Raw genomic sequence first — 56,620 nt, 5'->3', positions numbered from 1 at the left:
CAGCGTGAAGTCGCCGAACTTCAGCACGTCGCTTTCCACCATGAACTCAATGAACTCGCGCTTGTAAGCTTCCATGGCCGCCCTTTCGTCCCATGAGGTCCGCCCTCATATTTTCCATGGGGAACATGATACCCGATTCCCCCACCCGTTTCCGCAGAGCCGGCGAAATGGACCCGGAAGATACCGCGCCTACCGCACGCCATCGTAGTGGCCCCCTGCGCGCTAGCTCCACGGCGCCGCCGTAGCAGGCGCCGTCTGCGGTAACGGGACCGGAGACGACCTCGCAGACAAAGCAGTACTTCAGGCAAACGCGTCAGCGCCTACGCAAGATCGCCCTCTTCGACGCGGGTTGCAAGATAGTCGCGGAAGCCGGGCATGTCGAATCGCAAGTAACCGCGTTGCGGCTCCCCGATGATTCCCTGCTCGAGCAAACGGCGGCGGTATTGGGAGGCGTAGTTGCTCTTCACGCCCATGCGCCGGGCCACATCGGCCATGGCGCTCATCTTCTGATCGGGAAGCATCGCCACGAGAAAACGCAGGTCGCCTTTGGAAAGATCGCGGAAGGTGTACTCGAGGATGCCCTCGATCATCTCCTTTTGCGCGCGCGACACGCCCCGGGCGACGTCTTGCGCGCTTATCTCGCGCTCGCCGGGATGCTGGGCCCACATATAATATCCCACGAGCTGCATCATATAGGGGAACCCGTCAATCGCCTCGACGGCAACATCGAGCCCGGCCCCGTCAATGGTTCGGCCCGACTGCTCCACCGTAAGCGCCACCGCCCCGCGAATCTCGCGATCGGGAATGCGCGCCAGCGAATGCTTGCGGGCGCGGCGCAGGAAGGACACGTCCTCGTCGTTCAGCAGCCCGGAAACGCTATGGGGAAGGCCCGCCATGAGCAAAGCGACGTTTCGCCCTTCGCGGACGAAATGCTGGTACACGCGAGCAAGCTGCTTCATCTCCGGAACCGTCGCCTTCACCTCATCGACTGTGATGAGAAGACCGATGCCCTTCTCGCCGAGCTGATCGAGGAGGCGATTCATACGAGTGCGCCAATTCCCCGGATCGCCCGAAGCGTTCTCCCATTCCAACCCTACGAACTGACCAAGCGTGATGCCGCTCAAGTGCTTGCGCTCCAGCGACTCGATAAACTCCCAGGCACCGCTCTCGGCCTGCTGTAATATATCTTCCAACATGCCCTCTGCCGCAGTCGTATTCGCGCAAATCCATCCCTGAGAAGACGCCTCCTCCCCCATAAAAGAGAGGAGCGCCGTCTTTCCCGTCCCGCGAGCGCCCGACACGATGGTGCACAAGTTTGGGTCCCCCAGGCCATGGGCGAAAGCTGCGGAGAGCTCCTCCACAAGTTCTTCTCGACCCGCCATAAACGGCGGAATAATGCCGAACGTCGGCGTAAACGGATTGTTTGCCTGCACAGTTATCCCTTCGAGCAGCAACTATCTACCTGAAGTTTTGCAAACTTTTTCTACTTTTGCAAACTTTTTCTACTTTTGCAAACTTTTTCTACTTTTGCAAATTGATCTGAACTGGTCTTTTAATTCGATGCACGATCTGCACGACCCCATTGACACGCGAACATATATTCGGGTAGTATAGCGTACATTCATTCGGGCGAACAAGTGTGCTCATGCGAATCTGAAACGGAGGGGCAGCGGTGAACGTCATCGAGAAGCTGGAAGTGCTCGCCGATGCAGCGAAGTACGACGTGGCCTGCACCTCCTCGGGCGTTCAACGCGACGGGAAGAAGGGGCAGCTGGGGGCAGCGCAGCAGGCCGGCTGCTGCCACTCGTTCACCCCCGACGGGCGCTGCGTCACGCTGCTGAAGGTGCTCATGACCAACATCTGCGTCCACGACTGCTGCTACTGCGTGAACCGGGCCAGCAACGCTGCCATGCGCCGGGCGGCCTTCACCCCGCGCGAGCTGGCCGACCTCACCATCGGCTTCTACCGGCGCAACTACATCGAGGGGCTTTTCCTGTCGTCGGGCGTGGCGGGCAGCGCCGATGCCACCACCGAGCTCATGGTGGAGGCCCTGCGCATCCTGCGCGAAGAATACGGCTTTCGCGGCTACATCCACGCCAAGGCCATTCCCGGCACCTCCGTCGAGCTCATCGACGCGCTGGGGCGGCTGGCCGATCGCCTCTCGGTGAACATGGAACTGCCGAGCGGGCAGAGCCTGGGGCTGCTGGCCCCCGGCAAGTCGCGCCGCTCCATCCTGGCCCCCATGCGACACATCCACGATTCCATCGCCGAGGATGCGGAATCCCGGTCGCTGGCGAAGAAGCGCACCACGGTGTACCAAACGAAGAAGATCGCCCGCAAGACCCAGGCCTTCGCACCGGCCGGCCAGTCCACCCAGATGATCATCGGCGCCACGCCCGAGAGCGATCACCAAATTCTGAACCTCTCGGCGGCGCTCTACCAGCAGCTGTCGCTCAAGCGCGTCTTCTTCAGCGCGTATTTGCCCGCGGTGGCCCATCCCCTCCTGCCCGCCACCGATGCCGTGCAGCTGAACCGCGAGCACCGCCTGTACCAGGCCGACTGGCTCATGCGCTTCTACGGTTTCAGCGTCGAGGAGATCATCGACGAGGAACACCCTTTCCTGGAACCAGACGTAGACCCGAAGGCGAACTGGGCCTTGAACCACCTGGACTTCTTCCCCGTAGAGGTAAACACCGCGCCTCTGGAGGCACTGTTGCGGGTGCCCGGCATCGGCGTGCGCGGGGCGAAGCTCATCTGCCGCGCGCGCCGCCAGTCCACGCTCGGCGAGGCGGAGTTGCGCCGCCTCGGCATCGCATACAAGCGAGCGCGCTATTTCATCACCATGAACGGTGCCTGGGGAGGCTCCGGCATCGACTTCTCGCGCGATGCCCTGCACGCGCGCCTGGCGGCCCCCATCCAGGGTGGACGCCACGGACGCCGCGCCGACAAGGCAATGGCCGGGCAGATGAGCCTCTTCGAATCGGTTGAGGAGCCGCCCGTATTGCCCGAGGCAACGCCGGCGAACCGTGCGGCGCTCGATGCGGCCTTCGCCGCCCAGCGCAAGGCCCTGGAAGGAACGCAGGCAACCCCGAGCGGCGCGGCACTCCGCTCGGTGGCATAGGGAAGCCCATGGCCTCCTCGAAGACAACCGCCGCCCAGCCGCGCTCCGCAGCTCCCGAAATCTACAGCGAGGTAGCCTACGCCTACGACGGCTCCTTGGAAGGGTTGCTCACCGCCGTCTTCGTCTCGTACGAGCGGCACGAGAAGCCCACCGACGTGGCTCCCGAGGCGCGCCTGCAGCCGCGTCTCGGGCAGCGCGTGGCCGCCATCGAGACCGACCCAGCCAAAGCCGAGCGCGTGCTGCGCGGCGTGAAGCGAACCTGCGGCTGGGCGGCCGCGCTGGCCGTAAAGCGCGCCGCCTGCGCGGACGACCCGGATGCGGGCACCGCGGTCTTTCGTTTCGTGCGCTACGCCATGGACGAGCAGAAGCGCCGCCGCTGCGATCAGTGCCGCAAGCGCCTCTCCTGCAAGGGCCGCGGCGGCGTGGGCCCCTGCCCCAAGCAACGCGGGCGCGCCTTCTCGGACATCACGCATCCGGCCGTGGAGCACCTCTTCCGCATCGCGCGCGCCGTGAGCCAGGAATGCGAGCATATGCGCCAGTTCGCGCGCTTCCAGCACCTGCGCGGCGATGGGGCCGACCTGTGGTTTGCGCGCGTGAACCCGAAGGCCTCGGTGGTGCCGCTTATCATGGCGCACTTTGTAGAGCGCATGGGCGACGCGCCCTTCATCATCTACGACGAGGTGCACGAGCTGGCCGGCGTCTACGACGGGGGCGAGTGGTATCTGGTGAGCACTCACGGCAACGGCGACTTGCAGCGCGCCCTTCCCCGCGACAGCACCGACGAGGCCCTGTACGCCGAAGCCTGGCGCACCTTCTACCGCAGCGTGTCCATCGACGCTCGCTACAACCCCGAGCTACGCCGCCAGTTCATGCCGAAGCGTTTCTGGAAGAACCTCACCGAACTGCAGGAATCCCCCGCCGCCCTGCGTGCGACAGCGCGTTGAGCGCAGGCGGCCGCCCGCAGGCTCCCCAGCCCACGCCGAGTTACAAACTGAACACCAGCTCGCTTGCCGAGGCCGTCAGTTTGCCGGGCACGGGGCGCTCGCACTCATAGGCCAGTCCCAGAGCCGGTCCCACATGCACGCCGATGACCGGGCTCACGGGCAACACCTCCACCGCGCGTCCCGCCACCGGTTCCACCGCATCGCGGGCCCAGGCCAGGGCGGGTGCCGCCGAGCCGATGTAGTGCACCACCACGCGTTTCAGCCCGCAAGCGTCGATATCGTCCTTGAAGGTGTCCACCATGCGCGCCAGCGTCTTCTTCCACGTGCGCACTTTGGCGAGCGTCGCCGTTTCCCAATCGGCCACGGTCAGCACGGGCGATATCTGCAACAGGCCGCCGAGCAGCGCCGAGGCGCCCCCGATGCGGCCCCCGGCCTTCAAAAACGCCAGGCTCTCCGGCGCGAAGATGAAGCGCGACGACGCCACGGCATCGGTGACCGCCCGGGCGCATTCCCCCAGCGTGGCCCCCGCATCGCGCGCATCGGCAGCATCCAGCACGGCGAACATCTCGTCGCCGCAATTCGAAGTGGAATCCACCAGCGTGCAATGGAAGTGCCCGAAGCGTTCCTTCACAGCCCGGGCAGCGCGCACGGCCCCCTCGAACGTACCCGACATCTTCGACGACATGAACACGCCCAGCACCTCGTCGCGGGCCTCGGCGGCGCGCTCGAATATCGTTTCCAACGCATGCTGAGAGGGCTGACTCGAAGTGGGTGGATTATCGATCATGTCTGCAATATCCTCGTAAAAGGCCTCCACGTCCATATCGGCCTCACGATACTCGCGCCCCTCGCGGCTCACGTACAGCGACACCACTTCGATGTCGCGCGCCCGCACCACCTCGGCGGGAATGGAAGCGACGGAATCGGTGACGATCTTGACCACAACGTCTCCTCTCGAACATCAGGCCCGCCCGCACCGGCGCGCGGGCGAAAGTTTCCGCCCATGCTACACCATGGAACCCCCGGAAACCCCCGCGGCCTCGTTTGTTCACCCAGCGGTCAACGGAAACCGACGGCCGTCCCCCCCTCACAGTCATCTCCCTTCGCCCGGCCCATGCGGCGCACCGCGACCCTCTTGCCGGCCGAGCATCCTCCGCACATATTTCCACCCCTGCACAGCGAGGCGCCCCGCCGGGGAGGACGACGGGGCGCCTGCAAGAGGGAGGGCGAAGAAGCCCGGCTATTTGGCCGCGAGAGCCTTGCCGATCATGCGCGCGAAGGTGATCGAGCGGCCGCAGCAATTGCCCGTGGACATATTCGGGTAGGTGCCGGCATAGTAGGAACCCGAATCCACACCCGCCACGTAGAGCCCTTCAATAGGCTCGCACGCCTCGTTCAGGGCCTGGAACTGCTCGTTGATAGTGATGCCGTCCAGCGTGCAGAGCATATAGCCCGACGTGCGCACGCCATAGAAAGGAGCCTTGCGAATCGGCGAGAGGCGGAAGGCCTCCTTGCCAAAGTCGGGGTCCACCTGGTTATCGTAGTTCTCGTTTTGGCGCTCCACCGTCTTCTTCAAGTTCTCGGCCGGAATGCCCAGGCCTTCCGCCAACTCCTCGATGGTATCGGCCTTCACGATGAACCCGTCCTCCAGCAACGCCTCGTTCATGCCGATCACCGTCTCCAGGGTGATATTGGTCGGCGCGCCATTCTCGAACGGCAGGAAGCGGGCGCAGCCATGCACGTCAAACTGCTCGATATAGCGCTCGTAGTCGGAATCCCAAATATTGACGAAGGTGTTGTGCGGCTGGCTCAGGGCGGCGTTGAGAACGTAGTCGTACGGGGACGATTCGTTAATGAAGCGCTCCCCGTTCAGGTTCACCTTCAGCCAGGGATTCGACCCCATCCAGAACAACTCGCCCTGCGCATCGTAGCTCTGCACCTGGTCGGGCTTGATCGCAACACGGTCGAACACCATGGCCGTGTGCACATCATCCATGCGCGCACCGGCCCACAGGCACGCCTTGATGCCGTCGCCCGTCGTACCAGGCACCGCGATGTTGGCGGCATACTTGCGCATTGTTTGCGGCTGCAGCGCCTCCAGCATCTCCTCGTTATGGGCATAGCCGCCGGTGCACACCACCGTTCCCTTGGATGCCAGCACCTTCACATAACCCTCGGGACCCTTGGCAAACGCACCCTTGACGGCGCCGTCTTCCACAACCAGCTTCACCATAGGCGTGCTGAAGAGAAATTCCACGCCCTGGGACGTCGCGTAATCGCCCAGAACAATCTTCCCGTTCACCACATCGGTCAGGCCAGAGCTCTCCGCATCAGCCGGCCAACTGGGAATATGTCCCGTTGCCCAATGCTTGAAGTACGTCGGAGTGGCGTTATTGGCTGCCTCGAAGAACAGCTGGAAGCCAGCTTCCTCCACACGGTCCTGATACCAGTCGACCGCCTCGCCAGAGTTCTGCGCCCAGATATGGTAAAGCTTCGGGTTCACATAGCCGGTGGCGTAGCGCATGAGGTCATTGCATATCTCGTTCTCATCGATCTCGCAGCCAGCCTCCCGTTGCAGGCGACTGTTGAGCGAACCCAGGTTGTCGCGCACGCCGCCGCCGATACTGCCCTTCTCCAGGCAAACCACGCGAGCACCGTTCTCGGCCGCCGCGCACGCGGCAAACAGACCCGAGGTTCCCGCGCCGCACACAAGCACGTCGGTCTCGATCACCTCGACAACATCCTCATCGGCAATCGGGGGCTCCTCGCCCAGCCATGCATCCTGAGCGCCCGTATCCGACAGTTCCTCTGCAACCGGCGAGGCGCTCGGCGCGCATCCTGCGCAAGCCGCCCCCGCAACCGCTGCAGCGGCGCCCAAGCCGAAAAAGGCGCGTCGGCTCATAGCCAAAGACTCGTTCATCATGATATCCCCTTCCTCGTGGATTTTCGTTGCCCCCACCGCCCCACCGGCGATGGCCGACAAGGGCAATCTTAGACACGAGAGCTGAAAAACACGTCATATCACCCAGGCGAAACACCTCATACAACTCGGGTGATTTCCTCATCTTCTCCCCGCTCAAGGCCTCATATTGGTAAAATGGTTCGGCGCCGCACCGACCGCTGCGCGAAAAAGGGAGCACAGGGAGGGGGAACTGTGAACGAGCGCGAAAACGACCGCATCGATCTGTTCGTGTTGCGCATTCTCATCTTCGCGTCCATCTTCGCCAGCAACTGGCTGCTCAACTCCAGCGCCTTTCCCCTCTTCGATCCGGTTTTCGCCTGGACCCGCGAGCTCAGCGCGATCCTCGGCGGAGCCACGCTCACGGCGGTGGCTATCGTCTCTTACTGGAAGCCAAAGCCGTTTACGGGACGCGCCCTTGTTGTTGCCGGCATCGCATCCCTCGGAGTGGGCGCCCTTCTCATGGCCATCGGTCTCGCCCTCGCGGCTCCCCCGGTACTCATCGCGGGCGCATCGGCCATAACCATCGGACTGAGCATCGCCGAGATAGTCGGTTGCCTCGGCTGCCTCGACATGGGCATGAAGAAACTGTGCCTCGGCGTGAGCGTCGCCTACGTACTCTCGTTTGCGTTTCGCAGCGTCTTCGCCACCCTGCCAACCGTTTCGAACATGATCCTGCTCTGTCTTCTGCCCCTCGCAACCATCCTGCTTGCCAACCGCAGGGCACGTCCCGTGCTCGACGCGGCATCAAGCCAGGAAAGCGCCGCCAATCTCGCGCTCACCTCGCCCTCGTCGTTCCTGCCCTTCTCCCACCAGCTGTTCGCGACACTGCTCGCTTTCCGCATGCTCTGCGGGTTCACCTTCCGCTTCGGCGAGGTGGAGGCAACACCGCTCCTGGCCCTGGGCGCCCTCATTCCGCTCGTGTTGCTCGTAGGCGTCGCCTGCTTCAAGACGACTGCGCTGTCGCCCGACACCCTGTTCCAGGCATCCATCTTATGCTCCTCGGCAGGGCTGCTCCTCCTGTTCATAGCCCCTTCCGCACTGCCGGTCTTCGCCGATCGCGGCGATCTCTCGAACACGCTGCTCGCCTGCGGCACCGGCCTGTTCGAGATCCTGATGTACTACGTGCTTATCGCCCTGGCATCGCGCAACCATCCCAGTGCCCTGCCCATTCTTGCCTGGGGCGCGGCCATGAGCTCGTGGGGAACGCTCATCGGAGCGAATCTGGGGCGCATCGCCAATCTTTCCAGCGTTAACCCTGCCGCTTCTTCAGGAGCCATCGTCCTGGCGTTGTTCGCCATCATCGCTTACGTCGTCATCGTCCAGCGAGGGTTCAGCTTTTCCGGCACTATCCGCAACTTGGAGCCCCTCCGACCGTCCATCGTTTTGGAATCGCCCTCGGGAGAGACGTTCTCGCTCGAGGAGCGCTGCCGGGAAATGAGCGAAGCCTGCGGCCTCACGGCGCGGGAGGCCGAAGTGTTCGGATACCTGGCACGTGGGCGCAATGTACGGTTCATCGAGGAAGAGCTCGTAGTGTCCTACAACACGGTAAAGACCCACGTAAGTCACATTTACGCCAAACTGGGCGTACATTCCCACCAAGAGCTCATTAACCTCGTGGAGCAGGGCGACGCGCCCCGAGCCCGATAATCGGCCGGACACGAAGCCCAGCGAGACGACCGAGCCGGCACGGGGCCGGCGGTGCCTACACTCCCGTAAAGTCGAAGGAGGGAATGAAGCTCTCGACAGCGGCGCCACCCTCTTGCCAGAAGTAGTCCTCCACGCCCAGCGCATCGGCGAAATCAAGCAGCTCCTCGTACGCAGCGTCGGGCACCGTGCACGCCAGCTCGGGGCATGCCGCAAGCGCCGCGGCCGCCCGGGAATTCCCCGCCTCAGCCGCCGAGGCCAGCACAGGCGTGTACTGGTTCATAAGCGAGAGGCGCACCGCATTGCCGAAACGCTCGTGCACCAGGCGCACCACGGCCTTCGAGTCCTCCAACGCGCCGGGCAGCATCAGGTGGCGCACCACGACACCGGACACCAGGCGCTCCTGGCCGCGATAAGTGTCGTAGCGCGGCTCGCCAACCGCCTGAACCATGGCCTCCAGGGCCGCCAGAGCCTCTGCGGGGTAGTCGGGCGCATGGGAGTAGCGCCGCGCAAGGGCTGCGTCGGCATACTTGAAGTCGGTCAGATAGGCATCCACCGTGCCGGCATTCCCCCGCACGGCCTCCACGGTCTCGTAGCCGCCCGTGTTCCACAGCACCGGCAACGCCATGCCCGCCGCCCGAGCTGCCGCTACGGCCGCGCGAATCTGCGGCGCGTAGTGGGTGGGCGTCACGCAGTTGATGTTCAGGGCACCGGCCGCCTGAAGCTCGCCCATGATAGCAGCGAGGCGCTCCACGGTGATCTCGCGGGCATGCTCGCCGAGGGCGATATCGGCGTTCTGGCAGTACACGCAACGCAGGGGGCAGCCGGCGAAGAAGATGGTGCCGCTGCCGTCCTCGCCGGAAATCGGCGGCTCCTCCCAGAAATGCAGGGCCGCCCGGGCCACCATCAGACGATCGTCGGCTCCGCACACCCCGCGCTCCCCCGCCGCCCGATCCGCCCCGCACCGCCGGGGACACAGGCTGCATTCTTCTTTACTATTCACCGGAATCACAGGCCGTTCGCAACATCGCGCACAAAGGAAACGGCAATACATAGAGGGGGTGCGGGATGCCTTGACCGAGCGAGTTCCGCAGCGAACGGGAATGTCCAGCGGACATTCCCGCAGAGCGAGGACTGTTTGAGCGAATCAAGGTATCCCGCACCCCCGGCCCCGAGGACTCGCAGCTAGTTGGCAGAGAAGTCGAAGCCATCGTAGTCCGACGGGTCGTTCCAGTCGGCATCGTCGTAGCCACCCCAGTCGTCATCGTCGTCGTGGTCGTGATCGTGATGATGGCCACCGCCGTAGGCCTGCTCGGCACGGGTCCAGTCGAGCCCGGCCGCCGCGCCCGCCTCCTCGTCGCGGTACACCAGCGCCAACGCTGCCGGGGCCATGTCGGCGCCGCCGATAACCGCCAAAAGCTCCAGCAGGTGCATCGTGGCCTCCACGCCCGGCAGAATCACCTCGGCGTCGTCGGCGGCCATCAGCGCCGCCGAAAGCTCGGCCAGAAGCATCTCGGCCGTATAGGCGCCCGTAAAGCGTTCCTGACGCACGGCCTGCACCACCGGATCGGCGCTCACCGGGCTGAAAAGCGGCATCTGGTCGGCATCCAAAGCACCCACCGAGCGGGCCGCCGCATCGTCCAGGGCCACGGCCTCGATGGCGCTCACCAGCGCCGCCGCCAAGGGCAGCGTGCGCGTGTTGCGCATCAGCTGGGCGCGCCCGGGAGCGCCCACTTCCACCACCTCGCCGAAGATGGCACCCAACAGGGCACGCACCTCAGCAGTCAGTTCCGACTCGGAGGCCACCGGCCCCAGAAGGTTCTCGCGACAGAAGGCCTCGGGTGCCACCAGCGAGCGCACCGTGAGCGGGGCCTCCACCATCACCAGGTCGTTCACCGTGGCCACGGCGTTTATCTCGCGGGCGAAGTTCGGCGTGGTGGCCGACAGGTCTACCAACGTGCAGCCCGGTGCCACGCTGGTCACCAGGCCGTCGTCGCCGAAATACAGGTCCTCCAACGCCGAGGCCGACGTGCAGAAGGTGATCACGATATCGGCCGAGGTAGCATCGGACGCGCGCACGAAGCCGGCATCGGCCAGGCGCCCCTCCACCGCGGCGATGAACGTGGGCGCACCCACGTAGGCGTATGAGGTCGCCATTACTTCTCTCCCTTCACCTTGCGGGCGATGCGGTCGGCCACCGATAGGTTGTCGCGCTTGTCGTGGCCCCAGAACACCACGGCCAGCATTTCGGGCCCCACATGGCTGCCGATAACCGGGCCGATGCTGCATTCCAGCACGAGCAGGTTCGGGTCCTCCTTCAGCAGGGCCTCCTTCAAGCGCGCCGCGTCCTTGGGGCAGTCGGCGTGGCCGATGACGGCCGCATGGGTGGGACCGGCCGGATCCACGTTCTTCTTGTAGTACTCCACCAGCTGCTTGATGCCCTTCTTGCGGCCGCGAGCCACGCCGGTCAGCGCCAGCTTGCCGTCCTCGCCGATGACGAGCAGCGGCTTCACATCCAGCGCCGCGCCCGCCACGGCCACCGAAGCCGGAATGCGGCCGCCCCGGCGCAGGGCGCCCAGGTCGTCCACCATGAACTCCTCGTTCACGAAGCAGCGGGCCTCCTCGGCCCAGGCGGCCAGCTCGGCGGCGCTCATGCCCTTCTCCAGCTGCTCCAGCGCCCCGTACACCAAAAGGCCCTCGGCCACGCTGGCAAGGTGCGTGTCAACCAGGTAGAACTCGAAATCGGGATACGCGGCCAGCACCTGGTCGCGCACCACGCAGGCCGCGTCGAAGGTGGCGGAAAGCCCGCTCGAGAACGCCAGATACACGCAGGGCGTGCCTTGCTGGGCCGCCGCGGTGAACGTCTCGGTCAGCGTCTGCAGCGCCACTTGCGCGGTGCTCGGCTCGGAGCCCTTGCGCATGGCGTTGTAGAAGTCCTCCGCCGAGGCGCTCTCGAACAGATCGTCCTCGAAGGTGCCCCCGTCCATCATGTAGGGGAACTTCATCAGCGTGACCCCCTCGCGCTGCACGAGCCGCGCGGGCAGATCGCAGCACGAGTCGATAATCAGATGACAGTTGGCCATGAAAGCCCCTTTCCGACGGCTCGGCGCCGTCCTCGCACGGAAACGCCGGCACCGGCCGCACGGCCACGTGCCCGGCACCCGCAGGTTCTACACGATGCCGCGCAGCTCGGCCACCAGGGCCCGGCGACGGTCGTTCAGCCCCAACTCCAAACCAACGGGGTAGGTGTGGGGGTTCAGCATGCGCAGCTGGGTTTCGTCCAGCGTATCCAATCCGGCAAACGCGCGCTCGCGGGCGGCCATGGCGTTGCGGAACTGAGGCTCCAGCACCACGCGCCCGCCACGAGATAGCGGCGCCAGCAGCGTCTCGAAGCGCAGGCCCGCCAGCTTCTTCTGGCGCAGATCGTCCATGGGGTCCACAATCACCTCGCGTCCGTCGGGCTGGAAGTTCACGTCGAACACCATGTCGCCGGCTACCCGACCGTCCGCGTGGTAGTAGCGGCGCACATCCAGCACGCCGGGGGTGGTCAGCTTCGCGGCCGACTCGGATATCTTCAGGCGCATCTCCCAGGGCGCGTTGGCGGCCGAGCGCACGGCGGCCAGCTTGTACACACCGCCCAGGGTGGGCTGGTCGTAGGCGCTCGCCAGCTTGGTGCCCACGCCGAACGAGGCCACCTCGGCCCCCTCGTCCAGCATCGATTGGATGGTGTACTCGTCCAGATCGTTCGACAGCACGATGCCGCAGTCGGAAAGCCCCGCCGCATCCAGCATCCGCCGGGCCATCTTGGAAAGCCACGACAGGTCGCCCGAGTCGATGCGAATGCCCGCGAGCCGCTCGCCGCGCTCGCGCATCTCCAGCCCCACGGTGATAGCGTTCTCGATGCCCCGCTCTACATCGTAGGTGTCCACCAGAAGCACGCAGTTGTTCGGGAAGACGCGCGCGTACTCGCGGAAGGCCGTCAGCTCGTCGTCGAAGGACATCACCCAGGAGTGGGCGTGGGTGCCCGACACGGGAATGTCGAACAGGCGCCCGGCCAGCACGTCGGAAGTGGAGGCGCAGCCGCCCACCACCGCCGCGCGGCTCGCCCACACCCCTCCTAGGCCCTGGGCACGGCGCAGGCCGAACTCGGCCACGGGACGCCCCTTAGCCGCCCGCACCACGCGCGCCGCCTTGGTGGCGATGAGCGTCTGAAAGTTCACCATGTTCAAAAGCGCCGTCTCGATGAGCTGGCATTGCATGATGGGACCCGTCACGCGCACGATGGGCTCGTGGGGAAACACGATGGTGCCCTCGGGCACCGCGTCGATATCGACGGTCAGGCGCAGATCGCGCAGGTAGTCCAGAAAGCGCGCGTCGAACAGCGGGCCGCCGCCCGGTGCCTGAAGGCCGGCCAGATAGGCGATGTCCTCGTCGCTGAAGCGGAACTGGTCCACCAGATCGGCCAGCTGGGCCATACCGCAGGCCACCGCGTAGCCCCCTTTGAAGGGGTAGTCGCGGAAGTACATGGTGAAGCAGGCCTCCTCGTCGGTCTTGCCCGCATCCCAGTAGCCCTGGGCCATGGTGATCTGGTACAGATCGGTTAAAAGCGCGTAGTCCACGTTCATCTACTCGGCTCCTCCCTGGGCGGTCGGCTGACCGCCGCCCGTGCCTCCGCCGTCGCCCTTGGGCTTGCGGCTGCGCCGACGCCGCCGGGGCTTGCGCGGGGCCTCGCCGTCCTTGTTCGCGGGGGCGCCGCCCTCGGCGCGGTCGGGACGGCCGGCGGCCAGGCCCGACGACTTCTGCCCCGGACGCGCACCGCCGCGCGGCTTGCCGGCACCGGTCCCCGATGCGCCCTTCGCGCCCGCGCCCTTGCCGTCCTTGGAGCGGCTCTGCCCCTGCGATCCGCACGCACCCTGCTCGCCGCCGCGGGAGGCGCCGTCCTTCGACCGGCGGCTGCGCCGCGGCTTGGGGGCCGTCGTGTCGCCGGCGCTCTCGTCGCGCGAGGTGGACACGCGTTCCAAACCGTGCCCGTCATCGCCGGCGGAAAGCTTCGTGGAGCGGCGGCGCTTGCGCGGGGGCGCGGCCGGAGCGGCGGCCTGATCGCCGCGGCCGCCCGAGCGCTTGGAGCGCCCGCGGTCGGACGACGATCCCTTCGACCGACGGCCCTCGCCGGCCTTGCGGCCGCCACCGGTATGGCGCACCTTCGCGCCCTCGGCCAGCTTGTCCGAGCCGGTGAACTGGCTCGTGGAGAAGATGAGCGACTCGCCCGGCAGCGCGCCGTGCTCGGTGGTGGCCCGCTCCCAGGCCTCCTCGCCCACCGTGTTGGGGCGCGCCGCGCCCTCGGGGGCCGGGTCGAAATCGGCCAGGGGCACCTTCACGGGCTTCTCGCCCTCCACCTTCAGCGACACGATCTCGCGGGGCACGTCGTGATCGACCACCTTGGCCGGACCGGCCGGCGTGGTCACCGTGCCGTTCAGCTTGGGCGCGCGGCCCTTGAAGTCCTTGTAGGCATCGAACTCGTAGCGCAAACAGCACATGAGGCGCCCGCACAGACCCGAGATCTTCTGCGGGTTCAGCGACAGCCCCTGCTCCTTGGCCATGCGGATGGACACCGGGCAGAACTCGCCGCCCAAACGCTTGCAGCACAGCTCCTGGCCGCAGTGGCCCACGCCTCCCACCATGCGCGCCTCGTCGCGCACGCCGATCTGGCGCATGTCGATGCGCACGTGGAAGCGGCTCGCCAGCTTGCGCACCAGCTCGCGGAAGTCGATGCGCTCCTCGGCCTCGAAGTAGAACACGGCCTTGTCGCCGTCCAGCAGAAACTCCACCGACACGGGGTGCATGTCCTCGTGGGCCTCGCGCGCCATCTCCTTGAAGACGGGCAGCGCCTCGCGGGACTTCTCCTCCATCTCGCGGGCGCGCTCCACATCCTCCTCGGTGGCGATGCGCTCCACGGGGCGCAGGGCGCTCTTCAAGGCGCGCACCTGCTCTTCCGACACCTCGATCACCTCGCTGGCGGCAATGCCGAACTCGGTGCCGCGGGCGGTGCGCACCACCACGGGATCGTCTTTCGCAATCTCCAAGTCGCCGGGATCGAACCACAGCGTGCGGGGATTGAAGGTCAAGTTAATCGGTGCTACCCGAACCATGTAAAACCTCTCTTACGTCGAACAGCAACGCATCGATGCACGTTTCTGGGGATACATTATAGGCAAGGGCCTGCTCGCAGTCGTCCACCTTCGCCACGGCGCGGGACAGGCGGGCCGCATCGGCTCCGGAAAACCGCGCCGTCAGCGTTTCCGCGATATCGCGGTTGATAACCAGATCGGGGGCGCCGGCGGCCACCATCAGGCCGTCGCGCAGCCACGACCGCACGAGCGAGGTGGTCTGGCGCAGGTACTCGGTGGTCTTGGCCGACAGCTGGCGCTTGTTGCGGGCCTCAATCTGGCGAATGGCCGACTTCGCCAGAAAGTCGGCGTTCTCGGCCAGCTCGGCCTCCTGGGAGGCGCGCACGGCATCCAGCGGGGCCTTCGAGGCCTCCACGATGCCGCGGGCCATCTCGATCACATCCCAATCGTCGGCGCAGTCCAGGCGCGCCAGCGACTCGAACAGCCGCGTGCGGAACGCCAGTCGCTCATTGTCGGGCGCCTGAAGGAAGGCCACGGCCCCGGTGATGGAGCCGCCGCAGGCCTCGATGGCGGCGCGGGCGGCCTCGGCGCGCACACCGGTGTTCTGGGATACGATACCGGCAGCCTCGGACGCCGGAATATGCCGAAAGGGCACCACCTGGCACCGCGACACGATGGTGGGCAGCACGGCCTCGCGCGTGCGGGCGAGCAAGATGAGCACCACGTCGTCGGCCGGTTCCTCCAAGGTCTTCAGGAAGGCGTTGGCAGCGCTCGCGCCCAGCTGGTCCACCCGATCGAGGATGTATATCTTGCGGTCGGCCTGAATAGGCGCCATGGCGGTGTCGGCCACAATCTCGCGCACCTGCTCCACCAGATATCCGCTGGCGCCGGCCGGGGCGAAGTAGCGAACGTCGGGGTGCTTGCGACGCATCACGCGGTCGCAGCGGTTGCAATCGCCGCACATGCCGCCGCGCGGCCCCTTGGGGCCTTTGGGGCACATGAGCGCCTGGGCCAGGGCGTAGGCCGCCAGGGTCTTGTTGGAGCCGGCCGGCCCCACGAACAGGTAGGCCTGGGTCACACGCTCGGACACCACCGAGGCGCGCAAGAACTCGCGTACCTTCGGCTGCCCCAATATGTTTTCGAAGGAATCAGCCACGATGCTCCCCCTTCTTGACGCTCTTGGAGGACTTCCCGGCACCGCGCTTGCCGTCTGCAGCACCGCGCGCGCCTTTGCCGCCGCGGGGCCCCTTCGAGGACCCGCCGCCGCGCGCGCCCTTGCCGCCGCGGCCGCGCTTGCGGGCGTTCTTGCGTTTGCGCTCACGTTCCCGCTCGCGGCGCTTCTCGTCCATCACCTGCGACACCAGCGCGTCCAGATACTCGCCGTCGGTCAGGGCCTCGGCCGCCTCGGGCAGCACCGGGACCAACTCGGCCAGCACCGCGCGGAAGGTATCCACCCGCTGCAGCTGGGAACTCACCGTGCGCACGCGCTCCGGCTCGGCAGCCGCCAGGGCCGCGAAGCCCTCGGCCACTCGACGATGGAACGCATCGCCTGCCTGCTCCAGGCGGTCGGCCCCGGCGCGACGCCCCATGCGCGAGCGCACCGCGGCCTCGGGGGCCACCAGCAGCACGGTGACATCGGGCACCAGGCCATCGCAGGCAAAGCGGTTCGCCGCATCGATGAAAGCGCCGTCCAAGCCGCGCCCGGCCCCCTGGTAGGCCACCGTGGAATCGTAGAAACGGTCGCACAGCACCACCGCGCCGCGCGCGAGTGCCGGGCGTATCACCTCGTCCACGATCTGCGCCCGGGCCGCCTCGTAGATGAGCAGCTCGGCCCGGTCGCTCATGGCCCCGTGGGCCGGATCGAGCACCACACGACGCAGGGCCTCGCCAACAGCCGTGCCGCCAGGCTCGCGCAGGCGCAGCACCTCGCGGCCGCGATCTTCCAGGAACCGCGCGAGAAAGCGGATCTGGGTCGATTTCCCCGCGCCGTCGCCACCTTCGAAGGTGACGAACAGCCCGCGCTGATTGTCCGAGAGAGCCTGCGGCACGGCTAGTCCTCCGCGCGCTCGGCCTCGGCGCAGGCGCGCACGGCGGCGGCCACGGCGTCGGCCACCCGCGCGTCGAAGGGGTCGGGCATGATGAAGTCCTCGGCCAGCTCCTCATCGGACACCAGGTCGGCCAGCGCCTGGGCGGCGGCCAGCTTCATGGGCTCGGTAATGCGCTCGGCACGGGCCTCAAGGGCTCCCTTGAAAATGCCCGGGAAGGCGATGACGTTGTTCACCTGGTTCGGGAAATCCGAACGGCCCGTGCCCACCACACGCGCGCCGGCGGCCTTCGCCTCGTCGGGAAAAATCTCGGGAGTGGGGTTGGCCATGGCGAACACGATGGCATCGTCGGCCATGGAGGCCACCATCTCGCCGGTGATGACCCCGGGGGCCGACACGCCCACCACGATGTCGGCACCGGTCATGGCGTCGGCCAACGTACCCTGCCTATCGTCCAGGTTCGTCACCGCCAGCATGGCGCGCTGGGCGTCGTTCAGGCCCTCATAGGCCGAGCTCACGATGCCGAAGCGGTCGCACATGGTCACGTTCGCGAAGCCGTAGGCCAGCATGAGCTTGGCAATGGCGATGCCCGCCGAGCCCGCGCCGTTCACCACCACGCGCACGTCGGCGGCGCTCTTGCCCGTCAGGCGCAGGGCGTTGATGAGCCCCGACAGCACCACGATGGCGGTGCCGTGCTGGTCGTCATGGAAGACGGGGATGTCCAGCGCGTCGTTCAAGCGCGCCTCTATTTCGAAGCAGCGGGGGGCGGCGATGTCCTCCAGGTTGATGCCGCCGAAAGCCGGGGCGATGCGGATGACCGTCTCGACGATCTCGTCGACATCCTGGGTGTCCAGGCAGATGGGGAAGGCGTCCACACCGCCGAACTGCTTGAACAGCACGGCCTTGCCCTCCATGACCGGCATGGCGGCCTCGGGACCGATGTTGCCCAAACCCAGCACCGCGCTGCCATCGGACACCACGGCCACGGTGTTGCCCTTCAGGGTGTAGTCGTAGGCCGCCTCCGGGTTCTGGGCGATCACCTTGCAGGGCTCGGCCACGCCGGGCGTGTAGGCCACGGCCAAGTCGTGGCGCGTGGCAATGTCCATCTTCGGGTCGAAGGCGATCTTGCCCTTCCATTCCGCATGCTTCGCAAGCGCTTCGGCGGCGATATCCATAGGTTCCAAATCCTTAGAACGAATCTCCTCGGTAACCTGCCTATTGTACCCCAACGGGCCCCGCTCGGAGCCATTGCGCACAAGCTACACGCACAAGCGGGCCACGAAGTCGATGCACGCCGTCACGTCTCCCATCCAACCCACACCCTCGCTCAAAGCCTGATGCCGTTGCCCAATTTCTTTGAGATTCTGCCATTCAAATTGCGTTTGTTAGCATTGGGCGAATTCCCAACGCCCCTGAATCGATTCATTTGGCCGTCAAAGAGCCCATTTCGGCGAATTTCCCCTCCGTTTTTCCTTTTTCGCGCACTTTTGAGCCTAACAAACGCAATTTCGCCGACAATAATCAGCAGCAGTTGGGAAATCAGCCAGCGGCACACCTCCAATGAAGGCCGCGCCGACGCTGATAGCAAAATAGGAGGAACCCCGTGACCCAAGAGCTCAACGCGCAAGTCGTCACCGAGGCAGTCTATAGCGCCATCCGCCACAGCGCCGTCACGCTGCGGCCCGATTTCCGCCGCGCCGTGGAAGGCGCCCGCGCCCAAACCGAGCCCGCAAGCCGGGCCGCCGGGGTGCTCGACCGCATTCTGGAGAACGCGCGCATCGCCGAAGCTGATGGCGTACCGCTCTGCCAGGACACCGGCAGCGTATGGGTGTGCTTGGAAGTCGGCGAGCAGCTGGCCGTGCCCGGCAACATCTTCAGCAGTGTGGACGACGCCGTGGCCCGCGCCTACACCGACGGGCGGCTGCGCATGTCGCTTGTGCGCGACGCCCTGTTCGACCGCGCGAACACCGGCGACAACACGCCGGCCTTCTGCGAACTGAAGCTCGTGCCCGGCGCGGGGGCAACCCTGCACGTGCTGCTGAAAGGCGGAGGCTCGGACAACGCCTCCCGCGTGGTCATGCTGCCGCCGGGGGCGGGTGCGGCCGGCGTGCGCCAGGTCGTGCTCGATTGCGTGCGCGAGAAGGCGGCCAACGCCTGCCCGCCGCTCGTCATCGGCCTGGGCGTGGGCGCCACCTTCGACAAGGTGGCCGGCCTCGCCAAGCACGCGCTGTTGCGCGAAGTGGGAAGCGCCGCGGCCAGCGCCGAGGCGGCCGCCTTCGAGGAGGAGCTGCTCGCCGAGGTGAACGCCCTCGGCATCGGGCCGGCGGCCCTGGGCGGCGCGCCCACCGCGCTCGCGGTGCACCTGGAGACGGCCCCCTGCCACATCGCCGCTTTGCCCGTAGCCGTGAACATGGGCTGCTGCGCCATGCGCAGCGCCTCCGTGAGGCTTATATAGCGGGCTGCCCCCTCGCGGCAGCCCGAGCAACGCGGCCCGCAGCCCCGAGCGAGCTCACCCGTATCATCCCAAGCGAGCCATCCCCCCCCGTCACCCCGAGCGAGCGGAGCGAGTCGAAGGACCTCCCCGCCACCCGAAGCATCATTCGAAAGGAAACCCCATGGCGAAAACCGTGTCCCTCACCCTGCCGCTTTCGCGGGAAGACGTCGCGAATCTGGAAGCCGGCGACGAGGTGCTGCTCTCGGGCCCCGTGTACACCATGCGCGACGCCGGCCACGAGCGCGCGCTGCAATGTCTGGAAGACACCGGGCGCCTCCCCTTCAATTTGGAAGGCGCCACCCTCTTCTACGCCGGTCCCACGCCGGCCGCCGCCGGACGCCCCTTGGGCTCGGTCGGCCCCACCACCGCCAGTCGCATGGACTTCGCCACGCCCCAGCTGTTCGCGGCCGGCATCGTGGCCGCTATCGGCAAGGGCAAGCGCAGCCCCGAGGTCGTGCAGGCCTGCAAGGAAACCGGCAGCGTCTACCTCTGCACCGTCGGCGGCATCGCCGCACTTCTGGCCAAGGCCGTCACCGCAAGCGAGATGATCGGCTGGGAAGACCTCGGCACCGAGGCCCTGCGCAAGCTCGAGCTGAAAGACTTCCCCGCTTACGTCGCCGTGGACACGAAGGGCCGCGACCTCTATCGCCAGATAGAGCAAGCCGCTCACTAGGGCCCAACAAAGGCAACCACGCAAGAAGCGCTCGGAGGTGCCTGCTCGCAGCCCTCTGAGCGCCCCGCGAAGAACGCGATTGCTAAGAAATAGCCCCACGCCAGCAGCAAGCGTGCTGGGATGGGGCTATCTTATGTGCGTCATCTCCGCTATTTCTTTGATCGCGTTCGCAGCGGGGAACAGCGCTCAGCGGGCTGCGAGCAGGCACCTCCGAGCGCTTCGCAGCCGAGCTACTTCTTCTTGGCCGCCGTCTTCTTGCCGCCTTTGCCGCCCTTCTTCTCCGCCTTGGCCTTCTCCTCTTCCTCCTTGCCGGGACAGTCGAAGTTCGGGCAGAGCTTCCAGGGGCCGCGGGCCGTCTTGATGACCACCATGGGCGCGCCGCAGTGCTCGCACACCTCCTCGGTGGGAACCACGTCACCGTACTGGGGCAACGGGTAGCGCGTCTGGCACTCGTCGAAGTTCTCGCAGGTGACCGACCGCTTCAGCGTGCGCGGGTTGCGGCGGGCGATCAGCTGCTTGTCCAGGCCCTTGGCCGCGCAGGCGGGGCACTTCCCCACCACCACCTCGGGCTCCTGGTTGGAAGCGCAGTTCGGATCGATGCACTGCACGCGCGGTTTGCTGCGGAAGGCGGTCACCTTCACCTGGGGCATGCCGCAGGTGGGACACTTCTCGGGCACCGCCTCTATCTTGCCCTTGGGCAGCGGATAGGTGACGTCGCAGTCGGGCCAGCCGGCGCAGCCGATGAACATCGACTTGGTCTTGTGGCTCGCGCGCAACTGCAGGTCCTTGCCGCACTTGGGGCAGGGCCCCACGTAGGCGTCGGCGGCCACAGCGTCGGACAGGGCCTCGGCCACCTCCTCGGAGTGCGGCATGAGGCTCTCCAGCTGCTCGGACAGAAGCTGGCGTGACTTGTCCACCACCTCGGCTTTGGTCACCTCGCCCTCGGCGATGCGGTCCATGGAATGCTCCAACTCGGCGGTCATCTCCGCGTGGGTGATATGCGGCGCGAACTTGTCGAGCGCCTCGATGACGGCGATGCCCAGCTGCGAGGGCTCGATCGGGTCGTTCTGCACGTACTTCACCTGGTAGAGGCGCTCGATGATGGAGGCGCGGGTGGACTTGGTGCCCAGGCCCAGCTTCTCCATCTCCTGCACCAACTTGCCCTGGGAGTAGCGCGCGGGCGGCTCGGTCTGCTTCTTGGTGCAGGTAGCGCCGTTGAAGGCGATGGTCGCGCCCTCGGCGAGCGAGGGAAGCTGCTCGTCCTTCTTCAGGCCGTAGGGGTAGATGGCGCGGAAGCCCGGGGTGGCCAGCACGTCGCCCTTGGCCACGAACGGCTCGCCGGCCACATCCAGCGTCACCTTCGTGCCCTCCACCGTGGCCGGGCCCGAGAGCGTAGCCAGAAAGCGGCGGGCGATGAGGTTGTACAGCTTGTAGTCGGCCGGCGACAGGTCGTCCGGCGTCGCCTTGGCCGTAGGATAGATGGGCGGGTGGTCGGTGGTCTCCGTCTTGCCGCGGGTGGCCTTCAAGGGCCCTGCGGCCAGAAGCTCCTTGCAGTAGGGGCCGTAGGCAGGATTGCCTGCGATGGCGTTCACCACTTCGGCCAGGTCCAGCGAGTCGGGATACACTGTGTTGTCCACGCGGGGGTAGGAGATGTAGCCGTCCATGTACAGGCTCTCGGCGATGCGCATGCAGCGCGCCGGCGAGATGCCCTCGGCGGACGCGGCGGCCATAAGCGAGGTGGTGTTGAAGGGCACGGGCGCGGCCACGGTGCGCTTCCTCTTCTCCACCGACACCACGCGGGCGCTCGTGGCGCCCTGAATGTGGGCCATGGCCGCGTCGGCCTCGGCCTGCACCTTGAAGCGGGTGGTGGCGTGGGGCGCCTCGAAGGCCTCGGGGCCGTCACCTGCGGTGGGCCCGCTCGTCGCGGCGGCATCGAAGGCGCCGCGGATGACCCAGTAGTCCTCGGGCACGAACGCCATGCGCTCGCGCTCGCGCTGAACGATGATGGCCAGGGTGGGCGTCTGCACGCGGCCCGACGAGCGTACGTTGCCGTAGCCGGCGAACTTCACCAGCGTGAGGTAGCGCGTGAGCACGGCGCCCCAGATGAGGTCGATGTCGCGGCGCGAGCCGCCGGCCGCGGCCAAATCGTCGTCCATGGGCACCAGGTTCGCGAAGGCATGGGTGATCTCGGGCTTGGTGAAGGCCGAGTAACGGGCGCGCGACACTGGCGCCGTCCCGTTCACCTCGCGGCAGCACGACAGCGCGTCCGATCCGATCAGCTCGCCCTCGCGGTCGAAGTCGGTGGCGATGACGATGGAGTCGGCCTTCTTCGCCAGGTTCTTCAGCGAGCGGATGATGTCCTTCTCCTTGGGCAGCTTCTCGATGGGCGCGTAGATGAGATAGGGCAGCGCCTCCATCTTCCAGCCTTTAAGCTCCACACCGTCGGCGGTGAAGGGCTTTTTTTTCTTGAAGGGCGGCGTGGGCAGGCTCGTGGGCAATGCGGCCGGCACGGCCTCGCCCTCGGCGGTCACGCCAGACCAGCCGCCGCGCTTCTTATATACCAGGGAAGGCGTGAAGTCGGGCTCCAGAATGTGGCCGCGCAGGCCGATGGTCACCCACTCCTCCCCGTCCACATCGAACCGGTACACGGGCGTATTGAACACTTTGTCGGCCTTGGGCTTGGTGGCTCCCAACAGGTCGGCGATCTTCACCGCCGCGTCGTTCTTCTCGGTGACGATCAGCTTCACGGGCTCTCTCCTCCTCTGGACCGCTCTCGAACGGCGGCCGCGACATTCGCACGATTTCCCCAACTTGAGTTTTTTACGTGCGCGGGGTTTGCAGGACCGAAGGCGCGCAACCGGCGGCCGCGCGTTTTCGCGTGGGGCCTAGGATACACGATTTCCCCCTCAGGACAACGAAAATTCGCAAGCAAGCATTGCGGAAGCCCCGTCCTTCAGGTTTCGTTCAGGAGCGTGGGCATTCCCTGGACATCTCATCGGCAACCTTTGAAGATGCTGCGGGGGAATTATGGAGGCCGCCATTGCGGGTTACCATGGGCCGGCGGCACCGTCGAATCGCATTACAGATTCGCCGAAACCGAGCATTGCACGCACCACCGACGGCGCCCTTCTGCGAGAGATATCCGGAGCTTCGCCCCGCCACCGGCGTAAGACCGCTCCGAACGAGGAGGCCCACCATGGACAAGATCATCAAGGCCCTGCTCGGCCTCATCTTCGCGTTCATCGTCGTTATCGGCGTATTCGGCATTTTGCCCCAAATGGGCATCGGCTCGCCCTTCGCCGGCCTGGGCGAATTCCAAAACCCCCTGGCGGGACTGTTCGAGAACGGCAAGAACGCCGCTGCCAACGCCGCCCTGGACGCCAGCGGTCTGAAGGCCAAGGCCAACGAGGCGCTGCGGAACAACCGCGACCGCATCGCCGAGATCACCGGCATGTCGGGCTCCCAGGTGGATGCCGCCATCAACGCCCTGGATATCGAGAACTGGGAAGTGACCACCCTACCCGCCGGCATCAGCAAAACCGGCAGCGCCGACATCAGCTACGGCGGCACCGATGCCACCATCACCACCTACGACGACCCCAGCGTGGTCACCGTGAACGCCATGGGTCAGGATGTCACCCTGGCCGTCCCCGACTCCGCCCAAGACTACCTGCCGTTTTTGGGATATTTGGGCTAACGACCCGCTTCCTGCCCCATTTTTCTTCTGCGATCGTCCGAAGCTCTCTTTTCTTTCAGAACAGAACGGTGAACACCATCGTTTGCCGACTTTCGCGGTAGCATTCCTCTTGCAGAGAGGTGCCGATCGACACCTTCAGCCCCCTCAATGCTGAATCTATCTCACTGGCACGAGTCTGCGCCAGCGTGGCAGACGATCGGCAGTCAATGTTCACCACGTAATCCCGTATCGCGTTTGTCGGACTATCCGAGCAACGCATTTCAATGAGGGCATTGACCTCCTTGTCGTTTTTATACCAATTGAGCGGCGGTCGACTAACCTCATCGCTTCCAGAAAATCGTCGCTCGAAGAGCATACGCCTATCTTCGGAAATCTGTTCGCTACGATCGGCGGAAACACCGCCTGACCCCGAACCCTCGCCCACTTTCTTCGCTGATGCCTTGATTTGGCCGCCCCGTTTCAAGTCGGATACTTGCGTTTCGCGCATTTCAAGCGTGCAGCATTTCGCCCCCAGGCAATAAGCGACATGTTGAAGCTCGGACATCTTCTCCTTCTGAATTACCTGGTACAGACTTTCGAGATCGAGGAAACGGTCAAGCCCGGATGGATCGCGTATGTAGACTGCACCCATCTGGACAAGCGGGTGAAACGATAGTCCACTTTCATCGGCAAAGGCGTGGTACAGATGAAGTATCTCCACCCCATTTGATGCTTTCGTCAACCATCCTATGGCGCCTTCGCATACGTCGATGTCCTTGCGCTTGTCCTCATCTTCGATGATCACCATATTCGGTAGGTCGTAATCCGGGCTCCAGAACTCGTCCGGAAATACAGGAGCGTACTTGCGCCTCCGAGCCTCTAGCTGCGCATCGGCTGCCAAACGGGCCCCCTCCTTGGCTCGCTCTGCAACCGTCCCGCCAGCAGCGGCTACCTTGCCGGCAACGGCGCCACCGGTCTCTGCAGCCATCTCCACCACCGACCCGCCCAGCTCTTTAGCCTTATCCACCACATTCCCGAATTTGCTACGAATATCGCCCATGGCCTTTGATTCCTCCCTCTGCCCTGCATCCAGAGTAGCAGCTTCTCCCCGCTGTCTGCATTAGCTGACAGCTAACATAGTCTGCTATTCCGTCATCTGATCCTGCGTCGTCGAACTGACCTCAATCGTGTAGCCTTCCGGAAGAGCGGCGCCGAGCAGGGCTTCAATAGACGAGGCGGCGTTCTCCTGGGCCTCGTTCAAGACTTCGCCGCTGATGGCGGCCGCTTCAGCTTTTTGGCGCGATTCGTCGATGTACTGCGTGACATCCTCCACGCCGATGGGATTGAGGAAGTTGTTCTGTTCGTGCAGCACCTTGAAGCTGGTCGTGTCAATGGCGTCTGACAGGATGGTCGCCTGCGGCAGCGACACCTTCACGGTCGTCCCCTCCAAAGCGACTTGGGCCTCGTCCAGGTTAACGCCCGCCTTCACCTCGCCCATATACGTGAGGATGAAGAAATTCTCCGAGAAGGGAATGTCGATGGTGTCGAACAGTTTGCTGTTGCTCTCGACCTTCTCGACGACGGTATAGGTCTGCGATGCGGTGGCCAGCTCGTTGATCTGCGAGATCTCGCTCATGAGAATGGCGACGTCGACATTGGGCTCCTGCTGCTTGTCCGGCGGATTGTACGTGAGCAGCATAAAGACCGAGAAAGCGCCGACCACCAAGCCGATCGCCGCTCCGATCCCAATGAGCTTTGCCTTCTTCGAAAGATTTGCGCGCGAACTTGCCATGCGGTCTCCTTATTTCCTCATAGGTCCTGTATAAGCGAATGGCTTCATATTTGAAGTCGATTCGTTAATGGTAGCACATATGCTTTCCCCATGAATATCGAGCAGAAAAGACAGGCCCTGGGGAAGCGCATTCGCGAGGTGCGCGATGAGCAGGGCCTGTCTCAAAGCCAGCTTGCGCTCATGATCGGTAGCAGCAAATCCCATATCTGGCGCATCGAGACCGGCCGGGTCGGTGTGGGCATCGACGACTTGGGCCGCATCGCCGACGCGCTCGGCTCCCCCGTGCGCGATCTACTGACCTTCTAGCCGCGCTCAGAAAAGAGCTCAACCTCTCGGGCAGCCTGAGCCGCTCTTTCGAAAAACGCCCCATCGACAGAGCTCTCGCTATCGGGATCGATGAGCGCTATTGTCTCCTCGTCACTGAGGGCATTCCCCAGATACCCTGCCACCGTTTCGAAAAATTCCACCATGGTAGCCCACTCGTCGCCATCGAGCTCCGCGGCCTCCGGTACGGGGTAACCGCACGAGCGGCAAACGAAATCGACGAGGGCCACCACCTGATTTTCAGAAAGGGAAAACTTCGCATCAGCCTCGGCCCCCACTTCGACTATCGACGAGAGCTTCAAGATCATCGACTTCAGCCACACGAGGAACACCGCCGACTGCAGAAAGCCGGGCGTCGCCTCCCCTCCCACCTCACCGGCAAACTCGGCCTCTTCGCTGCCGTCCTCGAAGAGCGTCCAGATACCCAGCAGGTCAAGATCGTCGATTTCGAAGAAGTACGTGCAGAACCACACCCTCAATCGTCGCACCGTAGATTCTATATGGGCGAAGATATCCTCTTCGTCGCCTCCCAGAAAATCGACGATGATCGCTCCCAGTTCGTCCCACAGCTGCTCCAACCCCGCATCATCCATAGATTCCCATCGGATGGTTTTATCGGCATAGGCGGGCGAACTCCGCACGAGCTCGGCGAACGCATCCACATCCGAGGTGCCGAAGGCCAGCGTTTCGAAGAGATCATCCCCCACGATAGCGGCGTAGCGGGCGAACAGGATCAGATTCTGCAGGTAACGCTCTTGGGCACGCAACTCCTCGATACGCTCGGCCAAAGCCTCCACCAGGCTCCGCTCGCCATCGAGAATCGGGGGCATGTCCTTAAGCTCGAATCCGTAAGAGCTCAGCACGACAATCTGTTTGAGCCGGTCGACGTCCTCGGGGCTATAGAGCTTGCGGTTGTTGGCCACGCCCTCTCCCGAGCGCGCCGGACACAGCAGCCCCTTGTCGTCATAGTGCTGGAGGGCCCTCGTTGTCACACCCGTCAGCTTCGCCACCTGCCCCGCTGTCATGGGCCACTCACAGTTCTCGCGAATCAAATCGTTGCTCGTCTGCGTTCTCGGTTTGCCCGGCATAGCTCCAGTCCTTCGCTCGCACCTTCCATCTTCGGTGCAAAGCATAAACCTCAACCCGACGTTGAGGTCAAGTCCCTGGGGCAATCTGCGCGCAGATTCGCGCCGCGAGGCTGGGTCCGGCGCCGGTTCCGGAGCGCCGAGCGGCCCCACCGCCAGGCCGCCCAGCGCCGATCGGTCACCGTGCGCCCTTAAGCCGCTTTTGGTAGGCTCGCACGAACTGCGAGAGCGTGAAGCACACCGCGAAGTAGATGAGTGCCATGAGGGCGAAGATGGCGAAGATCTGCACCGTGGAGTTGTAGCTGTTCATGAGGATCATGCCGCGACCCATCAGTTCCTGCAGGGCTATGGCGCCCCACAGATACGACGTGTCCTTGATGGTGGTCACGAACTGCGACAGCAGGGCCGGCACCATGTTGCGCAGGGCCTGGGGCAAAATGATGAGCACGTACATCTGCGGCGCCGAGAAGCCCTGGGAGCGGGCCGCCTCGTACTGGCCCGCGGGCACGCTGGCCAAACCGCCGCGCACGATCTCGGCCACCGAGGCCGCCGTGAACAAGGTGAAGGCCACCACGGCCGCCGGCAGGGGCGGCAGCTGGGCCACGAAGAACGTGAACATGATCCACAGTAGAAGCGGCGTGTTCTTGAACAGCTCCACGTAGGCGATGGAAATGCCGCGCACCACCCGCAACCGCGAGCCGCGCATGATGGAGATGACCGCGCCGAGCACCACCGAGCAGGCAATGGACAATGCCGAGATGATGAGCGTGAGACCCAGGCCCTCCAGCAGGAAGCGCAGGTTCGTCCACGTGAGAAGCGCCAGGATGTCGCTCATTTCCGGCCTCCCTTCCGCCGCGTGCGCATCGCCTTGCCGTACCGGCGATCCCGCGACCGGACCCGCTTGGCGTGTCCGCGCCGGCCGCGGGCGGTCTTCGCCCGGCGCGCCTGGGCCGACGCCTCCAGGTGCGGGTCGGGCCACGGACCGCGATCGATGCCGTACAGCTCGGCGTAGGTAAGATAGCGACCCTTGTCGCTCACCGGCGGCGCGAGCGAGCTTGTGCCCTCCACCATGGTGGTCACGCCGGCCGCCATGGCCTGGGCCGCCGCGCGCCCGGTGATGTCGTGGGTGCCGGGAGTCGATTCCACCGCATCGGCCGCCAGCTCCTCGGTGGCGTCGCCGGTCACCACGTGGCGGTGGCTGCGCATGCGGTGCTCCAGGTACACCGCGGCCCGCGAGAGCGGGAAGCAGATGGCGAAGTACAGCACGGCCGCCGCCACATAGGCCGGCCCGTAGTAGCTCGTGTCGCCGGCGAACGAGTTCGAGAAGTACATGAGCTCGCCGCCCGCGATGAGCGCCAGCACGCTCGTGTTCTTCACCAGGTTCGCCGCCTGCACGGCCAGAGGCGGCAGGATGATGCGCATGGCCTGGGGCAGGATGACGAGCGTCATGGTCTGCACGTAGGTGAAGCCCTGGCTTTTGGCGGCCTCGAACTGCCCGCGGTGGATGGAGCCGATGCCGCTGCGCACCACCTCGGACATGTAGGCGCCGTGGTACACGCCGATGGCGAGCACGCCGATCCAGAACGACGCCAGCGACAGGCCCAGCAGCGGAAACACCGCGTACAGCACGAACACCTGCAGAAGCAGCGGCACGTTCTGCACCACCTCCACGTACACCCGCGCGATGGCCCGCAGGGGCGCGTGGCGCGAGACCGACAGCATGCTGAAGAGGAACCCGAGCAGAAGTGCGAGCACGAGCGCGCCGGCCGAGATGCCGACGGTGGTTCCGAAGGCGGCCAGGATGTCGGGCCAGCGCGCGAAGAGCGCCTCCCACTTGTAGGGCGCGAAGATCTCGGTCATCGGACACCTCCCCCGCCCGGAGCGGCAGCCGTGGGGTCGCCGGCAGCAGTCGCGTCGGCGCCCGACGAAGCCATGCCGGCACCGTCGCCAGCAGCGGTCGCGTCGCCCGCCGCGTCCACCGCATCGGCGTCGTCTGCCGGGTCGCCTGCGCCCAGGCCCGAGCCGCCGTCGCCCCGCTCGGCCTCCACGTCGGCCTCGGTTGTCAGCGACAGGCCCCAGCGCTCCTTCAGGGCCGCCAGCGTGCCGTCGGCCTCCATGGCGGCGATGGCCTCGTCGATGGGCGCGGTGAGCGCACTGCCCTTGGCCGTGGCAACGCCGTACTCCTGGGGCGCGAACTGCGTGTCCAGAAGCTGCGTCGTGTCGTCCTGGTAGCCCAGCAGGATGGAGCGGTCCACCGAGAAGGCGTCCACGCGCCCCACCACGAGCGCGATCTTGATCTCGGGATAGGTGGCGTACTCGGCGAATTTCAGCGTGATGCCGATCGCGTCGGCCGCCTCGCGCAGCTTGTCCTTCGTGGTGGCTGACAGGGCCACACCTACGGTCTTGCCGTCGAGATCGGCCAGATCGGCAAAGCCCGCGTCCTTCTTCACCAGCACGCCGATGTAGTCGATGTAGTAGGGCCGCGAGAAGTCGTAGCTGCGCCGCCGATCCTCGGTGATGGTGAAGGTGGCTAGCGCTGCGTCCAGCGCCCCGTTGTCCAGCATGGCGCCGCGCGTGGTGGCGTTCACGCCGACAAGCTCCAGAGCGTTCTCGTCGCCCTTGATGCGAGCCGCCAGCTCGCGGGCCACGTCCACCTCAAGGCCCTCCACGTTGCCCGTCTCGGGGTTCTGGAACCCGAAGCCGGGCACGTCCACCTTGGTGCCCACCCGCAGCACATCGCCCGCCGGTGCGCAGCCCGAAAGCGGCAGCGCGGCGCCCAGGGCGACCGCGCCGGCCGCAACGCCCAGCGCCCGCACGAAGGCGCGGCGCGTCAGTAACTGCGCCGACTGGGCATCGGGGAAGACGGAAGAAGAGGCACGTTCCATAACCGCCCCCTCACAGTATCTTCGACAGGAAGGCCTGCACGCGCTCGTTGGAATCGGGCCCGAACAGGTACTCCGGCGTGCCGGAATCCACCACCAGGCCGTTTTCCATGAAAACCACCTTGTCGGCGGCATCGCGCGCCAGGCCCATCTCGTGGGTGACCATCACGATGGTCATGTTCGTCTCGGCCAGCGATTTTATGACGTCCAGCACCTCGTTCACCATCTCGGGGTCCAACGCGCTCGTCGGCTCGTCCAGAAGCATGATCTTCGGATGCATGTTCAGCGCCCGGGCGATGGCCACGCGCTGCTGCTGGCCGCCGGAAAGCTGGTCGGGGAACTTGTCCAGCTTGCTCGTGAGCCCCACGCGCTCCAGATACTCGCGCGCATGCTCCTCGGCCTCGGCCTTCGGCACCTTCAGCACCTTCTCGGGCGCGAAGGTGACGTTTTCCAGCACCGTCTTGTGCGGGTACAGGTTGTAGCCCTGGAACACCATGGCCACGCGGCTCGCCAAAGCGCGGCTGTCCACCTTGCGGGCCATGAGGTCCATGCCGTCCACGGAAAGCTCGCCGGAATCGGGGCGCTCCAGCGCGTTCATGCAGCGGATGAGCACGCTCTTTCCCGAGCCGGACGGCCCGATGACGACGACTTTCTCGCCCTCGGCTACGTCGATCGACACGCCCTTTAAGGCCTCGACGGCCCCGAAGTTCTTCTTGATGTCCTTTGCGGAGATAAGAGGCTCCATCGTTTCCCACGCTCCTATCTGGCACAATGTCCCGAATAGTCTCGTAGGAATTTTAACGTTCAGTCAATGAGTCGTGGTTTCGCCGACGAAACGGCTTTCCCACGGCTCATTGACGGCACGCGGGCCGAGCAGATACCCGGCGGAGCGCCGAGGGCCGTCCCCCGCTTTCATGCCTGCTCAGGCGGCCGGCGATGCGGCGGGTGCCGCGGCGGCCTTCGCCTTCTCGGCCTCCTCGCGGTTAAGCACCGCCTGCATGGCCACGATGGCGCATTCCATCTGGGCATCGTCGGGCTCGTTGGTGGTGAGGTACTGCATCTGCATGCCCGGCCACAGGATCACCTTTACAAGCGGGTTGTCCGGGTGGCTCCCGGCCCACTTCACCGTGATCTCGTAGGAGATGCCCGCGATCACCGGCATGAGCACGATGCGCGCCACAATGACGAGCACGAGCTTCGGCAGGCCGTCGGGCACCCCGAAGCCGGAGATGATGGCGTTCAAGGGGAAGATGGTGTACACCAAAATGGCGATGACCATGACCATGATGAGAAAGGCCGTGCCGCAGCGCACGTGCAGCCGCGGGAACTGGCGGGCGTTCTCCGGCGTCATGGGCAGGCCGTGTTCAAAGCAGTGGATGGCCTTGTGCTCGGCGCCGTGGTACATGAACATGCGCTTGATGTCCTCCATGCGTCCGATGAGCCAGATGTAGAACACGAACACGGCCACGCGCAGAAGCCCGTCCACGATGTTCCAGGCCAGGGTGTGGTCGTCGTATTCGCCCACGATGAGGTTGGTCACAGCCGCCGGCGCCACGATGAACAGCACCACGCCCAGCACGAGCCCCACTACCATGGAGATCACCATCTCGCGATGGCCGAACTCATCCTCGGCGGAAGAGTTGTCGCCGGACGCGTCCCGCTTCCCTGCATCGTCACCCTTCGCGGCCGAGGGGCGACCAAGGTCGCCCCCTACGGGATCGTTCCCGGGATTGTCCTCAGGGGTGGTGCTTGCGCCGCCCTGGGCCCCAACCCGCGGACGGGCCGGTGCGTCGGCCTCACTCACCACCTCCAGGGTGCGCTGGGCACCCAGGCCGTCCACCATCTCGTCGGGGTGTCCGAAGTCGCGCTTCCAGCTAAAGCCCGCACGCTCCTCCCCTTCCCGCACCTCCGCAGGGGCGGCCTTTACCCCTCCCTGCACCTCCGTAGGGGCGGGCTTCAGCCCGCCCTCTGAAACCCGAGCCTCTTCCCGCTCCGCACGCTTCGCCTCTTCCGCCGCCACGGCCGCAGCCCCCTCCAGCTCGGCCTCGGCTTCCACGAAGTCGGCCTCGGCGGCGGCCTTCTGCTCGCCCTCCTCGTCGCCGAAGGCGTGCAGGGCGGCGATCTCCAGCGCTTTGAAGCCCAGCATGAGCGATTCCACCAGCGCCCGGCAGCCGCGCACGAGCGGCCAGTACATCCAGCCGTTCTTGTCCTTGCCGCTCTTCAGGTCATGCTCCTCCACGTAGATGGCGCCGCTCGGCTCGCGCACGGCCACGGCCCAGTTGTACTTGCCGCGCATCATCACGCCCTCGATGAGGGCCTGCCCGCCCACATGGGTCTTCACAGCCCCGTCTTCGGAAAAGGCGCGGGACAGATCGCTCTTCTGCTTGGCCATGGGTATCGCCCGCCGCCCCTACAGATCCAGCGTCGCGCGGTCCACGCGCGCAAACGGCGTACCGCAGGTCATCTTGCCCTCGGGGCAGGTGCCGTGCACGCAGGGCGCGCCGGCGTCGGCGAAAATGTAGGGCGCCGTGGGGCGCGCCAGCTCCAGCATCTTCCACGCCATCTCGCGAATCTCCCACTGGGCGCGGTTGCAGCAGCGCAGCTCGAAGAAGTGCAAAAGCTCACGCACGTTCATGGTGATGACGATCTTCGTCTCGGCGGCGTTGGGCAGAAGGTAGCGGGCATCCTCGGCGGGAACGCCGGCCTCCACGAGCGCGCGGTAGGCGTCGCACACCTTCTCGATGGCCTCGTCGAACAGAGCGCTCGTCTCGGCGTCGGCGGCCACGCTCTCCGGCTTCACCACGGGAATCTCGCCCTTGAACTTCACGTAGCGCTGGGACTGCTGGTTGAAGCTGGCGATGCGGTGTCGCACCAGCTGATGGGTGAGTGCGCGCGAAACGCCGTCCACCGCGAAGGTGTAGCTCGCGTGCTCCAGCGTGGAGAAATGCCCCGAGCCCATGATGGTGGACAGCACGCTCTTCACCCGCTCGGGCGGCATGGTCTCCATCAGCTCGCTCGCTCCCACCGGCGCGTAGCACAGCCGCGCGGCCGTGGCGATGGCGCGCTCGGGGTCGGGCGTATGGTACAGAAGCTCTACCTGCATGGGGCTCTCCTCTGGTCTCGTTTGCTGAGGGCCTTCGCCTGTCGGGGGCGGCCGGTATCCTGATTCGCTCAGACAGTCCTCGCTTTGTCGAACAGGACGTTTAGTCCTGTTCGAGTCGCTGCGGAACTCGCTCGGTCAGGACACCGGCCGCCCCCTCTGCGCTCCTCCTTGCTCGGGAGCCGCTATCGGCGATCTTTTCGTTCCTGGAGAAGTATAATAGCTCGGCAACCAACGACACAGCTTGGAGGCCCCATGCACGACGAATTTACACCCCTGCTCGGCTCAACGGACTGGAACGAGGAATGGAAGGAGCTCCAGAAGCTGCGCCGCCGCGCCGACGACGCTGCCTTCTGGGACAAGCGCTCGGCCACCTTCACCACCAAGGACGCCCCGAGCCCCTACGTGCAGCAGTTCCTGGAATATGCCGCCATCCGCCCCGGCGAGACCGTCTTCGACATGGGCTGCGGCACGGGCGCTCTGGCCCTCCCCCTCGGCGCGGCGGGGCACAAGGTGGTGGCCGCCGACTTCTCTCAGGGCATGCTCGACCAGATGCAGGCGCGGCTAGATGAGGCGGGCATTCGCACCGTGTTCCCCAAGCTCATGAGCTGGGAGGACGACTGGACCTCCTTCGGCGTGCGGGCGGGCATGACCGATGTGGCCCTCGCTTCGCGCTCCATCGCCACGGTCGATCTGCGTGATGCGCTCCTGCGGCTCACCGAGGTAGCGCGTCGGCGGGTGTGCATCACGCTGGCCACCGGATCCTCCCCCCGCGTGGACGAGCACATCCTGGCCGCCGTCGGGCTGCCCTCGGTGCTTGGGCGCGACTACCTGTACGCCTTCAACATCCTGGCCGGCGAGGGCCTCAAAGCCGAGGTGCGCTACATCTCGAGTACCCGCGAGGACACCTTCGCCACACCCGAGGGCGCCTACGAGAAGCTGGCCGCCATGATCGACGACTCCTCGGCCGTGCAAGCCACAGACGCCGAACGCGAGCGCGCCCGCGCGAACCTGCGGGAATGGCTTACCGCCAACCTGGTGCCCAACGAGCACGCGGGCGAGCCCGACTGCAAGGGCGTCGCCCAGGGCGCGTGGCGTCTCGCCGAGCCCCGCACCGTCACCTGGGCCTTCCTCGCCTGGAACACCGACGGCACCGTATAGAAACATCTCAACGCCCCAAAGGCGAAGCAAGCGAGCGCCTTCGCACCAGTGCGGCGGGACGCGGGCGCGTCCGTTTCAGCCAAGTGCGAAACATAAAAAGAAGGGCCCGGGATTGCTCCCGAGCCCTTCGGCGTTAATGGAGTTTCTAAAGCTTAGAGACGTTCCACGTTGCTCGCCTGCAGCTTGCCGTTCTGGCCCTCGGTAACCTCGAAGGTAACGGCGTCGCCCTCGTTGAGGGTCTTGAAGCCCGACATCTTGATCTCAGAGAAGTGAACGAACAGATCCTCGCCGTCGTTCTGAGAAATGAAGCCGTAGCCCTTCTCGGGGTTGAACCACTTGACAGTGCCTTCCGCCATGATGCTTTCCTCTTTCCTCCCTCCCGTCTTACGAGAGGGGATAGTAACACGGGCCCGAGGACCCAGCTCCCCATTTAGGAGCGCTCCATCACTATACGCTATGTTGCGCGGTTTTTCGCGGGGAATTTCTTATTCGCCCGCTTCCTCAAGAAAAGCCTCAAGTTCCCCATCACTCGCGCAGCTGGCATCCACATCATGCCCGAACGCCGCAGCCACCGCCGCCGCCTGCTCGGCACGCAGCGTCGCCATTTCGTCGTTGCCTCCTTCGCCGTAATAGCGGGACGACAGGAACAAGCTGCGGGCGATATGACCCCCCAGCTTCGGATCGGTGCCCGATACCTGCAGAATGCCCGCCAGCGACCCAGGCGCCAGCGACAACAGCGCCTCGCCATCCAAATCGGTGGCATCGCCTATGGCCAAATCCAGCATGCGCGCCGCGCTCTCGGCGTCATCCTCGCCTGCCGCCCGCTCCATAGACCGGCGAATCGCACCCAGAAGCTGGGCAATAATGCGCATCAGGTAATCTTGCTCGAACACAGTCACTCCTCCAATAATTCCGTAGGGGCGGCCTTCAGGCCGTCCCCCTCCCGACAACGCCAACGTCGCAGGGAGGGGCGACTGAAGTCGCCCCCTACAAAATCATCTGCGAGAACGACAGCAGCCGAATTTACCCCCCCCCCCGATTCCGCTAGCGCCCCTCAGGAGGCACAAGACCCAAATGTTCCCAAGCGCCGGCCGTGGCCTGGCGCCCCTTGGGGGTGCGCATCATAAGGCCCTGCTGCATGAGGAAGGGCTCGTACACATCCTCCACCGTATCCGGGTCTTCGGCCAGGGCCGAGGCCAGGGTGGTCAGCCCCACCGGGCGGCCGGCGAACTGCACGCAGAGCACTTCCAACAGGCGGTTGTCCACCGCATCCAGCCCCAAATGGTCTACCTCGAAGAAGGTGAGCGCCTCGGCGGCCACGTCCTCGGTGATGGAGCCGTCGCCGCGCACCTGGGCCCAGTCGCGCACGCGCTTCAGCAGGCGGTTGGCCAGACGCGGCGTGCCGCGCGATCGGCGGGCAATCTCCAGGGCACCCTCGCCATCGATGGCCACGTTCAGGATGGAGGCCGACCGGCTCACGATGAGCGAAAGCTCTTCAGGGGTGTAGTACTGCAGGCGGAAGGCCACGCCGAAGCGGTCGCGAAGCGGGCCGGTGAGCAGGCCCGTGCGCGTGGTGGCGCCGATGAGCGTGAAGCGCGGCAAATCCAATCGGATAGAACGGGCCGCCGGGCCCTTCCCCACCACGATGTCCAGCTCGAAGTCCTCCAGCGCCGGGTACAGCACCTCCTCCACCATGCGGTTCAGCCGATGAATCTCGTCGATGAACAGCACGTCGCCCTCTTCGAGGTTGGTAAGGATGGCAGCCAAGTCGCCCGTGCGGGCGATGGCCGGCCCCGACGTGGTGCGGATGGAGGCACCCAGCTCGTTGGCCACCACGGTGGCGAGCGTGGTCTTGCCCAAGCCCGGAGGGCCCGAGAACAGAATATGGTCGGCCACATCGCCCCGGGCGCGGGCCGCATCGATCATGATGCCGAGCGACTCCTTCACCTTGCTCTGACCCAGGTAGTCGTCCAGCCGCTTCGGGCGCAGCGAGAAATCGAGCTCCAGGTCGTCCTCGGTGAACGTGGGCGACACGGCCCGCGGGCCGCCCTCGCCCTCGGCGCGACCGCGCGGAGCACCCCCGTCGCGCTCGGCCAGAAACCCGATGCCCTCTATGTCCAGATCAAATGCCATAACAGCCTATCGCTATCGACTTCCCAAACGTTTCAGAGCGTATTGTAGCAGCGCACCCTCGCCCGCGCCCTCGGGAGCGCCCTTCAGGGCCACCTCGGCCTCGGCAGAGGTAAAGCCCATGGAAAGCAGCGCCTCGGTAGCACCCGTGAGCGCCACGTTGGCCGCCGCGACGCCCCCGTCGGCATCTTGGCTGAACAGCGATGCAGCACCCGCCTCCAGCGTGCCCTTCAGCTCCAGGATAATGCGCTCGGCCGTCTTCTTGCCCACGCCGGGAATGTGCGACACCCGGGCGATGTCCTGGGCGGCAATGGCATCGGCCAGCTCGCCGGGCGTGAAGGCCGAAAGCGCCGACAGGGCCATCTTCGGCCCCACCTTCGACACGCCGATGAGCTTCTCGAACAGCGTCTTCTCCTCTTCGGAGAGAAAGCCGTACAGCCCGATGCCGTTGTCGGTCACCGACATGTAGGTGAGCACGCGCACGTGCTGGCCCTGCGCCAGCTTGCCCAAGTCGCCCCCGGGCATGGCCACGGCGTAGCCCACGCCGTTCACGTCCACGTACACCATGCTCGGCGGCAGCACCGCCGCCACCTCTCCATCTAGAAACGCTATCACGCGAACACCTTCCCCTCGTGGGTCGTATGGCATATGGCCGCAGCCAGAGCGTCGGCCGCGTGGTCGGGCTCCGGGTCGCGGCTTAAGCCCAGCAGGTGGCGCACCATGTACTGCACCTGCTCCTTCTCGGCGGTGCCCTCGCCCACCACGGCCAGCTTTATCTGGCTCGGCGAGTACTCGCCCACGGAAAGCCCCATCTCGGCGCAGGCCACCAGCGCCGCCCCGCGGGCCTGGCCCGTGGCGAAGGCCGCGGTCACGTTGTTGCCGAACCACACCGTCTCGATGCCGACGCAGGTGGGACGGAACCGCTCGATCACCGCGCCCACCTGATGGTGGATCTTCAGCAGGCGCTCGGCTAAAGACTGCGAGGGCGGCGTAGCCACGCACCCGTAGGCCACACACCCCAGCCGCGAGCCGCACTGCTCGATAACCCCCCAGCCCGTATGGGCCAGACCCGGGTCGATGCCCAGTATGATGCGCGCTGCGTCCAAAAGATAAGCCCCGCTTTCCAAATTCAAGTGGGGCTTATCATAGAACATATGTTTGTGAAATGCAAGGACTCTATTCGCCAGAGGAAGGATGAACCGATTCCACCGAGCCAACGGGCAGGCGCCCGGCATCCCTCAATATCTCCTTCGCCAAATATTCGTCGCTTCGGCAGTGAAGATCGGCAACGCCCTCCTGGATCAATGGCATCAGCGGCGCATTGTAGAAAAGATCCATCGCCTCTTCGGGCGTTATTCCGCCCAGGCTCGCCATAACATCGATAACTCGTGCATACTTCATTTGCAAAACGGCCTGCTTGCCCGCGTCGCTCACGATACCTCCTCCGCTCCGCAGAAGCGCAGCGCCCGATCGATCGCCCGCTGAGTTCGGAAGCACAACTGGTCGTTGGGATTCACATAGGCCAACCGCCCCAATGCCTCCTCTTTGGCGATTTCGCCCGCGAAGTACAAATCGACCGTAGTGAACACGCGGTCGTTGGCGATGCCGCCCATAACAACATCCCAAGAAGAGCCGTCGGCACCGCTGCGGCAAGCCATGACAAAATCGAGCCATTGCCCGTCGTAGGAAGAGAACTCGAGAACATCCAAAGACGCCAGCGCGCCTTCGTCTAGATCGTACTCCCCTACGTAGGCTTTACGTCCTCGGCGCATAAACCGCTGGGCATAGCTAGTCGCTTGGCCTTTCATCGTTGTGACATAGAAGCCGCGGCCAAAATCGAGGTTGTCGCGGGAATGCTCGGTATCCGGACTGTCTACCACGCAGTCGGACGCATGATAAACCCTCATGCGACCAACTTCTTCTCGCGCATATAGCCAATGATATCTTCCATAAGGTAGTCTTTGCCGAAGGTGTGGAGCACATCATAGGAGGCAACGATATAGTTCTGGAGAATGCCGCTCTGCGCCAACAAGTTGTAAATCTCGGTTTGGCTAAGTCCCAACCGCTCGGACAAATTGCCAATGCAGTATGTCACGAATTCAACCTCTCGCTTCGACACAAAGACACCTCCTTTGCCCTATCAGCAACTACGCTCATTGTACCAAGGCGCCCGCCGCACCCTCAAGCCCCACCCCGCATAGGCCAGACCCGGGTCGATGCCCAGTATGATGCGCGCCGCGTCCAAAAGATAAGCCCCGCTTTCCAAATTCAAGTGGGGCTTATCATAGAACATATGTTTGCTGATTGCAAGACAAGTTTTAGCCTATTTATTGCGCTTTCCTGTTATGTGAAGAGCGGCACCTCCCCGCGAAGAAATGATTCGAGGGGGCACTCCGAGGAACCGATAACCAGCGTCCGCGCCCAGGGAAACCGGTTAACGAATGCCGTCAACCCCTTGAGCGACTTCACCCGACCGCTCTTCACCTCGATACCGACAGCCTCCTCGCCCTGGACGACAACGAAATCGACCTCGTCGTTCCCCTCGCGCCACCAGTGAACGTCGAAGTGCTCTTTCTTGGAGCGAGCGAGCAGACAAGCTCCCACGGCGCTTTCCACCAATCGACCACGCCTTTCGCTGTCGGTAAGCAGAAAACTGCGATAGGGTCCGTAAGTGGCCACCATGAGCGCCGTGTCGTAAACGGCAAACCGCGGCGAACTGGATTTCTCACGCACGAGTTTCGGGTCATACTTGGTCAATCCCGCCAACAGACCGGCGTCGTTGAGAAGTCGCAGGTAATGGGCAAGGGTGACCGTATTACCCGCATCATCGAGCTGCCCCATGATCTTACGATAGGACAGCTCCTGGGAAGAGTAGGCGGAGCCCAATCGGAACAAGCGCTCCATCAGGGCAGGTTTGCGGACGTCCTCCATTGCCACGACGTCCTTGGCAATGCTCGGCTCTATGACCGCGTCGTTGAGATAGTCGAGCCAGCGATTCTCGTCACGCCGGAGAGGCGCACCCCCGGGGTAGCCGCCGAAGTAGAGGAACTCATCGAGCGTATAGCCGAACGCCTCCTCGCACTCGGGCAGGCTCCAGTGGGTGCTCCGCACGATCTCGAATCGCCCGGTCAGACCCTCCCGCAGTCCCTTCTGCAAAAGGAGTGACGAAGAGCCACTCAGCACGATGCGCAAATCGAGACCCGCCCACGAATCTTCGTCCCAAAGCTCCTTCACGACCGCCGACCACTGGTCCACAAGCTGGATTTCATCTACAACGAGCAGCGCCGTTCCACCCGATGCGGAAGCAAGAGTGCGCGCCTGCGCCCACTGCGCCCGCAGCCAATCGCGGCTTGACGAATCGATGCTCGCGAGCGCGACATGCGCCGGCACGTCTACATGGGACAGCGCCTGCCTCAGTGCGGTGCTCTTCCCCGTTTGCCGGGGGCCGATAAGCATCTGAATGAGCCGGCGCGGCTCCCCCATGCGGTCGGCAAGCGTGCTCACGAGAGGCCGCTCGAAAACAAGGTGAGACATGATTTGCCTTTCTACTGAGCAAATTTGCTCAATAGTAAGGCAAATTCGCTCAGCAGTAAAGCCTGAATCCCCGAGGGCTACGCTACGGGCGCAGGCCCATGCCGCCTTCCAGGGTGAGGGCCTCGCCGCACATGAACTTGAAGTCGGGGTTGGCCAGCTGCACCACCACGCGCCCGATCTCGGTCTCCACGTTGCTGTGGTGGCCCATGGGAGGCATGCGCACATTGGCCTCGAGTGCAGAGAGCTCCGTCATTTCCTCCTTCTTTTCGTAGACACAAGATAAGGGAAGAAATAGGGAAATTCCCCAAAAGACAATGAGCTCTCGAAGCATTTCGCAAAACCCGGGGAGCCCATGGCCAAGAGCCCGCCAACGCAGCAGGCAAACCGAAACAGCCCGGGAAGCTGTCACGCCTCCCGGGCCGATACGGGACAACGGGCCCAGCCCCGTTGTCCCACGAGTTGGTCTAGTAAAGACTTATAGCCAATAGCAGTCGGGATTCGGTCTGCTGCAGCCCTACACGCTGTACATTTCCGAGTTGGGGTAGGTAGCCAGATTCTGAGGCGCGTCAATGGCGCCGAGGAACTTCCCGTCCTGGATGCACACCAGCGCGTAGGGCTCCGAGGTGGCATCGTCGCAGATGCCCCACCAACCGTCGTGAAGGTAGCGGGCGCGGAAGTCCTCGGGGATAGCCAGCGCGGCATCGGCCATGGAGGCGTCGAAGACCACCTCCCCCGAAGCGCTCACGATAGCCGACCGAAGCGCCGCGTCGGTGCTGGATGCACCCGCGGCACCCCCTTCGGCCGTAGCCGCAGCTGCCGCAGCATCCGCCCCGTCCGTGGCCGCCGAGGATCCGATCGAGCCTGCCGTGCGCACCCACAGCACGTCGTCGTTGGCGTCGCCGAAATTCGCGAGATCCTCGCCCAGCGGCACGATCCACGTGCCGGAGCCCACCGAGTACAGGCCGGCCAGAGACTTGTTGGCGCCGCCGTAAGGGTTCTCGCGCTCGGCGGTCACCAGCACGATGCCGCTGGCGCCGGGCTGGTCGTAGCCCAGCTTCCCGCCAACGACGTCGCCCCCGTTCACGCTGGCAGCGTCGAACAGCGGCTGGCCGTCGTAGCCGTACACCCTCTCGTCGTCCGGGGCGTCCTTGCGATAGTACCCATAGCCGAGGGAGACGACCGGGGCGCCGGCCTCCTGAGCCGAAGCGAGCACATTGCCGCTCGTATCCAGAAGGTACTCGTCGCCGAGTCCCGCTCGGGCCAACAGCACGCCGTCGTGGAAGGCGTCGGCCGCCGGCCACGCCGAGAGGGGGCCCTCAGCTGCCTTCCCCAGCTCGAACGCGAGGCTCCCCTGCTCGTCCAGCACCAGGAACACGTTGCTCTGGCCCGCCTCCTGGGCGATCACCGTCAGAACGAGGCGGCCGTCGGCATAGGATGTCACGTCGCCCGACACGCTGGACCGGCCCGTTACGCCAGTGGCCGCCAGAACGGGGTCGAGATCCACCGCCGCAGCGCCAGCGCTGTCGAAGAGCGCATAGTGGGTCTGCTCGTCGTGCACCTGGTCCCATTCGGCATCGTACTCGCTCGTCTCCCAGGTGCCCAGCGAGAAGCCGTCCGCAAAGGGCGTCTCCAGCACGGCATCGGAAACCGCCGGCACCGTGACGTTGCCGTACTCGTCCACCAGCGAGAAGCCGTTGCCAGAATAGGCGCCGAACCACACCGCAGGAAGCGTCGGCTCCGATGCGCCCGCAGACGCGGCATCGGCAGACGCGGGCTCGGCGTCGGCAGCCGCCTCGGGCTCGGGATCGACCGCCCCAGGCTCGGCGACCGGCTCCTCGATCGGCGCAGGCGCGGGCTCCGGCGCCGCGAACGGGTTCGCCACGGCGATGCCCACCGCCGCCAGCGCCACCACGGCCGCCGCGGCTATGCCCACAATAAGACCAGTGCGCTTCTTCCTTGCGGGAGCTTCCGCGCCCTTGGGCGCGCCGGCAGCGGGAGCACCCTGCCCGGACGCGCCGCCAGCGGCCGCGGCGCCCGTCGAAATCTCCGGAGCTGCAGCGCCCCCGAAGGCAGCACCGCACTTCGTGCAGAACTTGGATCCATCCGGCATCTGATTGCCGCATTTAGTACAGAACATGGGAGTCTCCTTACGCCTTCGCCTGTCGGGAGACAAGCACGCACACGATGACCGCAATGGAAGCCGCGCCGCACACGATGGCGTTCGTCGCCCCACCCGAGACGGCCAGGCCCGCCGATTCCAAGACGCCATAGGAGCCGAAGGCCCAGGCGAGGGATACGGCTGCCAGAAGCCCGGCGCCGATGCCCAGCACCAGGCCGTTGCGGCCGCGGGTCACCAGGGCGCACACGGCACCGGCGACGACCACAAGGCACGACGCAGCCCAGCACACCATTGCCATGAACAGCGCTTCAGCCGGCTTGCGCGACCCCTGGGGCTCGCTCAGGCTAATGGCCCGCGCACGGCCCGACGCCGCGACCTCGGCGGCCTCCATCGCATCGGCTATCTGCGCCTCGGCATCCAGATAGGTCGTCGCCGTGGCGGCCAGCTCGCCGAACTGGAACACCGAGTAGCTCTCCTTGAACTCGGGCAACGACACGTCGGCGCCGGTGAGCCCGGCGACCAGATCGGCACCGCCCGAGGCGTAACCACTCGCGGTCACCGCCGCGGAACTGGTGGAGAACCACGGCATGAGGGCGAACAGCAAGGCGACGGCGGCCATCGCGATGGCGGCTATGCGCAGGGGCGGGAACGGGCCCGCGGCCGACGGGGCCCTGAAGGCCGCGGGGGCCGCCGCGGCCGACCCCCTCGCGCTCGCGGCGGGGGCAGGGGCCGCCGCGCCCAACTTGGCGCCGCACTTACCGCAGAAGGCGCTGCCGTCGGGCAGCTGGTTGCCGCACTGGGGGCAGAACATGGCTATTCCCCTCCCTTCGGGGCGCCCTCGCCGCCGGGCGCCACGACCTTATTGCCGTCGCCGTCGACCTCGACTAGCTCGGACGCGCCGACACCCGCATTCTCGATCAGCTCGGCGTCGCCGATTCCGGCGCCAGCGCAAACCGCGGGCGGCGCAACCTTGGCTCCGCAGCTCATGCAGAACATATCGCCCTCACCGAGCGGCGCCCCGCAGCTCGCGCACGCGGGGCCGGTGGGTACGGCCCGCGCAGGGGCTACCTGGGCCCGGGCCTTGTCGGCCGGCGTGCCGCAGCCCGAGCAGAACAGGTCGGCGCCGCTCATGCGGGCCCCGCACACCGCGCAGGTGAAGCCCGCGGCCGCCGTCGCCGCGGCGGCCGCCTGCTCGTCGATGGCCGCGATCTGGCGCTGGCACTCCTCGCGCTCGGCGTCCACGCGGGCGATCCCCTCGTAGAGCGCCTCGCGCCCGGCCACGAGCGCCGCATCGCCCCGCGTCGCCTCGTACAGGCTCGCCCCCAGCTGGGCAGCCAGGCCCTGCCGCTGCTTGTTCAGCTCGCCGATGCGCGCGTTCAGCTTCATCTTGTCGGCGCCGCGCCCCGCGGCCGCCGTCCCCCGGTTCACCGCCGAGGTCACGTTGTCCAGAAATCCCATGTGAGTCCTTTCATGCAAGTTAGATGCGAAACCATTCGCGAATCGACAAGATAGGGGGCGATCCCCTTATTCCCCATCATGCGAAATGCGTCCCTCAGCCACGGAACAGTTCCTTAAATGCAGAAGCCAGGAACCACACCATCGACATAGTCAGCACCTGCACCGTAATCGCGAGGACGGCCGTGGTCTGTCACAAGCTGAAAGGAGCCCGACTCTCTCGGATCCGGAGAACGCTCCGGCCAGTATTGCGGTTGCCCACTCATATTTTTGATAAGAATTGTATTTTCTGGGTCGGATTCCCTTACGTCCTCGAACAACATGTATGGAGAACCCTCAGCATTAAAGACAGCAGCGTACTTCTCATAACTACTGCCGACACCAAGCTGTTCGGAACGAATTGGACCCGCGAGCTCCGCATACGAGAACAACCACAGCTTGTCTGATGTAGTGGACACCGAAGATACGCTGTCGGTTTCACCCACATTGTTAGTGAGTTTATCAACGGGAACAACAGCTGCCGCCAGGTCACTTGGCAGAAGGCTCAACCCTTCACCATTCAATGATGCCCGCATTTGAGAAGCCTCCCAGCCACCTGCATTTGTGCTGGAACTATTCATAGGCGCCTCAGCGATGCAGTCACCAAAAATAAACGTAATGCCCGCCTTGCCGCCCGCGGTCTTGTCATCATGGGCGAAGCCGACGATCTGCACCGTGGTCTGGGTGCCGTCCGCCAGCGTCACCGATTTCACCTGCGTGCCGTCCAGTTTCCCCTCCGGCGTGCACAGGTTGTATTTCTTCGCCACCTCGATGGCCGCCGCCTCGTCGCCGGCCGCGCCGATCTCGGCCGATATCTGCGACAGCTCGTCCCACGTGTAGGCCTCCACCGCCGACTTCACCGCGGCACCGGCCGCATCCTGGACGTCTCCCTGGGCATCGCCCGCGTTCTCGCCGACATCGGCACCCTGGCCATCGACAGCGTTCGCCCCCTCCTGACCGTCCGCGCCCTGGCTCGCGGCGGGAACCTCCACCGCCTCCTTGGGCTGCACGCCGGCGAGCCCGAACCCGTTCGTCGCGAACCCAGCGACGAGCACCACCGCGACCACGGCAACGGCCGCGATAACGCCGATCTTGGCGCCGCTCCTCTTGGGCGCCGGCGCCCCGGCCCCGGCGCCGCCGGTCGCCGCGCCCTGCGCGCTCCCGGCCGGCGTGACACCGCCTGCCTGAGCGCCCACCGGCGCCCCGCACTTCCCGCAGAAGGCCGACCCCTCCGCGATCTCATTCCCGCACTTTGAACAGAACATAACTACCTTCCTTTCTTCTCCTTTTTCAGTTTGACGTTTTCGGAAATGGCCTTGAACATCTTTTCGAGCGTCGAAGTGATAGCCCCTCCACTGGGGAAGATACCGGTGAGGTTGAGCGCGGTCTCAGCGACACCGACAAGGGAGAACATGACATCTCCCACCGCCATGAACCGGTCGCTCCCCCAGCCTTTGGTCGAATCGTCCTCTTCGAAAATCAATTCGAGCCTCTTTTCGGCATCCTCTCCCGCAAAGCCACCGACCTCTCGCGCTTGACCACGCAACACGTCCTTGACTTGCGAGAGTTTTTTCTCGTCGTCCCCGTTTTGGCAAACATACAAGTTCACCGCAAGGGCAACGAGCGTCGAGCAAGGGACAATCAGATTCTTCGCATTGAAGGAGAAGTCGTAGTAGTACCCGCCGCTGTTCAGCGCTTCCGTCAAAACGTGCTTCGTATACCTATCTGGCAGCGTGAAGTACGCTTTTTCGCCCTCTACGAAGTAGTTGCATTTGCACAAAGCGGTTTCCAGCGACTCCCACCAGCATCCCTCGGAAGGGGGCTCGCTCTTCAGCGCGTGACGTTCCAGATAACCCTCCACCCGCGCGGGAGTTATTCCAAGCTGCATGGCAAGAGTCAGGGTGCTAGGAGCGTTCCTCCTCGGCCCTAAGCCATTCTCCGCATCGCTCTTGTCGTCCTCTCCTGGAGCCAGAAAACCGTTTGGAACGTAGGCGTCAAGCAGGAATTCGAACATCATCAGATCGATCTCTGCCTTTGGAAGCGTGCAGAAGTTACGGTTGAAGTAGCACTCTGCCAGCTTCTTAAAGTTGGATGCCGCCTCATCTTTCGTGAAGCGAAAGGAACCGAACTCGCACTCAAAGGAGCCGGCGGCGTCCCCCCGCCGATGAGCATTCCGCTCGTCAGCAAGAGACCCTTCGGAACCCCCGAGTAGCTCATTATCTAGCGTCTCAGTCATCGGAGCCGCCCTTCGCGAAACAGCCCCAAGCGCAAGCGAGCGCCCAAAAGAAGTCCGCTATTCGATTGTATCTACGTGATTGCTGCGAGAACTCGTCCCGCGGAAATGCTGCGCTAGCGCGCGAGGGCTCACACCGTCTTAGCGGTGAGACCCCCCCCCAGGCAAGTGTATGTGCGCTTCGTTAACAGCATGTCGGTAAGTTTAGCACAGGTTGACAACGCCAGCAGGTTTTTTCGCCGATGGGGTGCGCGGCGAGCTGCCTCTCTCGCCACCAATGAACGTCGAAGTGCTCCTTCTTGGAGCGAGCAAGCAGGCACGCGCCCACGGCGCTTTCTACCAGCCGGTCGGCATCGTTGAGGTAGTCGAGCCAACGATTCTCGTCGCGCTGGAGCGGCGCGGCTTACCCCATGCGATCGGCAAGCGTGCTCACGAGAGGCCTCGCAAAAACAATGCTGAGCAAGCTCCTAGAAAGCGTGTCAGTGACGCTTAAATCTTGATCTCAATCGCGTCGAAACCGTTTTCGCGAAGAAAGGCAGCTATGCGATTAGCGCACTCGACAGCACGTCGCGCCTCGCCTTCTTGAAAATCAGGCGCCTCGGCATAGCGCGTCACAGAAATGAGGCCCGTCAGGTAAAGTGCTGCCTCAACGACCTCATCCGACGGCTCGCCCAGCAGCTCTTTCTCCTGCGCACGCATGAGCAGCAGTCGAATGTTGTGAGTAAACGGATAATCAGAATCCCGCACTTCGAAAGCGGCTTTGACCATCTTCTCTGCCGCCTGCTGAGCATGGTACCCGATGCTCTCGGTATGAGTCGCAACGCCGGCGGCGGCAAGGGCGCCAATGGCCTCCACGTCGGCGTTCGCCGCGTAGAGAAGCCCCCGGTACTCGCTAGCCATATATCTTCACGCCCTCACGACTCACGATGCCGTCGATGCAAGTGCGCTTACGGCGGCGCGACTCGTACTGCTGCCGGGGTCGCGTTAGCAAATCGTAGTCGTAGCCGCTGCGAATGATGTCGTCGGCCACCTTCATAGAGGCCATGGTGGCGTACTGGAGCGGCCGCTCTTTGTCGTCGCTCGTAACGACAAAGAGGTCGATGTCGCTGGACGGCCCCGCCTCTCCGCGGGCATAGCTGCCGAACACATAAATGCTCTCCGTCGGAATCGCCGAGGTAATGCCGCGCACAATAAGATCAAGCAGGTCACCGGGCAAAGCCAAACGGTGCTTGCCCTGGGCCTCAAGGTCTCTGACGGCCAAAACCTTGTTTACTTCCATGTCATCACCTCATTCGCTCGTAATTTTACCACGAGCGCAGTCGATGTCGACCCGAGTCGGATAACGCTTCGGCCTCCAAACAGGTGCCGGCCCGGAAACCACGGGGTCTCCAGGCCGGCACCACGACGATTCGCTATCCGAAAAGCACTTACGGACGCAGGCCCATGCCGCCTTCCAGAGTGAGGGTCTCGCCGCTCATCCCGCCCAATAATATCGCCTCGTTCTTACATTCCCATCGGCTTCAGCAAGGCCTTCCGCCACAAGCTCCTTAAGATATTTCGCCGCAGTTTTCGATGAGATGCGAAGTTCGGCAGCCACTTCGCCGGCCGTCAGCGACTTCCTCTCTTCCAAAAGAGCGATAATGGCGAGTCTCACACCTTCCTTCAGAGAGTTGCCCGTCTTCGATTTCGCATGCGAATCCTCCCCGCGAGGAATGCGCGCTTTGAACACATCACCCTCTTCGAGTACGGGGTCGGCCCCAAACAGCGCCTTTGCGTACTTCTCCAAATTACGAAAACCGCTCCCTAGCTCTTCCGCATAGCCAATTTGCGTGAAAAAATTCGCAATGATCGGGTTCTTTGGTATGGGATTGAAATCGGAAAGCGTTAAACGCCCCTCGAAAACAGCGCGACTCGCGTTTTCGGTTCGCAGACCCGTCTCGTCGATGATGAGCTTCGCGGGAAAAGGACTCGTAAATTCACGGTGGATAAGCGTATTGGATACCATCTCCCTCACCACGATATCGCGCACGCTCACTCGACGGTCGCCCTCGAGGTAAAACGGGTCGGGAAGATGCTTCACGCAGAAGTCGCGCAGCGCGCCATAGGCTGTCACGAGGTTGTCCCTCACTGTTTCCCTGTCGTCGTAGCGATCGGCCTGCTGCTCGCGAAACACCGCATCAGTCTTATAGGCGGGACACGCGGAGAGCACAACTTCACGACGACCGAGAAGTAGCGCAGCAGCCCGGCTGAGACCCTCAGCTCCCGTCTCTATATCTCTTGTGTAAAGCTGCGCGCTTCGCAATAGCTCGAAATCGTCCATTTCAGCCCAGGGATGATTCGGTCTTCTGGCTGAGGCCATCTTCCGGCACTTATCGATAAGACCGGGCTCTAAATCATCGATGCGCAAATAAGGAAAGATGTGCTGCTCGGTGAACACCGAGTACTTCCTCAGATAGAGGGAGGCAATCTGAGCATCGGTTCTCAAAACAACGTCGGCATCGGCGAACCTATCGTACACTTTGCCCTTGAAACGAAACACGCCTTGGGTGGGTGGCACCCAAACACGCAAAACCCATCGCCCGTCATACTCGATTTGCTCGAACTCCAAACTAGGCGGCATATTGAACAAATTGGGATTGCACGTACAGTTGATGAGATTACGCTCCACATCAAGTATGCTCTGCGAGGGAATGCCTTGCACGATTCCATCGTCCGTCACTCCCAGAAATAGACTGCCGCCGTTCCTGTTGGCGAAGGAGCATAGCGTCTCGAGCGAATCTCGCTCTGGCTTAGAACCGCATCTTTTAAACTCGACTGTCGTAGATTCACCTTGCTGCAGTATATCCTCGAAGACAGAGCGCTCCATCATCCCTCTCCTTTCCATTGAAAGCAGAATAAGGGAAGAAATAGGGAAATAAGGGAAGAAATAGGGAAATAAGGGAAGAAATAGGGAAATAAGGGAAACGTTGAGGCGCGGCCGAGTGGCTAGCTCCCTCCGCCACATCCTAAAACATCCAAACACGCAACCAGAAAGAATCGGCCCGGAAAGCCGCGATGCTTTCCGGGCCGCTTTACGACTACTCTGTTGCCAGAGGACGCTCTACGGGCGCAGGCCCATGCCGCCTTCCAGAGTGAGGGTCTCGCCGCTCATGAACTTGAAATCGGGGTTGGCCAGCTGCACCACCACGCGCCCGATCTCGGTCTCCACGTTGCCGTAGTGGCCCATGGGAGGCATGTGCACATTGGCCTCGAAGGCATCAGGGTAGGCTTCCTGGAAGTTCTCCAGCGCAGCCGTCCAGGCCAGCGGGCACACCACGTTCACGTTGATGCCGTCGGGACCCCACTCGGTGGCGGCCACGCGCGTGAGGCCGCGGATGCCCTCCTTGGCCGCCGCATAAGCGCACTGGCCATAGTTGCCGAACAGGCCCGCGCCCGAGGCGAAGTTGATGACCGAGCCCTTGGTCTCCTTCAAGTGCGGGTAGCACGCCTGCATATAGTAGAAGGTGGCGTACAGGCCCGAGTAGATGGCCAGATCGAACTGGTCGGTGGTGTGGTCGGCCAAGGTCACGCCGGAGGCGGAGGCCTGGGCGTTGTTCACCAGCACGTCGATGCGGCCGAAGGTCTCGATAGCCTGGTCAACCACGTTCTGCACCACGGCGGCGTTGTCGGCGCCGGCGTTCACGTCGGCGGCCACCACGAGCACCTTGATGCCGAACTCGGCCTCCAGCTTCTCCTTGGCCGTTTCCAACTTCTGCACGTTGCGCCCGGTGATAACGAGGTTCGCGCCCTCTTTGGCATAAGCGGTGGCGATGCCGTAGCCGATGGAGCCGGCCGAGCCGTCCTTCAGCGCGGCGAAGCCGGCGCCGGTGATGATGGCGGTCTTACCTTCGAGAAAACCCATGGAGCCTCCCTTGTCGAATGGCGGGGCGCCGCGCGCAGCGGCAAGCCTCCCGCGCCCTTACCTGCCCTTCACCCTACCAGATTTCCCCGCGCCGATGTTTCCGGAATGTTGCGCGGGGCATCTGCGTCCCCGAAAGGCGCAGAAAGCGCTGGCTGCGCTTCGGAACACCCCTTCCTGACACGCAGAACACCGCCGTACGCAAAAAAGGCGCCGAGCCTTAAGCCCGACGCCCTTGAAGCTGCGCGATATGCGAAAGAGCGGTTTACTCGTCCAGCGCCTCGGCGATCTCGTCGGTGATGTCCATGGTGTGGTACACCGCCTGCAGATCCTCCAGCTCTTCCAGCTTGTCGATGAGGCGCATGACCTTCTTCGCGTCGGCCACCGACACCTCGGAGGGGGTGTTGGCGATCATGGTCATCTCGGCGCCCTTCACGGCCACGCCCTGGGCCTCCAGTGCCTTCACCACGGCCATGAGGTCGCCCGGCGCGGTGTAGACGATCCACTCCTCGTCGGCATCCTCGTAGTCATCGCCGCCGGCCTCGGCCACGGCCAGCATGAACTCCTCCTCGTCGGCAGCGGCGCCGTTGGGGGCGATGGGGTTCTTCTTGTCGCCGGTCTCCACTTCCTTGGACACCACGATCTGGCCCTTGCGGTCGAACTGGAAGGCCACCGAGCCCGAGGTGCCCAGGTTGCCGCCGGAATGGGAGAAGGCGGCGCGCACGTCGGCCGCGGTGCGGTTGCGGTTGTCGGTCAGCGCCTCGCAGAGCACCGCCACGCCGGCCGGGCCGTAGCCCTCGTAGACGACCGTCTCGTAGCTGGCGGCGTCCTTGCCGGAGCCGAAGGCCTTGTCGATGGCCGTCTTGATCTTGTCCTTGGGCATAGAATAGCCCTTGGCCTTCTCGATGGCGGCGGCCAGCGACGCGTTGTTGTCGGGGTTCGGGTCGCCACCCTCCTTGGCCGCCACGGTGATGTTACGAGCCAGCTTGGAGAACAGAGCCGAGCGCTTAGCGTCCTGCGCGGCCTTGCGGTGTTTGGTGGTTGCCCACTTAGAATGCCCTGACATGGATACGTCCCTTCGAAAACACGAATATAACAGCGGCTCATGGTACCACAAGGCCCGCTTTCCTGGGAATACCCGCCTCACGGTGCACGTTTTTTCTACGGAAGAGAACCGCGCGAAGCGGATTCTGCTTGCAAAATGACGGATAGCGTAGTTTTCTTGCTTCGAATTCCTGGATTGTGAAGATGTCACCTGGGAAAACTCGGTCTGTTTTCTCGGATGGCATCACTGAAACTACGCTAACCGTCGTTTTGCAAGCAGAATAGCAGGGATGCGCTCGCGTCTAGGAGTTCTTGCGCAGCCACAGCCCCGTCTTGCCGCCGTCCTTCCGCAGCAGGCGCACGTCGCCGATCTCCATACCGCGGTCCACCGCCTTGCACATGTCGTACACCGTCAGGCACGCCACGCTGGCCGCCGTGAGCGCCTCCATCTCGATGCCGGTCTTGCCGGTGACGCCGCAGGTGGTGACCACGCGAATACCCACGCGGCCATCGGCCCGCTCGCCCGCGTGCACCGGCTCGCATTCCACCTTCGCCTTGGTGATGTTCAGGGGGTGGCACATGGGGATAAGGTCGCTCGTCTTCTTCGCGGCCATCACGCCGGCCACGCGCGCGCAGGCGAGCACGTCGCCCTTGGCCGCCTTGCCCTCTACGATAAGCGCGAGGGTCTCCGGCTTCATGGAAATGAAGCCCTCGGCCACGGCCACGCGCTCGGTGTCGGCTTTCTGCGACACATCCACCATGCGGACGTCGCCATTCTCGTCGATGTGGGTCAGCTGCTCGGTCATTGCAATTCCTTTCAAGCAAACTCGAGAATCGTTTTTAGAGAAGAGGAGCCCGCGCTCGGGGCGACGACCTGCGCTCGGGGCGAGGGTCCGCGCGGAGTTCCGCAGCGACCGGAACAGCCCAGTGGGCTGTTCCGGCGAGCGAGGACTGTCTGAGCACGGCGCCCTTGCCCCGAGCGCAGGCCCGGACAACCCCGTTCGTCCCGCAGGACGAACAGAGCCTCTTAGCCTCCTATCTGCGACATATTCCGTTCGGTGCCCACCTTGTCGTGGTGCTCGTCGGGCTTGGCTCCCAGAGCACGCAAAAGCACCTCGCGCGCCGCCGCGTCGTCCTCGGCGCGTAAAGCGGCACGCACGTCGTACTCATCATCGGAGAATAGGCACGGACGCACCTTGCCATCGGCGGTCACGCGCAGGCGGTTGCACTCACTGCAGAAGTGGCGCGACAACGGGCTGATGAAACCCACCGTGCCGGCCGCCCCCGAGAACTCGAAGTAGCGCGCCGGACCCCAGCCCACGGGCTTGCTCGCCTTTGCCGCAGGCACCAAATCGGGAAGCCCAGCAGCACGCGCCTGCTCTCCGATAATGCCGATCAACTCCTCGGAGGGAATCACGTCGGCCTTGCCCCAGCCGGTGCCCCCCTCGCCCTCGGCGTTGCCCACGGGCATGTATTCAATGAAACGCACATGCAGCGGACGATCGATGGACAGCTTCGCGAAGGCAAGGAAGTCCTGGTTCAGGCTGCGCACGGTCACGGCGTTCACCTTCACGGGATTCAACCCGGCCTCCAAAGCCGCATCAATGCCGGCAAGCGTGTCCTCCAAACGCCCCACCCGCGTGATGGCGCGAAACTGCTCGGTATCCAGCGTGTCCAGCGAGATGTTCACCCGAGAGAGCCCTGCGGCCTTCAAATCGTCCACCATGGCGGGCAAAAGCACGCCGTTGGTAGTCATCGACACGTTCTCGATGCCGGGAATGTCGGTTATAGCGTGCACCAGGTCCACCACGCCCTTGCGCACCAGCGGCTCGCCACCAGTTAGCCGCACGCTGCGGATGCCCAACCCCGCGGCCACATGCACCAAGCGCTCAATCTCCTCGATGCGCAGTATCTCATCGTGCGCCATGGAGCATACGCCCTCCTCGGGCATGCAGTACACGCAGCGGAAATTACAGCGGTCGGTCAGCGATAGGCGCAGATAGTCGATGACGCGCCCATGTGAGTCCTTCAATGCTCCCCCTTGCTCGCTTCTTGGCGAACCATTATATACGACAGCGAATAAATAGCCAATCAACGACCGTGCCGCAGCCGACAGCCGTCCCTAGCGGCTCACCAGATACACTTTATCGGAAGGAATGCGCACCCACAGCTCATCCCCCACCTGAGGCAGTACGTCGTCCACCCTCTTGCTCACCCGCCAGAAAAGATGCTGGTGCAGATAGCTCATCTCGTTGTCGTCGGGCAACACTGCCGCCTCGGCCGCGCCAGCGCGATCCAGAAATCCCAGCAACGCGGTACGTTCGAACCGAGAATCACTCGTGCGATCGACCCGCACGTGATAGCAGTTCTTTCCAGGCCCCTCCACCCGCTCCACATAGAACGCACGTACACCCAGGCATTTCACGTCCGCAGGAACGACCTCGGCCGTATGCACCGTCACACCCCAACGCGGCAGATACACCGCATGTTCCCCCGCCCGCTCGGCAACGGTGGCATTCTTGCATCCCGAAAGCTTCAGACCGGCCACCGATTGCGGGTGGTTCACCAGCTCGTCACCCGTGTCAACCTCCATAATGCGCCCCGCATCCACCACAGCGATGCGATCGCAGAAGCGCAGCGACTCGTCGATGTCGTGGCTCACGTACAGAATCGTCCCCTCGAAGGCTTCGAACAGGCTGACCAGGTTCTGCTCCAGCACACCTTTCAGGTGCGCATCCAGAGCGCTGAAGGGCTCGTCCAGCATCAAGATGCCGGGGCGCGCCGCCAGCATGCGGGCCAAGGCCACGCGCTGCTGCTGACCGCCCGACAGCTGAGCCGGATAGCGCTGCCCGAAGCCGCGCAGACCGAAGCGCTCCAGCTCGGCGGAAATAATGCGCGCACGCTCCTCCTCGCCCACCTCTCGTCCAATGCCGGCACCGATGTTCTCGGCCACGGTCAGGTTCGGGAACAGCATGTAGTTTTGGAACAGCAACGCCGTCTTGCGCTGCTGCGGCGTCAGGCTCACTCCCGCCTCCGAGTCGTAGAACACCTGACCGTTCACCACGATGCGCCCCTCGTCGGGCGTCTCGATGCCGGCGATGCAGCGCAGTGTGAGGCTTTTGCCGCATCCCGATGCCCCCAGAAAGCCCAGGGTCTCGTTACCAGCTCCGAAGGCCACGTCCAACGTGAACGCACCGAAGTTCTTCCGAATGTCCACCGACAGGCTCATCGGGCCCCTCCTTCCGCGCCGCAGTTATCCAGCACGGCCAGCTCGGCCTCATCCGCGCCGCTACCGGCCTTATCGCCTCTCTCGCGCCGCCGGCCGCCGCGCGTCCCGTTGCGACGGGGCTTCGGCGATCGCCCCTCATGGTCGCTGCGCCGCCGATAGCGCGTGGTGTGCCGACTCCATAAGTTGATGAACAGGATGACCACGAAGCTGAACACCAGAAGAACAATGGTCCAAAACCACGTGGCCTCAGTGTTGCCGTTCATCCATTCGAAGTAAATGGCGATGGGAATGGTACGCGTAGTGCCCAGCTGATTGCCGGCCAGGAACAGGGTGCAGCCAAATTCACCCAGAGCCCGCGCGAAGGCCAGCACCGTACCCGACGCGATAGACGACCAGGCCAGCGGCAACATCAGCCGCATAAAGATGCGGCCATTGGACCATCCCAGCGTGCGGGCGGCGTCAAGCATGTTCGGATCGAGGCTCTCGAAAGCCCCCCGCGCGCTGCGGTACATAAGCGGAAAGGCCACCACCACCGCGGCGATCACGGTAGCCTGCCAGCTGAATACCAAGGGGAATCCCACGTCCTGGAAGAAACGCCCGAGGGCGGTGTTGCGTCCCAGTGCCATCAGCAGCAGAAAGCCGCACACCGTCGGCGGCAGCACCATGGGAATGGTGAAGATGGTATCGAAAATGTCTTGCGCACGCTTCGAGATGCGCATCGTGAAATAGGCCGCCGCCAAACCGAGCACGAACACGAACACGATGGCCACACCGCAGGTTCTCAGCGTTACCCACAACGGGGAGTAGTCCAGATTCGCCAGGAAGTCGCCCAACTGCTCCAAGGGGCCACCCGCAGCTTCCACTTGGGCCGCATCGGCTGGCACCAGCACGCCGCTGACCATCTGCGCCGGCCGCACCTCGGCCTTCACGTCGAAGTCGTCCGTCGGCCCCGAGATGGTCACATAGTAATAGCCCTCTTTAAGCTCGCGGGCAAAATCGTAAGAGACCCCCTCCACTTCCAGATGAGCGTCGTTCTCGTCACCCGGCTCGCCGCTGAACACATACCAGCTGTCCTGGGCGCCCAGGGGGCTCACCCCTGTCGAGAAATTAGCATCCAGCGCCGCCAGCAGCGTTTCCAGCTGTTCCACGGGCCCTCCAGATGCAGCGTCATCCGCCCGGATGTCAAACCGCTCCGCCACCTCCGCGGGCACGAACATAACCGCATAATCGGCGGTGTTCACCACCGCCACCATCGACGGATCGCTCAAACGGTAGGAGTATCCGTAGCTCACCCCATCGATATCCCGCGTCGAACCCGTGCGCGAGCACGCGAACGCCTCTACGGCAAACGCGCAACCCTCCATGCGGGCCGCATCGCCCTCGGCAGACACCTCCACCTCGGCATCAGCCGTCAGCGAGGCGCCCCCGTCGGCCCAAGCCACACCGGGCACACACGCCACCGCTACTGCCAGCAGAAAGGCGATCAGACCCCTGACCATCGCTCTCCTCTCTCGAGATGCCACATACCCGCGCAGCTCGTGTTCTCCGCCGCCTTGTCCCGAGCAGCCTAATATCCTCAGGTGCCGCTTCCACGGCGCACAGCGGGCGGAGTCGCCCCCGCCCGCTGCATCAGTCATCGATTATTATACCGAGTCGCCCTCAATCCTGCGCAAGCTCGAAGCCCCACTTCTCCCAAATCTGGGCGCAATCCTCGTCGGTCATGCACCAAGTAAGAAAGGCCTGAGCCTCCTCGGCATGCTCGCTGCCGGCGCACACAGCGCCAGGATACACGATGGCCTTATGGGTATCGTTCGGCACCACCGAGCAAATCTCCACACCGCCCATACGGTACACATCGGAGGTGTACACCATAGCGATATCCACCTCGCCGGTCTCAGCGTACTTGCACACGTCGCCCACCTTGGCGCCCAGCGTCACCTTGTCCTTGATGACGTCGGAGAACTCGCCGCCCTTACCCGTGGCGTCTGCGCCCGTCGCGTTATCGGGCTCGATGTACGCGCCCACGGTCGACAACGCCTGGCAGGCGTAGTTGCCCGCCGGCACGCTCTCGTCGCCCACTGCCAGCGTGTACTTGCCCTGGGCAATTTCCTCCAGCGTGATGTCGGTACCGGCCAACTCGCCACCCTGCTTGGTCACAATGACCAAATCGTTGTTGAACATGGTCTGACGCGTGTCCTTCCTCACGTGGCTCTTGTCCACCGCGTCGTCCATGGTGCCCTGAGATGCCGTGATGAGAACATCGGCATATTGGCCGGCGGCCAACATCTCGATCAGCGCACCCGAACCCTCGTACTGGGTGTCGGCGAAGGTGACGTTCGGATTCTGCCGGGTATACAGTTCCTCAGCCTCAGCCATGGCCTTCGTCAGGGAATTCGCCGCAAAGATCTGCAGCTCAACCGGCCCACCCGAGGGCTGCTCCCCCGCGCCGGTGGCGGTACCGTTGGACTCCTCCCGACTCGTTGCATCAATCGCCGCCCCTGACGTCTCGCCACTTGAACAGCCAAAAAGACCCAGAGCAATCATCACTGCCAACACGACAGCAATCGCGCTCCTTTTCCATACTCCAGCCATGGGTTCCTCCTTGAGAATCTCATTATTCTTATCAATGCATAATGTATGGTTCTATAGTAGTCCAACGCAAAGCTGAGTACAAGACTTATTATTCTCAAATGTAAATAATCTGAGAATTCAACTGCGCAAAAGACTGAAGCTGGCGAAAGAACCGCCAACAACAACCAAACACGCTTCTAATAAAAAAGCCCCATAGACATATGTCTATGGGGCTCAAGCCTCATACATAACAGGATTGGGCGACAAAAAGCGCCCCCTGCGAGCGGAACGACCTGTCCTCCCGCGGCCTGGCGCCGCAGTACTATCGGCGATGCGG

The 56,620-nt window shown here is 64.2% G+C and carries 55 protein-coding genes (1 of these 55 cut by a window edge); 8 read left to right on the top strand and 47 right to left on the bottom strand.

Annotated features, from left to right (window positions below; translation table 11 throughout):
- Window positions 1–75, bottom strand: partial view of an orotate phosphoribosyltransferase gene (gene pyrE / locus VIN30_RS09165; RefSeq protein WP_338211035.1) — the beginning only. It extends 609 nt beyond the left edge of the window; 75 of the gene's 684 nt are visible here — the first part of the coding sequence; it begins with the start codon at window positions 73–75; the stop codon falls past the left edge of the window.
- A gap of 245 nt (window positions 76–320) precedes the next feature.
- Window positions 321–1,433, bottom strand: coding sequence for an ATP-binding protein (locus VIN30_RS09160; RefSeq protein ID WP_326425845.1), 1,113 nt, complete (start codon window positions 1,431–1,433; stop codon window positions 321–323).
- Window positions 1,434–1,672: 239 nt separating this feature from the next.
- Here VIN30_RS09160 and VIN30_RS09155 point away from each other — a divergent pair, with 239 nt between their 5' ends.
- Window positions 1,673–3,121 (top strand): putative DNA modification/repair radical SAM protein, encoded by a 1,449-nt coding sequence (locus VIN30_RS09155; protein ID WP_338211034.1) that lies wholly within the window; start codon window positions 1,673–1,675, stop codon window positions 3,119–3,121.
- An 8-nt stretch (window positions 3,122–3,129) separates the two neighbouring features.
- Complete coding sequence (locus VIN30_RS09150) at window positions 3,130–4,065, top strand: TIGR03915 family putative DNA repair protein (RefSeq protein ID WP_338211032.1); 936 nt, start codon at window positions 3,130–3,132, stop codon at window positions 4,063–4,065.
- 40 nt (window positions 4,066–4,105) lie between these two features.
- Here the strand turns inward: VIN30_RS09150 and VIN30_RS09145 are convergent, their stop codons facing one another.
- Together VIN30_RS09145 and VIN30_RS09140 are read right to left on the bottom strand one after the other, a co-directional pair.
- Window positions 4,106–5,008 carry a DegV family protein gene (locus VIN30_RS09145; protein ID WP_338211030.1) on the bottom strand — a complete coding sequence of 301 codons (903 nt, stop codon included), beginning with the start codon at window positions 5,006–5,008 and terminating at the stop codon, window positions 4,106–4,108.
- A gap of 297 nt (window positions 5,009–5,305) precedes the next feature.
- Complete coding sequence (locus tag VIN30_RS09140) at window positions 5,306–6,988, bottom strand: FAD-dependent oxidoreductase (protein ID WP_326425852.1); 1,683 nt, start codon at window positions 6,986–6,988, stop codon at window positions 5,306–5,308.
- 231 nt (window positions 6,989–7,219) lie between these two features.
- Here VIN30_RS09140 and VIN30_RS09135 point away from each other — a divergent pair, with 231 nt between their 5' ends.
- Window positions 7,220–8,674: a helix-turn-helix transcriptional regulator gene (locus tag VIN30_RS09135; RefSeq protein WP_338211027.1), complete on the top strand. Its 1,455-nt coding sequence runs from the start codon at window positions 7,220–7,222 to the stop codon at window positions 8,672–8,674.
- A 55-nt stretch (window positions 8,675–8,729) separates the two neighbouring features.
- Here the strand turns inward: VIN30_RS09135 and VIN30_RS09130 are convergent, their stop codons facing one another.
- From VIN30_RS09130 to VIN30_RS09095, 8 genes are all read right to left on the bottom strand, one after another.
- Window positions 8,730–9,602 (bottom strand): radical SAM protein, encoded by an 873-nt coding sequence (locus VIN30_RS09130; RefSeq protein ID WP_338211025.1) that lies wholly within the window; start codon window positions 9,600–9,602, stop codon window positions 8,730–8,732.
- A 254-nt stretch (window positions 9,603–9,856) separates the two neighbouring features.
- A complete protein-coding gene (locus VIN30_RS09125; protein WP_338211024.1) occupies window positions 9,857–10,828 on the bottom strand; it encodes an NAD(P)-binding domain-containing protein in 972 nt (323 codons plus the stop codon).
- Window positions 10,828–11,754 (bottom strand): DegV family protein, encoded by a 927-nt coding sequence (locus tag VIN30_RS09120; RefSeq protein WP_326425860.1) that lies wholly within the window; start codon window positions 11,752–11,754, stop codon window positions 10,828–10,830. Before VIN30_RS09120 ends, VIN30_RS09125 begins: the two co-directional genes overlap by 1 nt.
- 87 nt (window positions 11,755–11,841) lie before the next feature.
- Window positions 11,842–13,296, bottom strand: coding sequence for a nicotinate phosphoribosyltransferase (locus VIN30_RS09115; RefSeq protein ID WP_338211022.1), 1,455 nt, complete (start codon window positions 13,294–13,296; stop codon window positions 11,842–11,844).
- On the bottom strand, window positions 13,297–14,820 hold the full coding sequence (locus VIN30_RS09110; RefSeq protein WP_338211020.1) for a PSP1 domain-containing protein: 1,524 nt from the start codon (window positions 14,818–14,820) through the stop codon (window positions 13,297–13,299).
- Window positions 14,798–15,955 (bottom strand): DNA polymerase III subunit, encoded by a 1,158-nt coding sequence (locus tag VIN30_RS09105; protein ID WP_338211018.1) that lies wholly within the window; start codon window positions 15,953–15,955, stop codon window positions 14,798–14,800. The genes VIN30_RS09110 and VIN30_RS09105 overlap by 23 nt, the downstream gene beginning before the upstream one ends.
- Window positions 15,948–16,847 (bottom strand): dTMP kinase, encoded by a 900-nt coding sequence (gene tmk, locus VIN30_RS09100; protein ID WP_338211017.1) that lies wholly within the window; start codon window positions 16,845–16,847, stop codon window positions 15,948–15,950. Before tmk ends, VIN30_RS09105 begins: the two co-directional genes overlap by 8 nt.
- 2 nt (window positions 16,848–16,849) lie before the next feature.
- On the bottom strand, window positions 16,850–18,019 hold the full coding sequence (locus VIN30_RS09095; RefSeq protein WP_338211015.1) for an NAD(P)-dependent malic enzyme: 1,170 nt from the start codon (window positions 18,017–18,019) through the stop codon (window positions 16,850–16,852).
- A 428-nt stretch (window positions 18,020–18,447) separates the two neighbouring features.
- Here VIN30_RS09095 and VIN30_RS09090 point away from each other — a divergent pair, with 428 nt between their 5' ends.
- Together VIN30_RS09090 and VIN30_RS09085 are read left to right on the top strand one after the other, a co-directional pair.
- The gene (locus tag VIN30_RS09090; protein WP_338211013.1) at window positions 18,448–19,299 is read left to right on the top strand and encodes a fumarate hydratase; all 852 of its coding nucleotides are present in this window, start codon (window positions 18,448–18,450) and stop codon (window positions 19,297–19,299) included.
- Window positions 19,300–19,303: 4 nt separating this feature from the next.
- On the top strand, window positions 19,304–20,011 hold the full coding sequence (locus VIN30_RS09085) for a FumA C-terminus/TtdB family hydratase beta subunit (protein ID WP_338211109.1): 708 nt from the start codon (window positions 19,304–19,306) through the stop codon (window positions 20,009–20,011).
- 230 nt (window positions 20,012–20,241) lie between these two features.
- On the opposite strand, the gene VIN30_RS09080 is transcribed toward VIN30_RS09085, so the two are convergent.
- Window positions 20,242–22,758 carry a DNA topoisomerase I gene (locus VIN30_RS09080; protein ID WP_338211011.1) on the bottom strand — a complete coding sequence of 839 codons (2,517 nt, stop codon included), beginning with the start codon at window positions 22,756–22,758 and terminating at the stop codon, window positions 20,242–20,244.
- A gap of 449 nt (window positions 22,759–23,207) precedes the next feature.
- On the opposite strand from VIN30_RS09080, the gene VIN30_RS09075 reads away from it, so the two are divergent.
- On the top strand, window positions 23,208–23,708 hold the full coding sequence (locus VIN30_RS09075) for a hypothetical protein (protein ID WP_338211009.1): 501 nt from the start codon (window positions 23,208–23,210) through the stop codon (window positions 23,706–23,708).
- A gap of 55 nt (window positions 23,709–23,763) precedes the next feature.
- Here the strand turns inward: VIN30_RS09075 and VIN30_RS09070 are convergent, their stop codons facing one another.
- Both VIN30_RS09070 and VIN30_RS09065 read right to left on the bottom strand, forming a co-directional pair.
- Complete coding sequence (locus tag VIN30_RS09070) at window positions 23,764–24,747, bottom strand: hypothetical protein (protein WP_338211007.1); 984 nt, start codon at window positions 24,745–24,747, stop codon at window positions 23,764–23,766.
- A gap of 84 nt (window positions 24,748–24,831) precedes the next feature.
- A complete protein-coding gene (locus VIN30_RS09065) occupies window positions 24,832–25,479 on the bottom strand; it encodes a DUF4230 domain-containing protein (protein WP_338211005.1) in 648 nt (215 codons plus the stop codon).
- A gap of 90 nt (window positions 25,480–25,569) precedes the next feature.
- On the opposite strand from VIN30_RS09065, the gene VIN30_RS09060 reads away from it, so the two are divergent.
- Window positions 25,570–25,785 (top strand): helix-turn-helix domain-containing protein, encoded by a 216-nt coding sequence (locus VIN30_RS09060; RefSeq protein WP_302962641.1) that lies wholly within the window; start codon window positions 25,570–25,572, stop codon window positions 25,783–25,785.
- On the opposite strand, the gene VIN30_RS09055 is transcribed toward VIN30_RS09060, so the two are convergent.
- From VIN30_RS09055 to thyX, 7 genes are all read right to left on the bottom strand, one after another.
- Window positions 25,782–26,891, bottom strand: coding sequence for a MerR family transcriptional regulator (locus VIN30_RS09055; RefSeq protein WP_338211002.1), 1,110 nt, complete (start codon window positions 26,889–26,891; stop codon window positions 25,782–25,784). The two genes, VIN30_RS09060 and VIN30_RS09055, sit on opposite strands and share 4 nt — an antisense overlap.
- Before the next feature lie 175 nt (window positions 26,892–27,066).
- Entirely contained in the window at window positions 27,067–27,723 is a 657-nt protein-coding gene (locus VIN30_RS09050) for an amino acid ABC transporter permease (protein ID WP_338211000.1), read from the bottom strand.
- Entirely contained in the window at window positions 27,720–28,748 is a 1,029-nt protein-coding gene (locus VIN30_RS09045; protein WP_338210998.1) for an amino acid ABC transporter permease, read from the bottom strand. Before VIN30_RS09045 ends, VIN30_RS09050 begins: the two co-directional genes overlap by 4 nt.
- On the bottom strand, window positions 28,745–29,773 hold the full coding sequence (locus tag VIN30_RS09040) for a transporter substrate-binding domain-containing protein (protein WP_338210996.1): 1,029 nt from the start codon (window positions 29,771–29,773) through the stop codon (window positions 28,745–28,747). Before VIN30_RS09040 ends, VIN30_RS09045 begins: the two co-directional genes overlap by 4 nt.
- Window positions 29,774–29,783: 10 nt before the next feature.
- On the bottom strand, window positions 29,784–30,515 hold the full coding sequence (locus tag VIN30_RS09035; RefSeq protein WP_338210994.1) for an amino acid ABC transporter ATP-binding protein: 732 nt from the start codon (window positions 30,513–30,515) through the stop codon (window positions 29,784–29,786).
- Between the two features lie 177 nt (window positions 30,516–30,692).
- Window positions 30,693–32,162 carry a DUF1385 domain-containing protein gene (locus VIN30_RS09030; protein WP_338210992.1) on the bottom strand — a complete coding sequence of 490 codons (1,470 nt, stop codon included), beginning with the start codon at window positions 32,160–32,162 and terminating at the stop codon, window positions 30,693–30,695.
- Window positions 32,163–32,180: 18 nt separating this feature from the next.
- A complete protein-coding gene (gene thyX, locus VIN30_RS09025; RefSeq protein ID WP_338210991.1) occupies window positions 32,181–32,873 on the bottom strand; it encodes an FAD-dependent thymidylate synthase in 693 nt (230 codons plus the stop codon).
- A 252-nt stretch (window positions 32,874–33,125) separates the two neighbouring features.
- On the opposite strand from thyX, the gene VIN30_RS09020 reads away from it, so the two are divergent.
- Entirely contained in the window at window positions 33,126–34,031 is a 906-nt protein-coding gene (locus VIN30_RS09020; protein ID WP_338210989.1) for a class I SAM-dependent methyltransferase, read from the top strand.
- 152 nt (window positions 34,032–34,183) lie between these two features.
- On the opposite strand, the gene VIN30_RS09015 is transcribed toward VIN30_RS09020, so the two are convergent.
- The 25 genes from VIN30_RS09015 to modA form a co-directional block, all read right to left on the bottom strand.
- Window positions 34,184–34,387 (bottom strand): cold-shock protein, encoded by a 204-nt coding sequence (locus tag VIN30_RS09015; RefSeq protein WP_016309120.1) that lies wholly within the window; start codon window positions 34,385–34,387, stop codon window positions 34,184–34,186.
- A gap of 129 nt (window positions 34,388–34,516) precedes the next feature.
- Window positions 34,517–34,924 carry a hypothetical protein gene (locus VIN30_RS09010; protein ID WP_338210985.1) on the bottom strand — a complete coding sequence of 136 codons (408 nt, stop codon included), beginning with the start codon at window positions 34,922–34,924 and terminating at the stop codon, window positions 34,517–34,519.
- 151 nt (window positions 34,925–35,075) lie between these two features.
- A complete protein-coding gene (ruvB, locus tag VIN30_RS09005) occupies window positions 35,076–36,164 on the bottom strand; it encodes a Holliday junction branch migration DNA helicase RuvB (RefSeq protein WP_338210983.1) in 1,089 nt (362 codons plus the stop codon).
- A 12-nt stretch (window positions 36,165–36,176) separates the two neighbouring features.
- On the bottom strand, window positions 36,177–36,776 hold the full coding sequence (gene ruvA / locus VIN30_RS09000; RefSeq protein WP_338210981.1) for a Holliday junction branch migration protein RuvA: 600 nt from the start codon (window positions 36,774–36,776) through the stop codon (window positions 36,177–36,179).
- Window positions 36,773–37,294 (bottom strand): crossover junction endodeoxyribonuclease RuvC, encoded by a 522-nt coding sequence (gene ruvC / locus VIN30_RS08995; RefSeq protein ID WP_338210979.1) that lies wholly within the window; start codon window positions 37,292–37,294, stop codon window positions 36,773–36,775. Before ruvC ends, ruvA begins: the two co-directional genes overlap by 4 nt.
- A gap of 43 nt (window positions 37,295–37,337) precedes the next feature.
- Window positions 37,338–37,595: a hypothetical protein gene (locus VIN30_RS08990; protein WP_338210977.1), complete on the bottom strand. Its 258-nt coding sequence runs from the start codon at window positions 37,593–37,595 to the stop codon at window positions 37,338–37,340.
- The gene (locus tag VIN30_RS08985; RefSeq protein ID WP_338210976.1) at window positions 37,592–38,068 is read right to left on the bottom strand and encodes a DUF3990 domain-containing protein; all 477 of its coding nucleotides are present in this window, start codon (window positions 38,066–38,068) and stop codon (window positions 37,592–37,594) included. The genes VIN30_RS08990 and VIN30_RS08985 overlap by 4 nt, the downstream gene beginning before the upstream one ends.
- A complete protein-coding gene (locus VIN30_RS08980) occupies window positions 38,065–38,256 on the bottom strand; it encodes a DUF3791 domain-containing protein (protein WP_338210973.1) in 192 nt (63 codons plus the stop codon). The genes VIN30_RS08985 and VIN30_RS08980 overlap by 4 nt, the downstream gene beginning before the upstream one ends.
- A gap of 248 nt (window positions 38,257–38,504) precedes the next feature.
- Complete coding sequence (locus VIN30_RS08975; protein WP_338210971.1) at window positions 38,505–39,695, bottom strand: ATP-binding protein; 1,191 nt, start codon at window positions 39,693–39,695, stop codon at window positions 38,505–38,507.
- An 82-nt stretch (window positions 39,696–39,777) separates the two neighbouring features.
- Window positions 39,778–39,948: a hypothetical protein gene (locus tag VIN30_RS08970; protein WP_338210969.1), complete on the bottom strand. Its 171-nt coding sequence runs from the start codon at window positions 39,946–39,948 to the stop codon at window positions 39,778–39,780.
- A 261-nt stretch (window positions 39,949–40,209) separates the two neighbouring features.
- The gene (locus VIN30_RS08965) at window positions 40,210–41,832 is read right to left on the bottom strand and encodes a zinc ribbon domain-containing protein (protein ID WP_338210967.1); all 1,623 of its coding nucleotides are present in this window, start codon (window positions 41,830–41,832) and stop codon (window positions 40,210–40,212) included.
- 10 nt (window positions 41,833–41,842) lie between these two features.
- The gene (locus tag VIN30_RS08960; protein ID WP_338210965.1) at window positions 41,843–42,625 is read right to left on the bottom strand and encodes a zinc ribbon domain-containing protein; all 783 of its coding nucleotides are present in this window, start codon (window positions 42,623–42,625) and stop codon (window positions 41,843–41,845) included.
- A gap of 2 nt (window positions 42,626–42,627) precedes the next feature.
- Window positions 42,628–43,272 carry a zinc-ribbon domain-containing protein gene (locus tag VIN30_RS08955; protein ID WP_338210964.1) on the bottom strand — a complete coding sequence of 215 codons (645 nt, stop codon included), beginning with the start codon at window positions 43,270–43,272 and terminating at the stop codon, window positions 42,628–42,630.
- Window positions 43,273–43,385: 113 nt separating this feature from the next.
- The gene (locus VIN30_RS08950) at window positions 43,386–44,573 is read right to left on the bottom strand and encodes a DUF6273 domain-containing protein (protein ID WP_338210962.1); all 1,188 of its coding nucleotides are present in this window, start codon (window positions 44,571–44,573) and stop codon (window positions 43,386–43,388) included.
- A 2-nt stretch (window positions 44,574–44,575) separates the two neighbouring features.
- On the bottom strand, window positions 44,576–45,544 hold the full coding sequence (locus tag VIN30_RS08945) for a hypothetical protein (RefSeq protein ID WP_338210961.1): 969 nt from the start codon (window positions 45,542–45,544) through the stop codon (window positions 44,576–44,578).
- A gap of 486 nt (window positions 45,545–46,030) precedes the next feature.
- A complete protein-coding gene (locus VIN30_RS08940) occupies window positions 46,031–46,441 on the bottom strand; it encodes a HEPN domain-containing protein (protein ID WP_338210958.1) in 411 nt (136 codons plus the stop codon).
- Window positions 46,434–46,820: a nucleotidyltransferase domain-containing protein gene (locus VIN30_RS08935; protein WP_338210956.1), complete on the bottom strand. Its 387-nt coding sequence runs from the start codon at window positions 46,818–46,820 to the stop codon at window positions 46,434–46,436. The genes VIN30_RS08940 and VIN30_RS08935 overlap by 8 nt, the downstream gene beginning before the upstream one ends.
- 195 nt (window positions 46,821–47,015) lie before the next feature.
- On the bottom strand, window positions 47,016–48,410 hold the full coding sequence (locus tag VIN30_RS08930) for an RNA-binding domain-containing protein (RefSeq protein ID WP_338210954.1): 1,395 nt from the start codon (window positions 48,408–48,410) through the stop codon (window positions 47,016–47,018).
- Window positions 48,411–48,641: 231 nt separating this feature from the next.
- Complete coding sequence (locus VIN30_RS08925) at window positions 48,642–49,442, bottom strand: SDR family NAD(P)-dependent oxidoreductase (RefSeq protein ID WP_338210953.1); 801 nt, start codon at window positions 49,440–49,442, stop codon at window positions 48,642–48,644.
- Window positions 49,443–49,704: 262 nt separating this feature from the next.
- Window positions 49,705–50,505: a YebC/PmpR family DNA-binding transcriptional regulator gene (locus VIN30_RS08920; protein ID WP_338210951.1), complete on the bottom strand. Its 801-nt coding sequence runs from the start codon at window positions 50,503–50,505 to the stop codon at window positions 49,705–49,707.
- Window positions 50,506–50,785: 280 nt separating this feature from the next.
- Entirely contained in the window at window positions 50,786–51,289 is a 504-nt protein-coding gene (gene moaC / locus VIN30_RS08915; protein WP_338210949.1) for a cyclic pyranopterin monophosphate synthase MoaC, read from the bottom strand.
- 221 nt (window positions 51,290–51,510) lie between these two features.
- On the bottom strand, window positions 51,511–52,515 hold the full coding sequence (moaA, locus tag VIN30_RS08910; protein WP_338210948.1) for a GTP 3',8-cyclase MoaA: 1,005 nt from the start codon (window positions 52,513–52,515) through the stop codon (window positions 51,511–51,513).
- 90 nt (window positions 52,516–52,605) lie between these two features.
- Complete coding sequence (locus VIN30_RS08905; RefSeq protein ID WP_338210946.1) at window positions 52,606–53,712, bottom strand: sulfate/molybdate ABC transporter ATP-binding protein; 1,107 nt, start codon at window positions 53,710–53,712, stop codon at window positions 52,606–52,608.
- Window positions 53,709–55,211, bottom strand: coding sequence for a molybdate ABC transporter permease subunit (modB, locus tag VIN30_RS08900; RefSeq protein WP_338210944.1), 1,503 nt, complete (start codon window positions 55,209–55,211; stop codon window positions 53,709–53,711). Before modB ends, VIN30_RS08905 begins: the two co-directional genes overlap by 4 nt.
- 160 nt (window positions 55,212–55,371) lie before the next feature.
- Window positions 55,372–56,304 carry a molybdate ABC transporter substrate-binding protein gene (modA, locus tag VIN30_RS08895; protein WP_338210942.1) on the bottom strand — a complete coding sequence of 311 codons (933 nt, stop codon included), beginning with the start codon at window positions 56,302–56,304 and terminating at the stop codon, window positions 55,372–55,374.
- Between the last annotated feature and the right edge of the window lie 316 nt (window positions 56,305–56,620).

The sequence above is a fragment of the Adlercreutzia wanghongyangiae genome, assembly GCF_035989245.1.
Lineage (GTDB): Bacteria > Actinomycetota > Coriobacteriia > Coriobacteriales > Eggerthellaceae > Adlercreutzia > Adlercreutzia wanghongyangiae.
The sequence above is the reverse complement of the archived record's forward strand: the minus strand, read 5'-3'. Positions and strand labels throughout refer to the sequence as shown.

What these genes read in the sequence shown, in the direction of transcription:
- VIN30_RS08935 (WP_338210956.1), bottom strand. Translation starts at nt 46,820, where the DNA reads ATGGAAGTAAACAAGGTTTTGGCCGTCAGAGACCTTGAGGCCCAGGGC.
- VIN30_RS09110 (WP_338211020.1), bottom strand. Translation starts at nt 14,820, where the DNA reads ATGGTTCGGGTAGCACCGATTAACTTGACCTTCAATCCCCGCACGCTG.
- modA (WP_338210942.1), bottom strand. Translation starts at nt 56,304, where the DNA reads ATGGCTGGAGTATGGAAAAGGAGCGCGATTGCTGTCGTGTTGGCAGTG.
- VIN30_RS08960 (WP_338210965.1), bottom strand. Translation starts at nt 42,625, where the DNA reads ATGTTCTGCCCCCAGTGCGGCAACCAGCTGCCCGACGGCAGCGCCTTC.
- moaC (WP_338210949.1), bottom strand. Translation starts at nt 51,289, where the DNA reads ATGACCGAGCAGCTGACCCACATCGACGAGAATGGCGACGTCCGCATG.
- VIN30_RS09095 (WP_338211015.1), bottom strand. Translation starts at nt 18,019, where the DNA reads ATGGATATCGCCGCCGAAGCGCTTGCGAAGCATGCGGAATGGAAGGGC.
- modB (WP_338210944.1), bottom strand. Translation starts at nt 55,211, where the DNA reads ATGGTCAGGGGTCTGATCGCCTTTCTGCTGGCAGTAGCGGTGGCGTGT.
- VIN30_RS09040 (WP_338210996.1), bottom strand. Translation starts at nt 29,773, where the DNA reads ATGGAACGTGCCTCTTCTTCCGTCTTCCCCGATGCCCAGTCGGCGCAG.
- VIN30_RS09075 (WP_338211009.1), top strand. Translation starts at nt 23,208, where the DNA reads ATGGACAAGATCATCAAGGCCCTGCTCGGCCTCATCTTCGCGTTCATC.
- VIN30_RS08950 (WP_338210962.1), bottom strand. Translation starts at nt 44,573, where the DNA reads ATGTTCTGTTCAAAGTGCGGGAATGAGATCGCGGAGGGGTCGGCCTTC.
- VIN30_RS08975 (WP_338210971.1), bottom strand. Translation starts at nt 39,695, where the DNA reads ATGTCTCACCTTGTTTTCGAGCGGCCTCTCGTGAGCACGCTTGCCGAC.
- VIN30_RS09150 (WP_338211032.1), top strand. Translation starts at nt 3,130, where the DNA reads ATGGCCTCCTCGAAGACAACCGCCGCCCAGCCGCGCTCCGCAGCTCCC.
- VIN30_RS08940 (WP_338210958.1), bottom strand. Translation starts at nt 46,441, where the DNA reads ATGGCTAGCGAGTACCGGGGGCTTCTCTACGCGGCGAACGCCGACGTG.
- VIN30_RS09070 (WP_338211007.1), bottom strand. Translation starts at nt 24,747, where the DNA reads ATGGGCGATATTCGTAGCAAATTCGGGAATGTGGTGGATAAGGCTAAA.
- VIN30_RS08985 (WP_338210976.1), bottom strand. Translation starts at nt 38,068, where the DNA reads ATGAGGGTTTATCATGCGTCCGACTGCGTGGTAGACAGTCCGGATACC.
- thyX (WP_338210991.1), bottom strand. Translation starts at nt 32,873, where the DNA reads ATGCAGGTAGAGCTTCTGTACCATACGCCCGACCCCGAGCGCGCCATC.
- VIN30_RS09030 (WP_338210992.1), bottom strand. Translation starts at nt 32,162, where the DNA reads ATGGCCAAGCAGAAGAGCGATCTGTCCCGCGCCTTTTCCGAAGACGGG.
- VIN30_RS09065 (WP_338211005.1), bottom strand. Translation starts at nt 25,479, where the DNA reads ATGGCAAGTTCGCGCGCAAATCTTTCGAAGAAGGCAAAGCTCATTGGG.
- VIN30_RS09035 (WP_338210994.1), bottom strand. Translation starts at nt 30,515, where the DNA reads ATGGAGCCTCTTATCTCCGCAAAGGACATCAAGAAGAACTTCGGGGCC.
- VIN30_RS08930 (WP_338210954.1), bottom strand. Translation starts at nt 48,410, where the DNA reads ATGATGGAGCGCTCTGTCTTCGAGGATATACTGCAGCAAGGTGAATCT.
- VIN30_RS08965 (WP_338210967.1), bottom strand. Translation starts at nt 41,832, where the DNA reads ATGTTCTGTACTAAATGCGGCAATCAGATGCCGGATGGATCCAAGTTC.
- VIN30_RS09050 (WP_338211000.1), bottom strand. Translation starts at nt 27,723, where the DNA reads ATGAGCGACATCCTGGCGCTTCTCACGTGGACGAACCTGCGCTTCCTG.
- VIN30_RS08920 (WP_338210951.1), bottom strand. Translation starts at nt 50,505, where the DNA reads ATGTCAGGGCATTCTAAGTGGGCAACCACCAAACACCGCAAGGCCGCG.
- ruvB (WP_338210983.1), bottom strand. Translation starts at nt 36,164, where the DNA reads ATGGCATTTGATCTGGACATAGAGGGCATCGGGTTTCTGGCCGAGCGC.
- VIN30_RS09140 (WP_326425852.1), bottom strand. Translation starts at nt 6,988, where the DNA reads ATGATGAACGAGTCTTTGGCTATGAGCCGACGCGCCTTTTTCGGCTTG.
- VIN30_RS09020 (WP_338210989.1), top strand. Translation starts at nt 33,126, where the DNA reads ATGCACGACGAATTTACACCCCTGCTCGGCTCAACGGACTGGAACGAG.
- VIN30_RS09055 (WP_338211002.1), bottom strand. Translation starts at nt 26,891, where the DNA reads ATGCCGGGCAAACCGAGAACGCAGACGAGCAACGATTTGATTCGCGAG.
- VIN30_RS09060 (WP_302962641.1), top strand. Translation starts at nt 25,570, where the DNA reads ATGAATATCGAGCAGAAAAGACAGGCCCTGGGGAAGCGCATTCGCGAG.
- VIN30_RS09045 (WP_338210998.1), bottom strand. Translation starts at nt 28,748, where the DNA reads ATGACCGAGATCTTCGCGCCCTACAAGTGGGAGGCGCTCTTCGCGCGC.
- VIN30_RS09125 (WP_338211024.1), bottom strand. Translation starts at nt 10,828, where the DNA reads ATGGCGACCTCATACGCCTACGTGGGTGCGCCCACGTTCATCGCCGCG.
- VIN30_RS08945 (WP_338210961.1), bottom strand. Translation starts at nt 45,544, where the DNA reads ATGACTGAGACGCTAGATAATGAGCTACTCGGGGGTTCCGAAGGGTCT.
- VIN30_RS08905 (WP_338210946.1), bottom strand. Translation starts at nt 53,712, where the DNA reads ATGAGCCTGTCGGTGGACATTCGGAAGAACTTCGGTGCGTTCACGTTG.
- VIN30_RS09015 (WP_016309120.1), bottom strand. Translation starts at nt 34,387, where the DNA reads ATGGCGGAAGGCACTGTCAAGTGGTTCAACCCCGAGAAGGGCTACGGC.
- VIN30_RS09115 (WP_338211022.1), bottom strand. Translation starts at nt 13,296, where the DNA reads ATGAACGTGGACTACGCGCTTTTAACCGATCTGTACCAGATCACCATG.
- VIN30_RS08970 (WP_338210969.1), bottom strand. Translation starts at nt 39,948, where the DNA reads ATGACGGAGCTCTCTGCACTCGAGGCCAATGTGCGCATGCCTCCCATG.
- VIN30_RS09120 (WP_326425860.1), bottom strand. Translation starts at nt 11,754, where the DNA reads ATGGCCAACTGTCATCTGATTATCGACTCGTGCTGCGATCTGCCCGCG.
- VIN30_RS08925 (WP_338210953.1), bottom strand. Translation starts at nt 49,442, where the DNA reads ATGGGTTTTCTCGAAGGTAAGACCGCCATCATCACCGGCGCCGGCTTC.
- VIN30_RS08955 (WP_338210964.1), bottom strand. Translation starts at nt 43,272, where the DNA reads ATGGGATTTCTGGACAACGTGACCTCGGCGGTGAACCGGGGGACGGCG.